This window comes from Salinibacterium sp. SWN167 (genome assembly GCF_015864665.1).
Lineage (GTDB): Bacteria > Actinomycetota > Actinomycetes > Actinomycetales > Microbacteriaceae > Rhodoglobus.
Map to the genome: position 1 here is coordinate 171,828 of NZ_JADYWU010000001.1, position 56,076 is coordinate 227,903.

58 protein-coding genes and 1 tRNA gene (2 of these 59 running past the window's edge) are annotated in these 56,076 nt (G+C 62.6%); 29 read left to right on the top strand and 30 right to left on the bottom strand.

Translation table 11 applies throughout. From position 1 onward, the window contains the following. The 3 genes from I6E60_RS00770 to I6E60_RS00780 form a co-directional block, all read left to right on the top strand. Positions 1-832 carry the 3' portion of an ADP-ribosylglycohydrolase family protein gene (locus I6E60_RS00770; protein ID WP_197178377.1) on the top strand. The gene continues 584 nt to the left of window position 1, outside the view, so only the last 832 of its 1,416 coding nucleotides appear in the window; its start codon lies off the left edge, out of view; the stop codon is at positions 830-832. Next, on the top strand, positions 829-1,674 hold the full coding sequence (locus I6E60_RS00775) for a PHP domain-containing protein (protein WP_197178379.1): 846 nt from the start codon (positions 829-831) through the stop codon (positions 1,672-1,674). The genes I6E60_RS00770 and I6E60_RS00775 overlap by 4 nt, the downstream gene beginning before the upstream one ends. Positions 1,675-1,761: 87 nt before the next feature. Further along, positions 1,762-3,642, top strand: coding sequence for a hypothetical protein (locus tag I6E60_RS00780; RefSeq protein WP_197122128.1), 1,881 nt, complete (start codon positions 1,762-1,764; stop codon positions 3,640-3,642). 34 nt (positions 3,643-3,676) lie between these two features. Here the strand turns inward: I6E60_RS00780 and I6E60_RS00785 are convergent, their stop codons facing one another. Beyond that, positions 3,677-4,612 carry a DNA-3-methyladenine glycosylase gene (locus tag I6E60_RS00785; RefSeq protein WP_197178381.1) on the bottom strand — a complete coding sequence of 312 codons (936 nt, stop codon included), beginning with the start codon at positions 4,610-4,612 and terminating at the stop codon, positions 3,677-3,679. Between the two features lie 42 nt (positions 4,613-4,654). Here I6E60_RS00785 and I6E60_RS00790 point away from each other — a divergent pair, with 42 nt between their 5' ends. From I6E60_RS00790 to I6E60_RS00815, 6 genes are all read left to right on the top strand, one after another. After that, positions 4,655-5,023, top strand: a complete 369-nt coding sequence (locus I6E60_RS00790) for a hypothetical protein (RefSeq protein WP_197178383.1) — start codon at positions 4,655-4,657, stop codon at positions 5,021-5,023. 9 nt (positions 5,024-5,032) lie between these two features. Continuing rightward, entirely contained in the window at positions 5,033-5,488 is a 456-nt protein-coding gene (locus tag I6E60_RS00795) for a hypothetical protein (RefSeq protein ID WP_197178385.1), read from the top strand. A 9-nt stretch (positions 5,489-5,497) separates the two neighbouring features. Further along, on the top strand, positions 5,498-6,385 hold the full coding sequence (locus I6E60_RS00800; RefSeq protein WP_197122140.1) for a rhodanese-related sulfurtransferase: 888 nt from the start codon (positions 5,498-5,500) through the stop codon (positions 6,383-6,385). A gap of 65 nt (positions 6,386-6,450) precedes the next feature. Continuing rightward, positions 6,451-7,476, top strand: a complete 1,026-nt coding sequence (locus tag I6E60_RS00805; protein ID WP_197122143.1) for a 6-phosphofructokinase — start codon at positions 6,451-6,453, stop codon at positions 7,474-7,476. A gap of 46 nt (positions 7,477-7,522) precedes the next feature. Further along, on the top strand, positions 7,523-8,512 hold the full coding sequence (locus tag I6E60_RS00810; RefSeq protein ID WP_197178386.1) for an MDR family oxidoreductase: 990 nt from the start codon (positions 7,523-7,525) through the stop codon (positions 8,510-8,512). 28 nt (positions 8,513-8,540) lie between these two features. After that, complete coding sequence (locus tag I6E60_RS00815) at positions 8,541-8,948, top strand: DUF1304 domain-containing protein (RefSeq protein ID WP_197122148.1); 408 nt, start codon at positions 8,541-8,543, stop codon at positions 8,946-8,948. Positions 8,949-9,023: 75 nt separating this feature from the next. Here I6E60_RS00815 and I6E60_RS00820 read toward each other — a convergent pair whose 3' ends face one another. From I6E60_RS00820 to hemE, 11 genes are all read right to left on the bottom strand, one after another. Beyond that, on the bottom strand, positions 9,024-9,776 hold the full coding sequence (locus tag I6E60_RS00820; protein WP_197122151.1) for a uroporphyrinogen-III synthase: 753 nt from the start codon (positions 9,774-9,776) through the stop codon (positions 9,024-9,026). Positions 9,777-9,819: 43 nt separating this feature from the next. After that, positions 9,820-10,047, bottom strand: a complete 228-nt coding sequence (locus I6E60_RS00825) for a DUF3618 domain-containing protein (RefSeq protein WP_197122154.1) — start codon at positions 10,045-10,047, stop codon at positions 9,820-9,822. After that, on the bottom strand, positions 10,047-10,475 hold the full coding sequence (locus I6E60_RS00830) for a phage holin family protein (protein ID WP_197122157.1): 429 nt from the start codon (positions 10,473-10,475) through the stop codon (positions 10,047-10,049). The genes I6E60_RS00825 and I6E60_RS00830 overlap by 1 nt, the downstream gene beginning before the upstream one ends. A 7-nt stretch (positions 10,476-10,482) precedes the next feature. Then, a complete protein-coding gene (locus I6E60_RS00835) occupies positions 10,483-10,836 on the bottom strand; it encodes a YtxH domain-containing protein (protein ID WP_231601083.1) in 354 nt (117 codons plus the stop codon). 207 nt (positions 10,837-11,043) lie between these two features. Beyond that, positions 11,044-12,429 carry a glutamate-1-semialdehyde 2,1-aminomutase gene (locus I6E60_RS00840; RefSeq protein WP_197178388.1) on the bottom strand — a complete coding sequence of 462 codons (1,386 nt, stop codon included), beginning with the start codon at positions 12,427-12,429 and terminating at the stop codon, positions 11,044-11,046. Beyond that, positions 12,426-13,421, bottom strand: a complete 996-nt coding sequence (gene hemB, locus I6E60_RS00845) for a porphobilinogen synthase (RefSeq protein ID WP_197178390.1) — start codon at positions 13,419-13,421, stop codon at positions 12,426-12,428. The genes I6E60_RS00840 and hemB overlap by 4 nt, the downstream gene beginning before the upstream one ends. Further along, positions 13,418-14,332, bottom strand: coding sequence for a hydroxymethylbilane synthase (gene hemC, locus I6E60_RS00850; protein ID WP_197178392.1), 915 nt, complete (start codon positions 14,330-14,332; stop codon positions 13,418-13,420). Before hemC ends, hemB begins: the two co-directional genes overlap by 4 nt. Continuing rightward, positions 14,329-15,498, bottom strand: a complete 1,170-nt coding sequence (locus I6E60_RS00855; RefSeq protein WP_197178394.1) for a ferrochelatase — start codon at positions 15,496-15,498, stop codon at positions 14,329-14,331. The genes hemC and I6E60_RS00855 overlap by 4 nt, the downstream gene beginning before the upstream one ends. Beyond that, positions 15,495-16,175 carry a hydrogen peroxide-dependent heme synthase gene (hemQ, locus tag I6E60_RS00860; RefSeq protein ID WP_197178396.1) on the bottom strand — a complete coding sequence of 227 codons (681 nt, stop codon included), beginning with the start codon at positions 16,173-16,175 and terminating at the stop codon, positions 15,495-15,497. The genes I6E60_RS00855 and hemQ overlap by 4 nt, the downstream gene beginning before the upstream one ends. Before the next feature lie 56 nt (positions 16,176-16,231). Beyond that, entirely contained in the window at positions 16,232-17,569 is a 1,338-nt protein-coding gene (locus tag I6E60_RS00865) for an NAD(P)/FAD-dependent oxidoreductase (protein ID WP_197178398.1), read from the bottom strand. A 5-nt stretch (positions 17,570-17,574) separates the two neighbouring features. After that, the gene (gene hemE / locus I6E60_RS00870) at positions 17,575-18,633 is read right to left on the bottom strand and encodes a uroporphyrinogen decarboxylase (protein WP_197122175.1); all 1,059 of its coding nucleotides are present in this window, start codon (positions 18,631-18,633) and stop codon (positions 17,575-17,577) included. Between the two features lie 16 nt (positions 18,634-18,649). On the opposite strand from hemE, the gene I6E60_RS00875 reads away from it, so the two are divergent. The 6 genes from I6E60_RS00875 to I6E60_RS00900 all read left to right on the top strand — a co-directional run bounded on the left by I6E60_RS00875 (position 18,650) and on the right by I6E60_RS00900 (position 23,387). After that, positions 18,650-19,885, top strand: coding sequence for a glutamyl-tRNA reductase (locus I6E60_RS00875; protein WP_197122177.1), 1,236 nt, complete (start codon positions 18,650-18,652; stop codon positions 19,883-19,885). Between the two features lie 53 nt (positions 19,886-19,938). Continuing rightward, positions 19,939-20,571 carry a GNAT family N-acetyltransferase gene (locus I6E60_RS00880; protein ID WP_197178400.1) on the top strand — a complete coding sequence of 211 codons (633 nt, stop codon included), beginning with the start codon at positions 19,939-19,941 and terminating at the stop codon, positions 20,569-20,571. A 259-nt stretch (positions 20,572-20,830) separates the two neighbouring features. Then, the gene (locus I6E60_RS00885) at positions 20,831-21,406 is read left to right on the top strand and encodes an ATP/GTP-binding protein (protein ID WP_197122182.1); all 576 of its coding nucleotides are present in this window, start codon (positions 20,831-20,833) and stop codon (positions 21,404-21,406) included. Beyond that, on the top strand, positions 21,406-21,825 hold the full coding sequence (locus I6E60_RS00890; RefSeq protein WP_197122185.1) for a roadblock/LC7 domain-containing protein: 420 nt from the start codon (positions 21,406-21,408) through the stop codon (positions 21,823-21,825). The genes I6E60_RS00885 and I6E60_RS00890 overlap by 1 nt, the downstream gene beginning before the upstream one ends. 51 nt (positions 21,826-21,876) lie before the next feature. Continuing rightward, a complete protein-coding gene (locus I6E60_RS00895) occupies positions 21,877-22,236 on the top strand; it encodes a hypothetical protein (RefSeq protein ID WP_197178402.1) in 360 nt (119 codons plus the stop codon). A gap of 68 nt (positions 22,237-22,304) precedes the next feature. Then, positions 22,305-23,387 carry a DUF2510 domain-containing protein gene (locus tag I6E60_RS00900; RefSeq protein ID WP_197178404.1) on the top strand — a complete coding sequence of 361 codons (1,083 nt, stop codon included), beginning with the start codon at positions 22,305-22,307 and terminating at the stop codon, positions 23,385-23,387. Positions 23,388-23,401: 14 nt separating this feature from the next. Here I6E60_RS00900 and I6E60_RS00905 read toward each other — a convergent pair whose 3' ends face one another. Then, positions 23,402-24,316, bottom strand: coding sequence for a serine hydrolase (locus I6E60_RS00905; RefSeq protein WP_197122194.1), 915 nt, complete (start codon positions 24,314-24,316; stop codon positions 23,402-23,404). Further along, positions 24,310-26,277 (bottom strand): M13 family metallopeptidase, encoded by a 1,968-nt coding sequence (locus I6E60_RS00910; protein WP_197178406.1) that lies wholly within the window; start codon positions 26,275-26,277, stop codon positions 24,310-24,312. Before I6E60_RS00910 ends, I6E60_RS00905 begins: the two co-directional genes overlap by 7 nt. Before the next feature lie 75 nt (positions 26,278-26,352). On the opposite strand from I6E60_RS00910, the gene I6E60_RS00915 reads away from it, so the two are divergent. Further along, entirely contained in the window at positions 26,353-27,783 is a 1,431-nt protein-coding gene (locus tag I6E60_RS00915) for an MFS transporter (protein WP_197122200.1), read from the top strand. Between the two features lie 39 nt (positions 27,784-27,822). On the opposite strand, the gene I6E60_RS00920 is transcribed toward I6E60_RS00915, so the two are convergent. After that, a complete protein-coding gene (locus I6E60_RS00920; protein WP_197178408.1) occupies positions 27,823-28,551 on the bottom strand; it encodes an alpha/beta fold hydrolase in 729 nt (242 codons plus the stop codon). Positions 28,552-28,662: 111 nt separating this feature from the next. Here I6E60_RS00920 and nucS point away from each other — a divergent pair, with 111 nt between their 5' ends. Both nucS and I6E60_RS00930 read left to right on the top strand, forming a co-directional pair. Continuing rightward, on the top strand, positions 28,663-29,358 hold the full coding sequence (gene nucS, locus I6E60_RS00925; protein WP_197129504.1) for an endonuclease NucS: 696 nt from the start codon (positions 28,663-28,665) through the stop codon (positions 29,356-29,358). A 31-nt stretch (positions 29,359-29,389) separates the two neighbouring features. After that, on the top strand, positions 29,390-30,052 hold the full coding sequence (locus I6E60_RS00930) for an HAD hydrolase-like protein (protein ID WP_197122209.1): 663 nt from the start codon (positions 29,390-29,392) through the stop codon (positions 30,050-30,052). On the opposite strand, the gene I6E60_RS00935 is transcribed toward I6E60_RS00930, so the two are convergent. The 5 genes from I6E60_RS00935 to I6E60_RS00955 all read right to left on the bottom strand — a co-directional run bounded on the left by I6E60_RS00935 (position 30,049) and on the right by I6E60_RS00955 (position 34,531). Beyond that, positions 30,049-31,185, bottom strand: a complete 1,137-nt coding sequence (locus I6E60_RS00935) for an NAD(P)/FAD-dependent oxidoreductase (RefSeq protein WP_197178410.1) — start codon at positions 31,183-31,185, stop codon at positions 30,049-30,051. The genes I6E60_RS00930 and I6E60_RS00935 overlap by 4 nt on opposite strands. Next, positions 31,182-31,712, bottom strand: coding sequence for an isoprenylcysteine carboxyl methyltransferase family protein (locus I6E60_RS00940; RefSeq protein ID WP_197122212.1), 531 nt, complete (start codon positions 31,710-31,712; stop codon positions 31,182-31,184). Before I6E60_RS00940 ends, I6E60_RS00935 begins: the two co-directional genes overlap by 4 nt. 2 nt (positions 31,713-31,714) lie before the next feature. Then, positions 31,715-32,770 (bottom strand): type III polyketide synthase, encoded by a 1,056-nt coding sequence (locus I6E60_RS00945; RefSeq protein ID WP_197178412.1) that lies wholly within the window; start codon positions 32,768-32,770, stop codon positions 31,715-31,717. 29 nt (positions 32,771-32,799) lie between these two features. Then, positions 32,800-33,339: a DoxX family membrane protein gene (locus I6E60_RS00950; RefSeq protein WP_197178414.1), complete on the bottom strand. Its 540-nt coding sequence runs from the start codon at positions 33,337-33,339 to the stop codon at positions 32,800-32,802. A gap of 154 nt (positions 33,340-33,493) precedes the next feature. Then, the gene (locus I6E60_RS00955) at positions 33,494-34,531 is read right to left on the bottom strand and encodes an NAD(P)-dependent alcohol dehydrogenase (RefSeq protein WP_197122218.1); all 1,038 of its coding nucleotides are present in this window, start codon (positions 34,529-34,531) and stop codon (positions 33,494-33,496) included. A 107-nt stretch (positions 34,532-34,638) separates the two neighbouring features. Here I6E60_RS00955 and I6E60_RS00960 point away from each other — a divergent pair, with 107 nt between their 5' ends. Further along, positions 34,639-35,298, top strand: coding sequence for a hypothetical protein (locus I6E60_RS00960; protein ID WP_197178416.1), 660 nt, complete (start codon positions 34,639-34,641; stop codon positions 35,296-35,298). Between the two features lie 17 nt (positions 35,299-35,315). Here I6E60_RS00960 and I6E60_RS00965 read toward each other — a convergent pair whose 3' ends face one another. From I6E60_RS00965 to I6E60_RS01000, 8 genes are all read right to left on the bottom strand, one after another. Continuing rightward, a complete protein-coding gene (locus tag I6E60_RS00965) occupies positions 35,316-36,509 on the bottom strand; it encodes an MFS transporter (protein WP_197178418.1) in 1,194 nt (397 codons plus the stop codon). Positions 36,510-36,513: 4 nt separating this feature from the next. Then, the gene (locus I6E60_RS00970) at positions 36,514-37,107 is read right to left on the bottom strand and encodes a DUF624 domain-containing protein (protein WP_197178420.1); all 594 of its coding nucleotides are present in this window, start codon (positions 37,105-37,107) and stop codon (positions 36,514-36,516) included. 47 nt (positions 37,108-37,154) lie between these two features. Continuing rightward, a complete protein-coding gene (locus I6E60_RS00975) occupies positions 37,155-39,122 on the bottom strand; it encodes a DUF4962 domain-containing protein (protein ID WP_307841762.1) in 1,968 nt (655 codons plus the stop codon). Next, positions 39,119-40,966, bottom strand: coding sequence for a heparinase II/III family protein (locus I6E60_RS00980; protein ID WP_197178421.1), 1,848 nt, complete (start codon positions 40,964-40,966; stop codon positions 39,119-39,121). The genes I6E60_RS00975 and I6E60_RS00980 overlap by 4 nt, the downstream gene beginning before the upstream one ends. Further along, on the bottom strand, positions 40,963-41,727 hold the full coding sequence (locus I6E60_RS00985; RefSeq protein ID WP_197122229.1) for an SDR family NAD(P)-dependent oxidoreductase: 765 nt from the start codon (positions 41,725-41,727) through the stop codon (positions 40,963-40,965). The genes I6E60_RS00980 and I6E60_RS00985 overlap by 4 nt, the downstream gene beginning before the upstream one ends. Before the next feature lie 74 nt (positions 41,728-41,801). Continuing rightward, on the bottom strand, positions 41,802-42,737 hold the full coding sequence (locus tag I6E60_RS00990; protein WP_231601086.1) for a carbohydrate ABC transporter permease: 936 nt from the start codon (positions 42,735-42,737) through the stop codon (positions 41,802-41,804). A 2-nt stretch (positions 42,738-42,739) separates the two neighbouring features. Then, on the bottom strand, positions 42,740-43,699 hold the full coding sequence (locus I6E60_RS00995) for a carbohydrate ABC transporter permease (RefSeq protein ID WP_197122235.1): 960 nt from the start codon (positions 43,697-43,699) through the stop codon (positions 42,740-42,742). Positions 43,700-43,773: 74 nt separating this feature from the next. After that, on the bottom strand, positions 43,774-45,072 hold the full coding sequence (locus I6E60_RS01000; protein WP_197178423.1) for an ABC transporter substrate-binding protein: 1,299 nt from the start codon (positions 45,070-45,072) through the stop codon (positions 43,774-43,776). A 281-nt stretch (positions 45,073-45,353) separates the two neighbouring features. Here I6E60_RS01000 and I6E60_RS01005 point away from each other — a divergent pair, with 281 nt between their 5' ends. Next, the gene (locus I6E60_RS01005) at positions 45,354-46,418 is read left to right on the top strand and encodes a LacI family DNA-binding transcriptional regulator (protein ID WP_197106913.1); all 1,065 of its coding nucleotides are present in this window, start codon (positions 45,354-45,356) and stop codon (positions 46,416-46,418) included. Beyond that, complete coding sequence (locus I6E60_RS01010; RefSeq protein ID WP_231601087.1) at positions 46,393-46,764, top strand: DUF2834 domain-containing protein; 372 nt, start codon at positions 46,393-46,395, stop codon at positions 46,762-46,764. The genes I6E60_RS01005 and I6E60_RS01010 overlap by 26 nt, the downstream gene beginning before the upstream one ends. Before the next feature lie 10 nt (positions 46,765-46,774). Here I6E60_RS01010 and I6E60_RS01015 read toward each other — a convergent pair whose 3' ends face one another. Next, positions 46,775-47,374: a hypothetical protein gene (locus tag I6E60_RS01015; protein WP_197122247.1), complete on the bottom strand. Its 600-nt coding sequence runs from the start codon at positions 47,372-47,374 to the stop codon at positions 46,775-46,777. 140 nt (positions 47,375-47,514) lie between these two features. Here I6E60_RS01015 and pdxY point away from each other — a divergent pair, with 140 nt between their 5' ends. Then, positions 47,515-48,366: a pyridoxal kinase PdxY gene (pdxY, locus tag I6E60_RS01020; RefSeq protein WP_197178425.1), complete on the top strand. Its 852-nt coding sequence runs from the start codon at positions 47,515-47,517 to the stop codon at positions 48,364-48,366. A gap of 89 nt (positions 48,367-48,455) precedes the next feature. On the opposite strand, the gene I6E60_RS01025 is transcribed toward pdxY, so the two are convergent. Next, positions 48,456-48,539, bottom strand: a tRNA-Leu gene (locus I6E60_RS01025). Positions 48,540-48,750: 211 nt separating this feature from the next. Between I6E60_RS01025 and I6E60_RS01030 the strand changes: the two genes are divergently transcribed. The 7 genes from I6E60_RS01030 to I6E60_RS01060 form a co-directional block, all read left to right on the top strand. Continuing rightward, entirely contained in the window at positions 48,751-49,467 is a 717-nt protein-coding gene (locus tag I6E60_RS01030; protein ID WP_307841763.1) for a M23 family metallopeptidase, read from the top strand. An 80-nt stretch (positions 49,468-49,547) separates the two neighbouring features. Then, the gene (locus I6E60_RS01035; RefSeq protein WP_197178427.1) at positions 49,548-50,264 is read left to right on the top strand and encodes a DUF3662 and FHA domain-containing protein; all 717 of its coding nucleotides are present in this window, start codon (positions 49,548-49,550) and stop codon (positions 50,262-50,264) included. Further along, positions 50,261-50,788: an FHA domain-containing protein gene (locus tag I6E60_RS01040; RefSeq protein ID WP_197122255.1), complete on the top strand. Its 528-nt coding sequence runs from the start codon at positions 50,261-50,263 to the stop codon at positions 50,786-50,788. Before I6E60_RS01035 ends, I6E60_RS01040 begins: the two co-directional genes overlap by 4 nt. Positions 50,789-50,792: 4 nt before the next feature. Then, on the top strand, positions 50,793-52,037 hold the full coding sequence (locus I6E60_RS01045) for a Stp1/IreP family PP2C-type Ser/Thr phosphatase (protein WP_197178429.1): 1,245 nt from the start codon (positions 50,793-50,795) through the stop codon (positions 52,035-52,037). After that, the gene (locus tag I6E60_RS01050) at positions 52,021-53,466 is read left to right on the top strand and encodes an FtsW/RodA/SpoVE family cell cycle protein (RefSeq protein WP_197178432.1); all 1,446 of its coding nucleotides are present in this window, start codon (positions 52,021-52,023) and stop codon (positions 53,464-53,466) included. Before I6E60_RS01045 ends, I6E60_RS01050 begins: the two co-directional genes overlap by 17 nt. After that, on the top strand, positions 53,463-54,917 hold the full coding sequence (locus I6E60_RS01055) for a penicillin-binding protein 2 (RefSeq protein WP_197122261.1): 1,455 nt from the start codon (positions 53,463-53,465) through the stop codon (positions 54,915-54,917). The genes I6E60_RS01050 and I6E60_RS01055 overlap by 4 nt, the downstream gene beginning before the upstream one ends. Beyond that, a protein-coding gene (locus I6E60_RS01060) for a protein kinase (RefSeq protein ID WP_197122263.1) crosses the window boundary here: on the top strand, positions 54,914-56,076 show its 5' portion. Its footprint extends 520 nt past the window's final position; only the first 1,163 of its 1,683 coding nucleotides appear in the window; its start codon is at positions 54,914-54,916; its stop codon lies off the right edge, out of view. The genes I6E60_RS01055 and I6E60_RS01060 overlap by 4 nt, the downstream gene beginning before the upstream one ends.

Here is a 56,076-nt window from a genome sequence, read left to right on the forward strand (position 1 = left end):
GGCCCTCGCCCCCGACCGCGCCGCCCGCTGGGCCGAGTTCATCGCGGACTCCGAGACCCAGCAGCCCCGTGACTTCACCAAGAACGGCTGGGTGGTTGAAGCACTGCAGGCCGCGTGGTCGGCGATCGTCAACGGCGAGAGCCTCGTCGACACCCTCGAACGTGCCGTGCGGGGTGGCCGCGACGCCGACACCGTTGCGGCCATCGCGGGCGGTCTCGTGGGCGCCCGCTGGGGACTCTCCGCGATCCCCGCCGCCTGGCAGCGCATCGTGCACGGCTGGCCAAACCTCACGAGCCTCGACCTGGTGCGCCTCTCCACCGAGGTCGTGCGGGGCGAGCCGGTGCCCGAACGCATCGACTACACCGAGTTAGGCGATGTGTCGACGTTGGTGCAGCATCCGCACGACGCCGGAGTCTGGCTCGGCGCTGTCGGCGCGCTCGACGCGCTTCCCCCCGAAGTGGATGCCGTGGTCTCGCTCTGCCGCATCGGCTCTAGGCAGGTGCCAGCCCGCATCCGCCACCGCGTCGAGGTACGCCTGATCGACAAGTCGACACCCTCCGAAAACCCGAACCTGCTCTTCGTGCTCGCCGATGCAGCGGATGCCGTGGCCGCCCTGCGCGCCGAGGGCCACACGGTGCTGCTCCACTGCGTGCAAGCGCAAAGCCGCACCCCCACCGTCGCTGCGCTCTATGCCGCGCGGCACCTCGGGGTGCCGATCGATACTGCGCTGGCCGAGGTACGCGCGGCGCTGCCCAACGCTCGCCCGAATGGGGCATTTCGGGCGGCGCTTGCCGACACTAGCTTGGTTCGAACTGAGGGAGCATCCGAATGATGATCGATCTCCACACGCACTCGGCGGTCTCCGACGGTCTCGACTCCCCTGCCGAGCTGATGCGGCTGGGCGCCGAAGCGGGGCTGTCGGTCATCGGCCTCACCGATCACGACACAACGGCGGGCTGGGCAGAAGCATCCGTCGCCGCACAGGAGCAGGGCATCGGCTTACTTCGTGGTGCCGAGCTTTCTACGACGGATGCCCGGGGCGGCACAGTGCACATGCTGGCGTACCTGTTTGATCCGAAAGCGCCCGAGCTGCTTGCCGAACTCGCGAAAGCTCCCCAGCAACGCGAGGATCGCGTGCGGGCGATTATCGAGCGCCTCCAGCAGGATTTCGCTGTCTCGTTCGAGTCGATTACCGAGCGCGCCGGTGTCGGCACGATGCTGGGCAAGCCGCACATCGCGGCCGAGCTAGTGGCGATAGGAGCGGTCCCTACTCCGCGTGACGCTTTCACGAATATTCTCGCGGACGGCAGCAAATACCTTGTCCCCTTGATACGGATGAGCCCGCTCACCACTGTCGAGCTCGTCCAGAAAGCCGGCGGAGTCACGGTCATCGCGCATCCGCGAGACGGAGGACGGGGCAGCGGCCTCACCGCCGCCGAGATCGCTGAGCTGCGGGATGCCGGACTCTTTGGTCTCGAAGTCGACCACCGCGAGCACACCGCCCTCGCCCGCGCAGAACTCACTGCCCTGGCCACCGACCTAGGACTGCGGATGACCGGCTCCAGCGACTACCACTCGACGGTCAAGCCCAATCGCCTCGGCGAGAACACCACTGCCCCCGAGGTGCTCGACGAGCTCCTCGCGAGCGCGACCTCGGGGATGAGGCTCGTGTAGTCATGGAGCACGACGCGCCCGCAATGTCGCTGGCTACCGATATTTTCTCAGCAAGCGGACCGGCCGGGCCGCACAGGGAAGGTGGTCATGATGCCGCTAGAGCACGTCAACTCCAGCGCTGACGTTCTGGAATTAGCTTCCGGGCTGCTCAACCCGCGTCGAGACCGCCCGTGGGCGGTCGTATCGATTCCTGTAGCCGGCGCCTCTCCGCTGGTCGACGTCGATCAGCTGGCTACCGAGGTCGGGGATGTCTGCGGTATTTTCATCATCGCGACCGGCACTCTCACTCGCGAACTCGATGAGCTCCTCCCCGACCGCTGCCAGGTCTACGGTGGAGCTGCCCGCGTGTATCCAACAGGGGCCACGTGGCACAAAGCTCCCGAAGAGTCGCCGCTGCGAATCGTTCACAACCCGCGCGATACTGCAGACGTCACCGACAAATTAGTCGCGGATGCGCTCGGCATGGCCCACTCTGCGGGGCTTTTCGTCAAGGCTGCGCCGAGTTCCATTCCGGTCAGTGGCCACGTGCGTACTCTTCTCGCTGGCGGAAAACGTGCCCTCGTACAGCTGGACTCCGGCGGGTTCGCCACCATCGTTCACGAGCTCACTTTTCCGCAGATTCCCCTTGAGTGGGTCATCCGCGAGGACCAACGCGTCACTGGCTTGTATGACCCCGAAACCAAGCGACTCGCCCTCGATGTAGTCCGCGTCGACCCCAAGGAACTCCTCGAGCACTACCCCGACGGCACCGTCACTTTGGCATTCGTCGTTTCGGTTGAGCGGCAGACGGGCATTCTCGCTGTTCACCCTTCGCTTCCCATCACTGTCACGCGCGCACAAGTGTCAACGAATCCGTTGGACCGTGTCGACTTGCTCCTGGCCCCCGGCGATGTGGTGCGCGTGCGGGTGGTTCGGGATGCTCGGGGTCGCACTGCGGTTCGCCTTAGCGACGTGGATGACGACGAAGAGATTTGCACACCTCTTGCGCTTATCCCTGGGGGTGAGCCCTGGCTCGTCGAGGATCGACACAAGCCTGAAGTTATCCCTAACAAAGCCATGCCTCCGGAAAGCGACGACGAAACTCTTCCCGGTGATCCGACAGGCGACACCCTGCCCTCAGCCCCGCCCCGCCGCCCCGCACCGCGGCCGGCACCGGGCATCCACCTGATTAGAACGGCGGTCGACAGCAATCCGCTGCCGGAACGTGATTCGTTGACCGACGCCGAGCCCCTCAGCGAGCCCGCTAGCGAGCTCGACGACTCGCCCGCACCGCCCGCTCCTCGCCACAAGTCGTCTGCTCTTCTCACCACCCAATTAGCGCTTCAGCAGGAGCGCGAGCGCTCCAAGCGGCTAGAAGAGCAACTCCAAGAAATTGGTTCAGCGAGCGCCCTTGAACAAGCGTCAATCCTTCGGTTTGAACTTCGAGAGTTGCATGCCGAGAACGTGCGGCAGCAGGAGCAACTGGTGAGGCTGAAAGCTGACCAACAAACGCAGCGTGCACTGCTGCGTCGGGCACGACAAACTGTGTCTGAACCGCGCCAGGAGCAACGACGAGAACGTTTTGACACCGTTGACGAGTGGGTTCGCCACGAGATCTACCTTGCTTGGATCGAAAGAATGGACGCAAACGATCGGGCCAACTGGCCGCTCCCGACAAAGTATTCGGTCGGCGAGCAGTTTTCGCCGTCATTTGAACTGCACGATAGCTCTTCTCGCGATAAGACACTCAAAGCGGTCGTCGACGTGCTCACTGGCCGAGCGCGTGAACTCCCCGCCCGCGCGCTGCACCCGTTGCGAAGCGGCGACGGTGCGACCGCCGGCGACGTAGTTCGCTCTGACGGAGCTCGCTGCATGCGCGTTCATATCGAAAAGAATGTTGCATCAGCGCGACGTCTCCACTTTTGGCAATGTGACGACGGAGGCATCGAGCTGAGCCGAGTCGTGGTGCACGACGACATGGAACCGTGACCCCACCTAGCGAAGCTGCACTGGACCCGCGCCGCTAGTGCGAGCGGTGATCCTGAATCGTCATGCGCGCACCAAACGCCGGCTTGCGAAACCCGGATGCCGTGATGAGTCGCACAACCCGCTGACGGTGGCCGCGCCAGGGCTCGAGCAGTTCGAGCATCCGCTCATCGTCGACGGGTTCCCCAATGAGGGCCCAACCGACGACCGCGGCAAGGTGGTAATCGCCGACGCTGGGGCTATCGGGGTCGGCGTGGGAGCGCTGCGCGGTTTCGGCGGCCGTCCACACTCCAACGCCCACGACTGATCGCAGCGCGGCCTCAATGCGCGGCCCGCCGCGGCCCCAGTCGGCCGTGCGCTCGAGGGATGCCGCCACTTGCGTCGCGCGCATCACCGTCGCCGAACGCTGCGGCCCGACCCCGGCGCGGTGCCACTCCCACGACGGAATCCGCGCCCACTCCTGCGGCGACGGCACGACCCGCATCCCGGCCGGAGCCGGCCCGGGGGCTGGTGAACCGAACTTGGTGACGAGGATGCGCCACCCCCGCTTTGCTTCGATACCCGTGACCTTCTGCTCCAGAATCGCCATCACGAGTGCTTCGAACACGAGCTTGGTGCGAGTGAGCCGCAGGCCGGGGTTCTGCCGCTGGGCCTCAGCCGCGAAAGGAAGCGCCGATATATCGAAGTCGCTCCAGTCGTCGCCCTCCCCCAGCAACTCGGGAACGCTGTCGATCGCCCACTCGGCTCCGGCGCCCCACGCGGTGCACTCCACATGCGACTGGTGCTGCACGAGAAGCAAGGTGGCGGGGCCAGCAGGCGTGAGCATCGTGCGCCAGGTGCCCGCGGCATCCACCTGCATGGTCGGATCACCGGCACCACGCTTGAGCGGCTGCAGCGTCGCGCGCACATCGACGGGCCGCCCGGGCGCGAAACGCAGGCGCACAGGCTCGGCGGCAGCGAGCGCGTCAGTCATGAGCCCTAGATTACGCGCCACCCCTGACGTAGAGTTTGTCTCATGATGTGGTTGGTTATTGCGGCGGTGATCGGATTGATCACGGGGGTGCTGTCGTGCGAAGCACGCACTCCGACCTACAAACCGCTTCCCAACGTCGTCATTCTCATGGTGGGCATGGGCGCGGTAATCGTCATCATCGCAACAACAGGAGGCCACGGGATGATGGGCTATGCCTTTCTCGGCGGCCTGATCATTACCCAATTTGCTTACGCCCCGCGGATCTGGCTACGGGCCTTCCCCGAATCCGGCTTCACCTACTGGCAGCTGGTTGCGCGCCAATTCAGCAACCCCCGCGACCTGCGCAAGGAGTACACGGCGATGCTCGACGACCGCGAACTCTCAGAAGGCCAGAACCCCGCCGCTGACTAAACTGCGTCCATGCTTCTCTTCATCGGCGCGATCGTCGGCGGCCTTCTTATTGGGGCCGTCTATGCCAGGGTGCACGTGCCTACCCCTCGGCCGCTCCTCCGTGCGGGTGCGATCCTTCTTGGCTTCGCCGGCGCGATGGCCGTGCTGCTTCTGCAGCCCGACGTCGCCCCGCTGCAGCACGCCTTGAACACCCTCATCGCCTACGCCCTCAGCTTCGTGCTGGCGTCAACACTGGTGCGCGGTACGCTCTGGCACCGCCTCCTCCCCGACTCCGGTCGCACGCTCGCTCAGACCATAGGCCGTGTCTTCCTCCGCCCCGACGACGTGTACGACGAGTGGATGCTCTTCCTCCAGTCAGAGCTCGCCGCCGCCGAAGCCGACGAAGCCGACACGACTGTAGACGCGCCCGCGGCATCCAGCCCCAGCGCCGCCGGCAAGTGCAACTCCCCCAGCCAACAGCCGTAAACTTGCCCCGTGGCTGTTCCTAAGATCCTTCTCTTCTACGTGTTCACGCCGCTGGCCGATCCGGAGGCTGTGCGGCTGTGGCAGCGCGACCTGTGCGAGTTCCTCGGGCTCGGCGGTCGCATCATCCTCTCCAAAGACGGCATGAATGGCACCGTTGGCGGCGAGCTCAAAGACATCAAGCGTTACGTGCGCAAGACGCGCGAGTACCCGGCGTTCAAGAACATCGACTTCAAGTGGAGCGAGGGTCAGGGCAACGACTTCCCGAAGCTCAGCGTGAAGGTGCGCGACGAGATCGTGAGCTTCGGCGCCCCCGGTGAGTTGAAGGTCGACGAGAACGGTGTGATTGGCGGCGGCACGAAGCTCAGCCCCGAAGAGCTCCACGAGCTCGTGGCTCGCAAAGAGGTCACCTTCTTCGACGGCCGCAATCCCATCGAGGCCGCGATCGGCAAATTCACCGATGCGATAGTTCCGGATGTCGCCACCACTCGTGACTTCGTCGCCGAACTCGACAGCGGCAAGTACGACCATCTCAAGAACACTCCCGTTGTCACGTACTGCACGGGCGGCATCCGCTGTGAAGTTCTCTCCTCCCTCATGCGCAGCCGAGGCTTCGGCGAGGTCTACCAACTCGAGGGCGGTATCGTTCGCTACGGCGAGAAGTACGGCGACTCCGGCCTCTGGAACGGTTCGCTCTACGTCTTCGACAAGCGCATGGCCATTGACTTCACTGCAGACACCAAAGCAATCGGCGCCTGCTACCAGTGCGGTGCGGCAACCAAACGGGTTGAGAATTGCCACAACAAGGCCTGCCGTGAGCAGTTCGTGGTGTGCGATGAGCACGCAGACTCCGTGGCGTGTGCCGCGCATCCGATCGGCGAAGCAGCAATCAGCCGCTAAAGTTATGCGGCGCTGCGAACCAGATCGTGGCTCGCTAGCGCACAAAAATGCGCCATGATGGGTTCATGAAGATCGGAATCCTGACCAGCGGTGGCGATTGCCCCGGGTTGAACGCAGTTATTCGCGGCATCGTGCTCAAGGGCACGCAGGTCTACGACAAAGAGTTCGTCGGCTTCCGCGACGGTTGGCGTGGAGTCGTTGAAGGCGACGCCATGCCCCTCACTCGCAAAGACATTCAGGGCATCTCCAAGCAGGGTGGCACCATTCTGGGCACCTCGCGCACGAACCCCTTCGAGGGCACCGACGGCGCCGACACTGTGCGCGAAAACATGGAACGCCTCGGCGTTGACTCCCTCATCGCCATCGGCGGCGAAGGCACCCTTGCTGCTGCCAAGCGGTTGACGGATGCCGGCATCAAGATCGTCGGAGTCCCCAAAACGGTAGACAACGATCTTTCGGCCACCGACTACACGTTCGGCTTCGACACTGCCACGCAGATCGCGACCGACGCCATGGACCGCCTGCGCACCACCGGTGACTCGCACGGCCGCTGCATGGTCGCCGAGGTCATGGGCCGCCACGTCGGCTGGATCGCCCTCCACTCGGGAATGGCTGCCGGCGCTCACGCGATTCTCATCCCCGAACAGAAGACGAGCATGGCGCAGATCGTGGAGTGGGTAAATTCTGCTCGCGACCGCGGCCGCGCCCCTCTCGTTGTTGTGGCCGAAGGCTTCACGCTCGACACCATGGACGACGCCCACTCCGAGCGCGGCCTGGACGCCTTCGGTCGCCCCCGCCTCGGCGGCATCGGCGACCAGCTCGCGCCCGAGATCGAAGCCCTCACCGGCCTCGAGACGCGCTCAACCACTCTGGGTCACATTCAGCGCGGTGGAACGCCCAGCGCCTACGACCGCGTTCTCGCCACTCGCTACGGCCTCGCCGCAGTTGACGCGGTCATCCACGGCCGTTGGGGTCGCATGGTCTCCCTGCGGGGAACCGAGATCACCAACGTGGCGTTCGAGGATGCCCTCGGCAAGCTCAACACGGTGCCACAGTCACGCTACGACGAAGCTGCGATTCTCTTCGGCTAACACCAGCACTGAACCAAAACCCAGCCTGCGGTTCTAGGCTGACGGTATGTGGCGTGGAATCGAAGTAACCAAGAACGAGTCTGACCGACAAGCTCCGGCGCACGTGGAGCTCTCTGAGCAACTGGATGACAGCATCCTGATGCCCGGAGACGTGACGATCGATGTCGAGTTCTCCAGCCTCAACTACAAAGACGGCATCGCCCTCACCGGCAGACCTGGCATCGTTCGCGCCCCGCGCCTGATCGCCGGAATTGACCTCGTCGGCGTTGTCGCCGAGTCGACGGATGACCGCTTTAGTGCTGGTCAGCGTGTGTTGGTGAACGGCTGCGGTCTCAGTGAAACCCATCATGGTGGTTACGCGGAACGGGCACGTGTTCCGGGCGATTGGGTTGTTCCAGTGCCCGCCGGCATCAGCAATCATCAGGCCGCCGCCATCGGCACGGCCGGTTTCACCGCGATGCTCTCCGTGCTCGCCATCGAGCGCGGCGGGGTCTCCGGCGAGGTTCTCGTCACCGGTGCTGCCGGCGGAGTAGGGTCTGTGGCCATCGCCCTGCTCAATAAGCTCGGGTACAGCGTGACGGCATCCACTGGTCGCGAAAGCGAACACGACTACTTGCGCGCCCTAGGTGCCACCACCATCATTGACCGCGCCGAACTCAGCACCGAACCCAAAGCCCTCATGAAGCAGCGCTGGGCAGGCGCGATCGACGCCGTCGGTGGCACGACTCTGGCCTCGGCGATCGCCGCGACCGAGTACGGCGGCACCGTGACGGCGTGCGGCAACGCCCAATCGAGCGACCTGCACACGAGCGTGATGCCCTTCATTTTGCGCGGAGTCAGCCTCGTCGGCATCAATTCGGTCTTCACCCCGCGAGCACACCGCCTCGAAGCGTGGGAGCGTTTGGAGCGCGATCTCGACCTCAGCCTGCTCGAGAGCACGACTTCCACGATCGGGCTCAGCAGCGCTATTGCTGCTGGCGAGGACATCATCGCGGGTCGCATCCGCGGTCGAACTGTCGTTGACGTGCACGGCTAAGCATTCCGGCTGTGCCACACTTTTGAGCATGAACACTGCTTTAGCCATCCTCGGATCAGCTTTTATCTTTCTCGCCGCCCTCGTGCACCTCATGATTTTCTTCATGGAGAGCGTGCTCTTTCACACGCCTCGCGTTCAGCAGATCTTCGGCGTGCGCCCCCAGGATGCGGATGCCGTGAAGCCGTGGGCCTATAACCAGGGCTTCTACAACGTGTTCCTCGCTCTCGGCGCCGGAACGGGTCTCGTGCTCATGGGCACCACCAACCTGTGGCCGGCCGGCATCGCGCTCGCCATGTTTGGAGCGCTCAGCATGCTTCTCGCGGCCGTGGTTTTGATTACGTCGCAGCCGAAGCTGATGGCTCGCCCCGCGATCATCCAGGGAACGCCGCCGCTACTCGGAATCATCTTCCTCGTCCTGGCCCTCAACGTCGGCTAAGACGCCACGAACCGGCGGCAACCGCCACACCCGCGCTAACGTCGGCCTTCGCCCGCTGGCGGGCTGCACCACCCGCTAGCGGCGCAGGTACTCGACAAGCGTCTCGACGAGAGATTCGCTCGAGCGATCTTCGGCGATCACGTGCACGGTGAGACCAGCTGCACGCGCGTCGAACGCCGTGCGCGGACCAATGCACGCCACGATGGTGTCTTCGGGCAGCGGCGCGAGCTGCTCGGCCACTTGCCGCGCGACCGAACCAGAACTGATCAGCACGGCTGCGATACGACCGGATGCGACATCCTCGCGCACCTTGTCAGCGACAGGCACCCCAACGGTGCTATATGCCGAAACGCTCAATACCTCGTGACCGAGCGCACCGAGCCCATCGACAAGAGTCGTATCGGCAAGGTTCGATTGCGGTGCCAAAACCCGGAGGCCTGGAGTCGTGTCGGGCCACTCTTTAACGAGCCCACGACCGGAGTTATCAAACTCGGGAACGAAATCGACCCGGTGTCCAGCGAGCGCCAGCGCGCTGGCGGTGGTTTCGCCGACGGCAGCGATCTTGGTGTTGTCGGGGATTTTGACGCCACTTGCTATCAACACATCAATGGTGGTCGCGCTGGTCACAGCGATCCAGTCGAACTGCCCATCATTGAGTTCATGAAAGGCGTTGGCGAGCGCGGCGACATTCTCTGAGGGCGCGAAATTGATGAGGGGCGCAATCACGGGAATGCCCGCGTGACCCCTCAAAAGTGCTGCGACGCTGTCGCCCCAATTGCCTCCGCGCGGGACGAGCACGCGCAAACCATCGAGTGCTTTTCTTGCCATGCTCTCTATACTCCCCCTGTTGGGGAGTCAGACGCTAATCGAGCTAGTCGTCGTCGCTGAGAATTGCCCATGCAACGACGGCCACTACCGAGACCGCGGCCGCTGCTGCACCAATAATCCACGGCAACGGGTTGCTCTCGTAGGAGGTGCGTACGTTGGTTGCAACTTCATCTACACGCTTGCCAATGTTGAACTTATCTTCGATGGCGTCGAGCGTTTTTTCGAGTTCGGCGCGAGCCTGCTCGATCGTGTTGTTGGTCTCTTCAGACATTATGACCTCCGCTTTCGGGTGCCTTTGATGGCACGAACGTCGCTCTTAATACTTTCAATCGTTTCGGTGGGGGCTGGCGGGGTTCCCTTTTTGACGAGCGCGAGGCCCACAAAAACGAGAATCGCCACGATCACAAGCAAAATGCCGGCCACGATCAGAGCGGCAGCCCAGGCTGGCACTACTTCCGCAAAGCCGAGCACGGCGGCAGCAATGAGAACCATCAGCGCAAACAGCGCGAAAAACGCTGCTCCCGCAAACAGGCCAACGCCAATTCCGGCGTTCTTGAGTTTGCCGACCATCTCGCTCTTGAGCGATTCGATCTCTCCGCGGACGAGATCGCCGAGAAGGCGAGGGACGTCGGCGATTAGTGCAGCGAGTGACCGCTTGGGGTCGCGCTGCGGTTCTGTATTCGGTGATTCACCGTACATGGCAGCCCTACTTCGAGTTGGTGGACTTCGTCGTGGATGCCGCTGACGAAGACTTCTTGGCGGCAGGCTTCTTTTTAGGCGCGCTGCTGGTGGTCGTCACTTTTTCTGGCGCCGCCTTGTCGCTCTTGCTTGACGCGACCTGCTTGACAACCTTCTTGGCGCCGTCTGCAAGGAACTCCGCAACATCCGGAGCCTTGTCTTTCACAAAGTCTTCAGCGTTATGGCGTTGCTGGGTGATGCGGGGATCGTTCCACAGCTTGCCTGCCGTTGCCTTGATCTTTTCGTACTTTTCGCGGCCAGCGCGGGTTCCGAGCACGTAGCCGATGCCGAGTCCTACTACTAGGAGGATCTTGCCCTTCATGGTGAACTCCATTTCGTTGCCGGTTGGTTCTTCCAACATACTCGCGTTAACTGCAGCCCGGGGTCAGGGTTTTCTGGTAACGCAGGTAGCTATTCTGGAGCATATTCTCAGATTGGCATAGTGCTTCCCCAAGAACTCACACAGAGTTTACAGTCGAGCCATCATCGCTTTCGAGGCCCGCGGCGAGGTCGCCGCAAGCAATCCCGGCTACTGAGGGGCGGATGCCGCGGCGGCAGCCTTCGCGGCGGCGGGCAGCGCCTCGACAATCTTCGAGACCACGCCATCGTCGTGGGCTGCCGAAACGAACCACGCTTCAAACACGCTCGGCGGCAGCGAGACCCCGGAGTCCAGCATCGAGTGGAAGAACGGTGCGTAGCGGTAGCCCTGCTGGGCCTTCACGTCGGCAAAGTTCATCGGCTCGGAGCCGCTAAACACGAACGAGAACAGGTTGCCCGCGTGCTGCACGACGTGCTCAACACCCTCGGCGGAGAGTGCGGCCGACGTTTCGGCCGAGAGAGTTTCGGCAACCTGGTTGAGCCGCGAATACACGGCGTCGTCAGCGAGCCGCAGCGTAGCGAGGCCCGCCGCAACGGCGACGGGGTTTCCGCTCAGGGTGCCAGCTTGGTAGACCGGGCCGAGCGGAGCCAGCAACTCCATGATGCGAGCCGAACCACCTAGAGCGGCCAACGGCATCCCGCCACCGATGACTTTGCCAAAGGTGAAGAGGTCGGGAACCCAGCGCGCCTCGGGGGCGTCGGGGGTGGCGGCCGCGGCAGCGCGAGCATCCAAGCCCCAGTAGCCAGCGGGGTCAACACGGAAGCCCGTGAGAACTTCGTCGCTGATCGCGAGGGCGCCGTGCTCGTGGGCGATGCGCACGATGGCTTCGTTGAAGCCTGGCTGCGGGGCGAGCACGCCCATGTTCGCGGCGGCGGCTTCGAAGATCACGCCGGCAATGTCGTGGCCGTGTTCGGCGAAGACCTGCTCGAGCGCGGCAATGTTGTTGTACTCAATGACAAGGGTCTGCGCGGCGGTCTCGGCGGTGACTCCGGCAGAGCCAGGCATCGAGAGCGTCGCGAGGCCAGAACCGGCTTCAGCCAAGAGCCCGTCGGAGTGACCGTGGTAGTGCCCGGCAAACTTCACAAGTAAGCGACGACCGGTGGCACCGCGAGCCAAACGGATGGCCGTCATGGTCGCTTCGGTGCCGGTGGAAACGAGGCGCAAGCGCTCGATTGGGCTCACTCCCCCGACGCTGATGCGGGCGCGCACGAGTTCGGCGAGCTCGGTCTCGGCGGGGGTGGAAGCTCCAAAGCCGAGGCCGCGCGACGCTGCCTGCTGAACGGCGTCGATCACTTCGGGATGAGCGTGGCCGAGAATGGCGGGGCCCCACGAGTTGACGAGGTCGATGTACGACCGGCCCTCGACATCCGTCACGTACGAGCCGGAGGCCTTCACGTAAAAGCGGGGCGTTCCGCCGACGGAGCCGAACGCACGCACGGGCGAGTTGACGCCGCCCGGAAGCACGCCGCGAGCGCGGTCGAACGACTGCTGGTTGGTGGCGGTGGCGGACGGGGTGTTGGACGTGGTGTCGCTCATTCGCGTAGCCATTCTGCAAGTTCAGTTGCGTAGTAGGTGAGCACCGCTTCGGCGCCAGCCCTCTGGATGCTGAGTACTGATTCTTCGATAGCGCGGCGGCGGTCGATCCAGCCGTTCGCGGCGGCGGCTTCGATCATCGCGTATTCGCCGGAGACTTGGTACGCCCAGACCGGCACGCTGCTGATGGCGCTGGCGTCGGCCAGCACGTCGAGGAAGCTCATGGCGGGCTTGACCATCACCACGTCGGCGCCTTCGTCGATGTCGAGTTCGACTTCGCGGATGCCTTCGCGGCGGTTGGCGGGGTTCTGTTGGTACGCGCGGCGGTCGCCCTCAAGCGAGGACTGCACGGCTTCGCGGAACGGTCCGTAGAACGCGGAGGCGTACTTGGCGGCGTAACCGAGCAAGGGGGTGTCGGTATGACCAGCGGTGTCGAGCGCGTCGCGAACGGCGGCGACTTGGCCGTCCATCATGCCGCTGAGGCCGAGCAGTTGCGAGCCGGCTTCGGCCTGAGCGACGCCCATTTCGCGGTATCGCTCGAGCGAGGCGTCGTTGTCGACGACGAGTTCGGTCACACCGGTCACGGGGTGGGTGCGTCCGCGCAGTACCCCGCAGTGACCGTGATCAGTGAATTCGTCGAGGCAGAGATCGGTTTGCACCACGAGGGCGTCACCAGCCTCGGCGACAGCCGCGCGCGTGGCGACGTTGAGGATTCCGTTGGGGTCGATCGCTCCCGAGCCCTCGGCATCCTTGTGTTCAGGCACACCGAAGAGCATCACGCCACCGACGCCGAGTTCGGCGGCTTCGGCAATCGCGCGGCGCATCGAGTCGAGCGAATGCTGCTGCACGCCCGGCATCGAACTGATCGCGGCAGGCTCGGTGAGCCCTTCGCGCACAAACATCGGCAGGATCAGCTGGTTGGGGTGGGTGCGGTTTTCGGCGACCAGACGACGCATCGCCGGGCTCGACCGCAAACGGCGGGGGCGGATGATCACGCTCGTGCCCCGGTGAGCTCCCCAGCGCCCTGTGCCAAAAGATCGTCGGCGACCCGCTGTGCTGCCTCGCGGGCCGGGTCATCCACATCGTTGACGTACAGCGCGTGCGAGCTGGTGAGGTAGCGGGAGCCATCGAGGGCGTAGACCCGCGCATCCAAGAACAGCAGGCCGTCGTCGATCACGGCGTGCGCTCCGAGGGGTGCCGAGCATCCGGCGTCGAGGAAAGCGAGAACGTAGCGTTCGGCGTCTGTCTTGGTGCGGCTGGGTTTGTGGTCGAGCACTGCCGCGAGCTTCTCTTCACCCGTGCGCGTTTCGATCGCGAGGGCGCCTTGGCCGGGAGCCGTTGGCCAGCCCGAAATGCCTAGGTACTCAGTGATGGCGGCGGCACGACCGGCGCGGGCGAGGCCGGCGGCGGCGAGAATGACGGCATCCAACTCACCGTTTGACACCTTGTCGAGTCGCGAATCGATGTTGCCCCGAATGTCGACAACTTCAAGGTCGGGGTAGAGCGAACGCAGCTGAGCTTGGCGACGGGGCGAACCGGTGCCGACCTTGGAACCGGCGGGCAATGTCGCGAGCGTGAGCTCATCGCGAGCACACACCACGTCGCGCTCGTCGGCACGCTTGGGGATGGCCGCGATCGTGAGACCGGGCACGGGAGCGGTCGGAAGATCCTTGAGCGAGTGCACGACAACATCGCACTCCCCCGCGAGCAGCGCTTCGCGCAGAGCGTTCGCAAACACACCCTGCCCGCCGATCGTGGAGAGCGATTCTGTTGAGCGGTCACCCTGAGTGGAGATCGGAATGATTTCCGTCTCGACGCCGGTCTTGCTTTCGAGCTGGCGTGCCACCGTGGTGGTCTGCGCCATTGCGAGTGTGCTGCCTCGCGTGCCAATTCGAATTACGGTCACGGTGCTACCCCCGCGGCTGCCGGCTTGAAGCCGAGCCGCACGTTTTCACAGCATCCAGGACGACAGACGTCGTACCAGGGGCCGATTGTTGTTAGTGCGGGGCGGTCTGCCACCGGCACTCCGTCGCGGCGCTCCAACACGAGGTCAACAAGACCCGTGACGAACGCCGGATGTACGCCGGGCGTGGGAACGCGAACGGCAACCATGTTGTGGCCTCCCGCCGTTTCCAACGCTTCGGTGTCGAGATCCCACTTCACTTCCATGTGGTCAGAAATGAATCCGACCGGAACAATAACGACCGCTTCGATGCCATCGGCGGCAAGCGCATCGATGGCGTCGTTGATGTCGGGCTCGAGCCACGGCATCGAGGGCGGGCCACTGCGCGACTGGTACACGAGACTGTGCGCCGGCAGCGTGGTGGCGGAAAAGTCTTCCGCCTGCGCCGCCATCACAACTTCGGACACGGCGAGGTGCTGTGCCGCGTAGGCACCGCCCTCTCCGAAACCGCGCGACTCCGGGCCGCTCTTGGCGGCATCCGTCGACGGAATCGAGTGGGTCGTGAAGAGCACGTGCGTCTTCTCGGGCGCAATGCCCTTGGCGGCGATCTGAGCGAGACCGTCACGAACGCCGTCGATGAACGGCTGCACGAAGCCGGGGTGGTCGAAGAACTGACGCACCTTGTCGATCTGGATCGTGCCTTCGAGACCGGTCTGCTCGAGCGCAATTGCGTAGTCTTCGCGGTACTGGCGGCAGCTCGAGTACGAGCTATAGGCGCTCGTGCCGACGGCGATGAGCTTCTTAAAGCCGCGCTCGTTGGCCTCGGTGAGCGCATCGCTCAAGTAGGGGTTCCAGTTGCGGTTTCCCCACAGCACGGGCAGGTCAATGCCGCGACGAGCAAGTTCGGCTTCAAGCGCGGCCTTCAACTCGCGATTCTGGTCGTTGATCGGGCTGATGCCACCGAACGCGCGGTAGTGATGCGCGACCTCTTCGAGGCGCTCTTCGGGGATGCCTCGTCCGCGCGTGACGTTCCGCAGGAACGGGATGACATCGTCTTGACCCTCAGGCCCACCAAAACTCGCGAGGAGAATGGCGTCATACGCCACGGCTTCTTCAACGTGTTCGGGGCCGGATGCCGCGGCATCCGTAGCACCGAGAACGTGGGTCATGCCAGCACCTCAGCGATCTCGTCGAGAGTGATGCGACGGCCCGTGTAGAACGGCACCTCTTCGCGCACATGCAGGCGGGCATCCGTCTGGCGCAGGTGACGCATGAGGTCGACCAGGTCGACAAGTTCGGGGGCTTCGAGCGCGAGCATCCACTCGTAATCTCCGAGGGCGAAGCTCGCAACGGTGTTCGCGAGAACCTGGGGCATTTCGGAGCCCTTCATGCCGTGGTCGCGCAACATCTTGCTGCGCTCGGCATCGGGCAGCAGGTACCACTCGTAGCTACGCACGAAGGGGTAAATGGTGAGCCAGGCTTCGGGCTCCTTGCCGCGCATGAAGGCGGGCATGTGGCTCTTCGAGAACTCCGCGTCGCGGTGCACGCCCATGGCGTTCCACGTGGGAAGCAGCGAGGCGAGCGGGTCATGGCGACGCAACTCGCGCAGTGCCCATTGGAGGTCTTCGGGGTTGCTGCCGTGCAGCCAAATCATGATGTCAGCGTCGGCGCGCATGCCCGAGACATCATAGAAACCGCGGATGGTGACCCCGCGGGCCTCGACAGCGGCAACAGCCGGCTCCAAGTTACCGGCGAGCGCCGGACGGTGCGGGTCACGACGGAGAACCGCCCACAGCGTGTAACCCAAAATTTCAGTGGACTTGTCGACGTCTGTCATGTCTTCCATTCTCTCCCGCGCCTTCTGGGCACACTGGGAAAATACCGTGAGTTAGGTGAACCTAACTAGCTTACCTCTTGAGTGGCGTCATCGGCCTCGGTGGCTGGCGCGGTGGCTGCTTCGGCGGCGGGCTTCTCGGCAGGTTCCTCGGCAGATTCCTCGGCCGCGAGCGCCAGCAGTCGATCGACCGTGGCATTGGCGTGCGTGACGATGCCAGCCAGCCCGGTTCCGCCGACGGTTTCGCCGACAACTACTACGCCATCCGTGCGCTCAGCGGCGGCAAGCGCGGCCGGGCGAACCCATTCGCGACGAGCACAATCAATGACCGACTCCGGTGGCAACGAGACCCCGAGCAGCACTTCAGCATCGTGACGAGCAACGTCAGCGAAGTCTCCGGCGGGCACCTCGTTGTACGAGAGGCGCACGACGTGGTGGCCGTTCGCTTGCTCTTTCAACCACTGCCACTTGGCGGTCGCATGGGTGAGGGCGCGAGCGGAGACTGCGGTGCAGCCGGGGGCGACGAGCACTCCCGAACCGCGGGGTTCGGCATCCAACGCGGGCGCATCAAGCACAAGAGTCGCGAGCGTGACGGTGCGGCCACGAACGGGGGCGAGGATGCCGGGAGCCGCCACAATGACGGTGCCGTCGAGTTTTGCAAGCTCGTCGGCACTCTCAATGCGCCGGTCGAGCTCGACAACAACCCCGTAGGTCTTCAGGTCGGCGGCCAACTCAGTCACAAGTCGATTGATTCCGCCCCGGATACCCTGAACCGCTGTTCCGGCCGGCATTGCGCCGCGCATCGAACGCACCGCTGCCGCCAACGACCCGTGGAGGGCGAGGCGTTCCTTGAGCGTTGCAACACGGTCGAGCGGAAGATCGTCGGGGTGCAGCGAGTACACGCCGTGCACGACGGGGGCGACCAGTTTCTCTACAACGGCCTTGCCCATGCGGCGACGAACGAGAGCACCGAGCGACACATCGGTGCGCTTTCCAAACCACGGAATTAGCGAATCGAGTTGGGCGCGCAGAGCGCCGCCCATACCCAGAACCGCAATCGTCTGAGCGTCGAGCGGTGTCGCCGGAATGCCCAAAATGCCGGTGCTGGGCAACGGGAGGGCCGCGCCATCCACGGGCTGCAGCCAGGCACCTTCGTCGCTCGGCGAAACGATGTCGTCGCCAAGGCCCAACTCGCGAGCGAGGTCGGCAACAGTATTGCCGCGGGTGGCGAAGCTTTCGGCTCCGGCATCCAAATTGATGCCGCCGACAAGGTGGGATGCCACTGTGCCGCCCAGATGATCGCTTGCCTCAATGAGGCGCACGGTTCGGCCAGCCATCGCGAGGCGGCGCGCAGTGACAAGCCCTGCGATGCCGCCGCCGACGACGGTGAATTCTGTCGCGATCACGCTCACTAACCTTCCTCGTGAACGAGCTCCACAATTTTGGTGAGCACATCCGGGTCAGTGTCGGGGCCGACGCCGTGGCCAAGGTTGACCACGTGAGCGGGAGCAACGCGGCCGCGGTTCATGACGTCACGCACGTGCGCTTCGAGCACATGCCACGGAGCACCGAGCAGGGCGGGGTCGATGTTGCCCTGCAGCGGCACTCCGCCACCGAGGCGACGGTCAGCCTCATCGAGCGGGATGCGCCAGTCAACACCCATCACGTCGGCGCCAATGCCGTGCATGGCCTGCAAAACTTCGCCGCTGCCGACACCAAAGTGAACCTTCGGAACGTCGTAGCCACGCAAGTGCGAGAGAACACGCTTGGAGTGCGGGGCCACCCGGCGCACGTACTGCTGCTCCGAGAGCGAACCGACCCAGGAGTCGAAGAGTTGCACGGCAGAGGCGCCTGCCTCGACCTGAGCGATCAAGAACTCGCCCGCAACGTCGGCGCACCAGTTGAGCAGGTTCGCCCACGTCTGTGGGTCCGAGTACATGAGTGTGCGCGCACGCTGCTGGTCTTTGCTCGGGCCACCCTCGACCATGTACGACGCGAGAGTGAATGGTGCTCCAGCGAAACCAATGAGCGGCGTCGTGCCCAACTGAGCAACGGTTTGCGCGACAGCCTCGCGGATGGGCGCAAACGCCGCAGGGTCGATGGGGTGCAGCTTGGCGACATCCGCCGCCGTACGGATGGGGTTGGCAAAGACAGGGCCACGGCCGGGAACGATCTCGACCTCAACACCGGCAAGTTTGGCCGGGATAACAATGTCGCTGAAGAAGATGGCGGCGTCGACATTGTGGCGACGCACCGGCTGCATCGTGATCTCGCTCGCGAGGTCGGGCGTCAGGCACGCCTCGAGCATTTCGTTGCCCTCACGCAGCTTGCGGTACTCGGGAAGAGAGCGGCCGGCTTGGCGCATAAACCAGACGGGAGTGGTTTCGGGGCGATCGCCGCGATAGGCCCGGATGATAGGCGAGTTAGCTGTGCGGCCGTCGAGAAGTGGGTGGTCAGAATTCAAAGTCACGGGTTAACATTAGGTCGTGCTCCTGTGTCTTAGCTCGAATCATCGCAACGCGAGCTTAGACGTACTCGAAAGTCTGTCTGAGGTCGCCCCGGCGGCCACCGTCGACCTTGTTACGCACAATGATTTCGTGGCCGGAGCCGTTCTGGTTGCCACCTGCAATCGCTTCGAGGCCTACCTCGATGTCGAGGAACCTCTCACCGCCGCCACAGCCATCACGGTCTGCTCGCTGCTCGAATCACTGAGCGAACGCACCGGCCTCAGCGTCGACACTCTCCATGCCTCCATCGCCGTTCATGAGGGGGCGGATGCCGCAGCTCACCTCTTCGCGGTGACCTCGGGTCTTGAGTCCGTCGTGATCGGTGAAGCCGAAATCTCGGGCCAAGTCAGCCGTGCGCTCGACCAAGCGCGCAAAAACGGCACCACTACCCGCGACCTCGAGCGCCTCTTTCAGCGCGCCACTCACACGAGCCGCGGCATCAAGAACAACACGGCCATCGGCGGAGCGGGCAAGTCCCTCGTGCGCCTCGCTCTCGAACTCGCCTCGAGCCGCGTCGCCGACTGGTCGACCGCACGTGTTCTCGTCGTCGGCACCGGCCGCTACGCCGTCACGACCGTCAACGCTCTGCGCGACAAGGGCGCACTCGACCTGCGCGTCTTCTCGCCCTCGGGCCGCGACGCCGCCTTCGCCCTCAAGCACAGCCTCACCCCCAGCGAGGACTTCGACGTTGACGTCATTGTCACGTGTACCGCCAGCGCCGTGCTCGGCACCGAACGCTTCTCAGCCGCCAGCAAGTGCCTCGTGCTCGACCTCGGGCTCCCCCGCAACGTTGACCCCGCCGTTGGCCAACTCAACGGTGTTGACCTGCTCGACCTCGAAACCATCAGCCTGCACGCCCCGCTCGAAGAACTGAACGCGCACGCGGATGCTCGCGACCTGGTTCGCACGGCCGCCCACGAATTCGCTGCCGAAAGCCAGGCGGAGCCCGCCATCGTTGCTCTTCGCACGCACCACTTCGCCCTCCTTGAGGCGGAAATAGCTCGCGCCACTGCCCGCGGAGCCGGCGACGAAACGATTTCTGCCCTGCGCCACCTCGGCGGCGTGCTGTTGCACGGCCCTTCGGTGCGCGCCCGCGAGTTCGCGGCTGATGGCCGCGTCGCAGAGTTTGATGCTGCCCTCTCGGCGCTCTACAACATCCCGGTCGAGCGCACGGCACGGGCAAGCGACGCTCAGGCGCGACCGCACACGGCTTAGCGTCGGGCCGCGATGCTGGCCTTCGGCACCACCCACAATGATGAGGGGCTCGCATGAAACCGTATGAGTCAACAGGTCCCCTGTACACCGAGCGCCTCGTGCTGCGCCGCCTCACGCATAGCGAGCACGATATCGATGACCTGCACGCGCAGCAATCAGACCCCGAGCTGACTACCTACATGCTCTACGAGCCCCGCGACCGCGCCACGATAATCGAGAAGATCACCGAGTGGACAGTGAGCGAAGTGCTCGCGGAGACTGACGATTACGTGCAGCTGGCCATTGAGCTGCCGGATGCTGTTCCTCCTCTTGCGGTGGGTGCGGAGCCCACAGCTCACCACCGCGAGCGCCGCTCCGTGATGATCGGAACCCTGTATTTCAAGATTGAGAGTGCTGAGGATTCGAATGCCGAGATCGGGTGGGCTCTGCATCCCGACTTCCAGGGCAAGGGCTATGCCCGGGAGGCAGCATCCGCTCTGCTCGATCTCGCTTTCGACACCCTGAAGCTGCACCGAGTTTTCGCCAATTTGGATCCCCGAAACGACGATTCCGTTCGCTTGTGTCTCGCGCTTGGCATGCGGCATGAAGCCCATCACGTGGAAGATATGTGGTTTAAGGGCGCGTGGGCCGACACCGGTATTTACGCGATTCTCGACCGCGAATGGGCAGTCCACCCGCACGCCTAGGGGTCTCGCACCACCGCTTTAGTCTGCGAATTCCCCTGTTTTCCGGGAAAAACATCCACCCAGACTAGGGGACAGACAGAACGTTCTGGTGCAGTTTTCTGCGGGTTCCGTTCTCGCGACCCCCGAGTGGGGACTCGTGAAGATTTTGGGCAGCACCGATTCTATTAACGCCACAAACGATGACCAATCGTTTCGCAGATTTTTCACGCCCATCTGATGGGGCGTTCGCTCCGAACCACTAACCAACCGAAAGAGATCTATGTCTGAGCACGTCGTTTTGTTTGCTGGCCCCATGGGCTCCGGCAAGACGACCGCTATTCGCAGTCTGAGCGAAATCGCTGTGGTGTCGACCGAGGCTACCAACACCGATCGCGAGACAGCGGATAAAGAGACCACTACGGTGGCGCTTGACTACGGCGAGATCACCATCGACGATGTCACGAAGGTTCGCCTCTACGGAGTACCGGGGCAAAAGCGCTTCGATTTCATGTGGTCGATTTTGGCCGGCCGCGCACGTGGTCTACTTCTTCTCATCAATAACGATGCGCCTGACTCTGTCGCGCTGCTTCTCGAATACCTCAACGACTTTCGTGAACTCCACGCCCGCGGCGCGGTTGTCATCGGTGTCACCAAGTCTGATGTTTCCGAAACACCCAGCGTTGCCGACTACTCGGCCGCGCTCACCGCTGCGTCTCCCGACCAATTGATTCCCGTATTCACCGTCGACCCTCGCAATGCCGAAGAGATGCGCACCCTGCTGCTCACCCTCGTCGCCAGCGTCGAAATGCGTGAACTCCTTGCACCTGCCCCGACACCGATCTCCGAGAACATCTAATGAACCTCACCCCTGCACCCGTCGCCGCTATTGCGTCGCACCTGAACCCCGTCCACATCGAAGCCGGCAACCGCACTCTCGCCGAAATGCAAGATCTCGCGAGCTCACTCACCTTTGCCTCGCTGCTCACCGATGACGGCTTCGAGATCGTTCACCTCAATGGAACCCACGCGGATGGCGGACGCTTCGCCAGCATGTCCAGCTCAGTGCAAGCACTCAGCGATGCTGTCGCCCACGAACTGAAAATCGGCACCAACGAGTACGTGATCATCGCATCCGAACTCGGCCACGTCATCCAGCTGCGCGTTCAAGGGCACCCCATCGTGCTCGCCGCGCTGTTCGATACTCATGAAACTTTGGGCAAAGGCCTCTCGATCGCACGCATCGCCGCGCGACGCATGGCCGAGCTCATTGCTTAACCAGCATCACATCGAAGTATCACCAACCCGACACCTCAAACGGAGAACATAATGTCAAACATCACTGAAACCCTCGCAACCCTTCTCGAGACCGATGGCGCCATGGCCGCCGCTGTTGTCGACAGTGGCTCGGGCATGCTGCTCGGAAGCGCTGGAAGCGGCATCGACCTCGACGCAGCAGCAGCCGGTAACACCGAGGTAGTGCGCGCGAAGCTCAAGACCATGAAGGCTCTCGGCCTCAAGGACTCCATCGATGACATCCTCATCACGCTCTCAAGCCAGTACCACATCATTCGCCCGCTGACCTCGAACCCCGAGGTCTTCATCTACTTCGTGCTCGACAAGGCGAAGTCGAACCTCGCCCTTGCACGTATCAACGTCAAGACTGCCGACTCCAGCCTCGGCCTCTAAAAATCCTCTCGCTGTGGCGGCCATCCGATGACCGCCACAGCAGGCTTCACCGCTCAGAAAGAAACATCATGACCGACGGCACCAGTATCCCCGCAGGGTGGTACCGCGACCCGCTTGGCGCGCTGCAGCTTCGCTGGTGGGATGCCACCGCCTGGACCGAGCACGTCTCAGCCCTCGACAGCGAGCCAACACCTCTCAACGTCACGGTCGATGAAGAACAGTTCAACGTCAGCGCTCCTGCCACTGCCGGGGACCCTGACGTGCTCGTCATTCACCCGGCCCCGCGCAAGAGCGCCCGCGATCATGCGAACGCTAGCGCCTCCATGGACTCGGCGATGCCCGCCATGGCCGGCACCACCACAACTACGGCCACCGCTCCTGTCCCGTTCTCAGCCGCTTCAACGACGGAAGCGAATGCTGCGGGACCCCAGCGCGCCACAGCACAGATCCTCAACGTCACCCCGATCGACGACGAAAACACTCCAGCGGATGCCGCCTCCGGTACGCCCGCGGCAGGCAAGCGCCGCACGGGACCCGCTACCAGTGCTGATATCGTTCTGCCCGCAGCCACCTGGAATGCGCTCAACCGCGCCATCACCGAAGCCGTTCACTCTGCCGCGGAACCGCTCGTCGAACTCCGCTTCGCCGATGCTCCCACCCTGGTCATTGACCCCCGCGGTGGCGTTTACTGGTGGGCTCAACCTCTTGAGAAGCTCTCTGAAACGACCGCCGACGGCGACGTCGAAACCGTTGCTCGCCCGCTCGCGATTCACCACGATGAAGCTGGCCGCGACTGGGAGCCTCTGATTTGGCTCATCGGCACTCAGGCTCAGCCCGAGTCGTTCGACCCACTAAGCCTTTCTGGCGCTCGCTTCAAGCTGCGTCGCTGGCCAAACCTCACCACCCTGACGCACACCACTGACCAGATGAGCATGACGGCAATGCTCGGCGCCGCCTACCTCACGATCACCGAGCTCGCGTCACTCGCACACGTTCCCGAAGACGAAGCGCGCCGCTTAGTCTCCACCTTTGAACTGATGGGTTTGTTGACTCACACCGTCGACACGACCGCCGATGTGATCCGGATGCCTGAGCCTGAAGCCTCGAAAGAGGGAATCTTCTCCCGGCTGAAAGCACGCTTCAGTCGCTAGTCACGGGGTGCTGCTTAGTGCACGTACTCCAGCAGGTCGAGCCCAAAGGTGCGCATCGCTTCAATTACGCGCAGGCGTGAACGAAGGTTGGCGTCATCGAATTGGATGGATGCCGCATACGCGACTGCGCGCTTGTTGCCTCTGAGGGCGCCCGCTTCCGCTCGCACCCCCTGATCGATTCCGGTCTTGTTGACCAGGAGTGTGTTGTGGTCTGCTCCCCGGTGAGCCAGGGGATCAAGCCCGAACGCACTCGCGACGAGCGACAGATCGGTGTTGAGCGAGAGCCAACCGAGCACGCGTTGGCTGGCGATCGAGTTCACAATTTCGCCACGGGCAAGGGCACCGAATAGCCAGCTGAGTTCGATGGCGGAGCCGACGGACAGCTGGGGTGCGTCATCGGGGCCCCGAGTATCGCGCACGAGATCGAGGAGCGCTGTCTTGGTGAGACCGAGGGATTCGGTGCGGGCTCGCACAGCATCCAACCCGATCAGTCGAAGCAGGATGTTGGTCGCCAGGTTGTCGCTGGTGGCACCGACGAGCGCGGCCAGGTCAGCTACCGGAAGCGATGGTGCTTGCAAGTGCTGCCAGAGTCCGGCGGCGCCAACGGATGCACCGGGAACTTTGTCGAGGATGCCGTAGGGCGCAAAGTCTCGGCTATCGAATCGCGCCGCTACTTCGATAAGCAGCAGAATTTTGCCGATGCTGGCGGTGGGGAGCTCTACCCGATCGTCGATGCTGAGGATCGTCTTGCCCGTGTTGATATCAACAGCGCTGGCGGACACTCGCACGCTGCGGTCGGAAAGCTTCAGTTTTCCGAGCGCGGCAAAGGTACTGGTGAAGTTGGGTTCTTCTCCAGTTCCGGCATGCTTCGCAACTCGGGGGGTGCGAATGCGATTCCGGCGTTCTCGGGTTTGCTCGATCTCTACCAAATAGTGACGCGATCTTTCGGGTCCAGCCACAACGAATCGGATTTCGTAACACTAAATGTCTCATAGAACGCATCGAGATTGCGAACAATTTGGTTGCAGCGGAACTCATTCGGCGAATGAGGGTCGATTGCCAGCAAGCGAATTACTTCTTCGTCGCGACCCTTTTGTTGCCACGCCTGAGCCCACGACATGAAGAATCGCTGGGCTCCAGTGAGGCCATCGATCACGGGAGCTTCGGCGCCGCCGAGAGAGATTTGGTAGGCCTTCCACGCGATCGCGAGCCCGCCAAGGTCACCGATGTTCTCACCGATCGTGAGCGAACCGTTGACGTGGTGCTCGGGAACCTGGGCGGGAGCCAAAGCATCGTACTGGTCGATGAGCGACTTTGTGCGCTCTTCGAAGGCGGCCTTATCTTCTGGCGTCCACCAGTCGACGAGGCGACCATCGCCGTCGTACTTGGCACCTTGGTCGTCGAAGCCGTGGCCGATCTCGTGACCAATGACCGCGCCGATCGCGGCGTAGTTGGCGGCGTCATCCCGGCCCTCATCAAAGAAGGGGTACTGCAGAATAGCGGCCGGGAACACGATCTCGTTGAAGCCGGGGTTGTAATACGCGTTGATGGTTTGCGGCGTCATGAACCATTCATCGCGGTCGAGCTCTTTGCCGATCTTGCCGAGTTCGCGCTGGAACTCAAACTCGTTCGCGGCGCGCACGTTGCCAGCAAGGTCATCCGCGCTGATCTCCAGAGTGGAGTAATCGCGCCACTTGTCGGGGAACCCGATCTTGGGAGTGAACTTGTCGAGCTTGTCGAGAGCGCGCTCCCGCGTAGTCGGGCTCATCCATTCCAGCTGAGTGATCGACTGGCGGTACGCCTCGACGAGGTTAGCGACGAGCACATCCATCGCCACTTTGGCCGTGGGCGGAAAGTGGCGCTCCACGTAGATCTTGCCGACCGCTTCGCCGAGCACGCCTTCAACGAGCGAGACACCGCGCTTCCAGCGAGCACGAAGTTCGGGGGTGCCCGACAGGGTGCGGCCATAAAAGTCGAAGTTGGCTTCCACAAAATCGCCCGACAGATACGCAGCGTTGTTGCGGATGACCTGCCACGACAACCAGTCACGCCACGCCTGCAGGTGGTCGTCGCTCAGCACCGCCTCAAGCCCTTCGGCGAAGCTGGGCTGGCGCACGACGACTTCGTCGAAGGAGTGGGCGGGAACATCGATGGCGTCGAGCCACACGTTCAAGTCGATGGCGCCCGTGAGGTCGTTGGCGGCCTGCCACGTCATCGGGTTGTAGGTCTTTTCGCTATCGCGGTTGGCGACGTTATCCCAGTGCTTCGACGCGATCTCGGTTTCGAGGGCGACGATGCGGGCGGCGCGCTCAGCCGGAGCATCGAGACCGGCGAGCGTCAGCATCCGCTCAATGAAAGTTGTGTACTTCGCCAAGACCTCGGCGAACTTCTCTTCGCGGTAGTACGACTCGTCGGGAAGGCCGAGACCACCTTGCTCGAGAAAGACAAGGTAGCGCTCGGGGTTGCCGGGGTCATTGTCGACGAAGAGCTGGAAGAACCCGCTCGTGCCCCCGCGTTCAAGGCGGCCGAGCGTGCTGAGCAAAGTGGGGATGGAGTCAACCGCAGCAGCATCAGCAAGCTGGGCCGCGATGGGCGTAGCCCCGAGTTCGTCGGCACGAGCCTCGTCGAGGAAGCTCGCGTAGAGGTCGCCAACCTTGCGCTGTTCGGTGCCGGGCTCTGCCGACTGCGACTCGATGATGATGTCGCGCACAGCCTCTTCGGCTTCTTCGGCCAACACCATGAAGGAGCCATACCGCGCCTTGTCAGACGGAATCTCGGTGCGGTCGATCCAGGCGCCATTCACATGGCGAAAGAGATCGTCTTGAGGGCGCACCTGAGGATCAAGATCGTTGACGGCAATTCCGGAAGGCAATGATGATTCGGCACTCATGCACCCCAGCCTAGAGCGTTCTTTACAAGGATTAGCTGCGAATCGAAGACCAGTGGATAGGCCTACACTTAACTGATGACAGCCTCTGACTCGGCCGCCACACCACCCTCTCTTCCGCACGGCCTCACCAGCCGGCAGGTGCTCTCGTGGCGCAATGCGATCGCCACCCTTTTTGCTCTCGCTGGCTTTTCTTTCGCCAGTTGGGTGGGCCGCATCCCGACGGTGCGCGACACTTTTGATGCCAGTCATTCGGAGATTGGCATTCTGCTCTTTGGGCTCGCGATCGGCTCGCTGCTCGGGCTCGTCGTTGCCGGCAAGCTCGTCGAGCGGTTCGGCGCGAAGATCGTCGTGCGCGCGTGCGTGGTGCTGTTTGTCGGCTCGCTCGCTGCTACTGCGATCATCATTGGGGTGCTGGGCAGCTTCTTCGGTGCGGTGATTTCTCTCGCCGTGTTTGGACTCGCCTTCAGCACCTACGACGTTGCCATCAACCTGTCGGGCACCGCGAACGAACGGCTCCTTGGCCGTTCGAGCATGCCGACGTTGCACGGCTTTTACAGCCTCGGCACGATGGCGGGCGCCGGGTTCGGCGCTGCGGCAGAGGCGCTGAGCGTTCCGCTCGCCACTCACCTCGTGATCGTCTCGGCGATCGTTCTCATCACTGCGCTCGTCGTGTCGGCATTGATCCTTCCGGAGCGACTCGCGGATCCGCCGCCCAACACCGTCGAGATGAAGGTCGCCGCCGGAGAGCTGACCGCCCCGAAGCTGAAAAGCGTCTGGCTCGAGCCCCGCACCATCCTCATCGGCATCATCGTGCTCGGCATGGCCTTCGCTGAAGGCTCGGCCATCGACTGGCTCGCTCTCGCCATGGTCGACGGCTACGAAATCTCTAATGCCTTCGGCACTCTGATCTTTGGTGTCTTCGTGACCGCCATGACCGCCACCCGATTCTTTGGGGTTCGCGCCCTCGACCGCTTCGGTCGCGTTCCCGTGCTGCGCGCATCCGCAGGTCTCGCCGCTGCAGGCTTGCTACTCGTCATCTTCTCGCCGGCCGTCTGGCTCGCCGTCATCGGTACCGCGCTCTGGGGTGCTGGTGCTGCCCTCGGATTCCCCGTCGGCATCTCCGCCGCTGCGGATGACCCCAAGCGCGCCACCGCGAGAGTGACGGCCGTCGCAACCATCGCCTACGCCTCCACGCTCATCGGCCCACCCATGATCGGCGTGCTCAGCGACCAGGTCGGCGTGCTGAATGCGCTGCTGCTGATCGTGGTTCTCGCGATCATCTCTGGGCTACTTTCGCCGTACGCCCGAGAACTGGCAGGCCGCCACGCGTTCCCGTACGTCGACTTCTCGTCGCCGGGTACGACATCCATTGCCATCACAATGGCGACCACCGAAATGCACTTCGTCATCACCCCCGAGCAGATCGAAGAAGCGCAGCGCGAGAACGAGCGTCGCGGCTTAGGCAAGTTCAAGCGCAAGCGCCCGGGCGGCGGCAGCGGGAAATGACTTCGCGACCTACGCGGCTGACGCAGTTGGCTGATCAGCTCAGGCCTGAGTGAGCCACTCCCTCACGCGGTCGCCGAACCAGTCCGGGCGTTGAAGCGGGATGCCGTGCCCGCAACCTTCGACGAGCGTGAGTGTGCTGCTGGGCTGGGCTTCGTGAATCGCGGCGGCCGACTCGTGCATCAGCCGACGCTCCTTGGTGCCCGCCATCACCAGAACACGACCGTCGAAGGTCGACCACTCCGCCGGGAGTTCGAATCTCATGTTCTCGCCGACGGCCGCCAGCAAGCTTTGCTTCGTGACGCCGGCACTCGTCTCGATGTAGTCCTCGATCTGGTGAGGAGGAACGAACAATTCGCGAGCTTGCAGCTTGGCGAACCAGCGCTGGCGAGCAAGCGGAGCGCTGACCCCCAGGGCGGCAAGCGTGAGACCCGTGAAGGGCATGGCTTTCGCCTGCGCGCTCACGATCACGGCGTTCGTGACGAGTTGAGGGTGGTGCGACGCGAGCAGAATCGCGAGCTGCGCGCCCAGCGAGAACCCGATCACGGTGACGGGGGTCGTGATGAGACTCGCCAGCGCTGCGACCGTCGCGGCGTGCGAGACATAGGGTTCGTCGGCTGAGTGCCCGTGGCCCGGGAGGTCGGGAACGATCACCCGGTAATCGGTCTCGAGCCGCTCTCGCAGTGAATCCCACATCCAGCCCGCAACACCGCCACCGTGGAGAAGCAGAACGGGCGGGGCATCAGCTGGTCCGGAGGTGGCGACATACATGGTCACCATCCTGTCAGGTGCTCGAACGCGGATGGCCGTCGGCGGCTCGGCCAGACGATGAATCTCGCCCAGGATGATTCACCACGGACCTTCTCCGAGTACCGTAGGACGGTGCGACTTGTCATAGCCAAATGCTCCGTTGATTACGCCGGACGCCTCAGTGCCCACCTGCCCCTCGCGACGCGACTGCTGCTGCTGAAGGCTGACGGCAGTGTGCTCGTGCACTCCGATGCGCTCTCGTACAAGCCGCTCAACTGGATGAGCCCTCCCTGCGTTCTTTCCACCCTTGAGCCCGAAGCCGAGCAGTCGGATGCCGGAGTCACCGAGATCTGGAAGGTCGCCCACACCAAGTCGGCCGACATGCTCATCGTCTCGATTCACGAAATCCTGCACGACTCGAGCCACGAACTAGGCGTCGACCCCGGACTGCAAAAGGATGGCGTCGAGGCTCACTTGCAGAAGCTGCTGGCCGAGCACATCGACATTTTGGGCGAGGGCTACCGTCTGGTTCGCCGCGAATACATGACCGCCATCGGGCCGGTCGACATTCTCGCGACCGACGAGAAGGGCGCAAGCGTTGCCGTGGAACTCAAGCGTCGCGGCGACATCGATGGCGTCGAGCAGTTGACGCGCTACCTCGAGCTGATGAACCGTGACCCGCTGCTGGCTCCGGTCACCGGCATTTTTGCCGCCCAGGAAATCAAGCCGCAGGCACGTACGCTCGCGAAGGACCGCGGCATCCGCTGTGTGCTGTTGGATTACGACGAGATGCGCGGCCTCGACGATCCCAACATGCGATTGTTCTAGTCTTCAGGCGCACGCCTTAGGCTGGTAACAAATGGCTAATAACTGGACTTGCATTCTCGTTGACCTTGACGGCACGATCGCTGACTCGGCGCCCGGAATCACGGCGTCGCTCGCGTACATGTTTGAGGAGATGGGCTACCCCGTGCCCTCGGCTGAAGAGCTGCGCGCCTACGTTGGCCCGCCCATTGTGGACTCGTTCCGCGACCGCGCCGGATTCACGCCCGTTGAAGCGGCGCAGGCACTCTCGATCTACCGCCGCCATTACATGGAGGGCAATAGCGCCAACGGAAGCGACATCTTCCCCGGCATCCCCGAGGTGCTGAAGACGCTGCACGCGACGGGGATTCCCTTGTCGCTGGCGACCTCGAAGCCGGAGTTTCCGGCATCCGTGATTCTGGATCACGCGAACCTCACGCAGTACTTCCGTGTGATGGCTGGCGCCTCGATCGATGAGATTCGCAGCGCCAAGAAAGACATCGTGGCCGAAGCGCTTACGCGCCTGACGATGATCGGTGCCGACGTGAGCAACCCGGTGATGATCGGTGACCGCTTCTACGACATCGAGGGTGCAGCCGAGCACAACATCCCCACGATTTATGTCGACTGGGGTTATGGCAACCCTGGCGAATCCGACGGATCGCTCGCTGTGGTCTCGAAGGCAGAAGAACTGCTGCCGCTGCTGCTTCCTAGCTAGCGGGCCAAACTCTCCACCACGCGACCGTAAATGCCGGGCAACCGCGCGGCGAACGGCACGATAGCTCGGCGCAGCGGTGAGTTGGCAGCCGCCACGAGCCCGGTGGTGAGCATCCGAAAGTCGCGGGTCACTCGACGCCACTCGCGTTCGTAGCGTTCAGGCTTGCCGGCGACTATGCACTCGATCGCAGCGCGCGCTTCCGCCAGCCCTAAGCGGATGCCCTCCCCCGTGATCGCATCCACGTAGCCGGCGGCGTCACCCACGAGCAGCACTCGGCCCGCACGTTGCCCCGTGGTGTTCTGCAATAGCGGACCAGCACCTCGCACGCTCGACGCCGGCGTCGCACCGCGCAGGCGTTCGGCGAGCGCCGGCACACTCGCCAACGCCTCCTCGAACGATGTTCCCCGCGGGCCCAGCACGGCAACACCCACCTCGGCGTCGCTCACCGGCGTGACATACAGCTCAGCGGTCGGCGCCCAATGCACCTCCACGAGATCAGTCCACGGAGCAACCTCAAAGTGCTGCCGGATGCCGAACCGCCGAGAATCCCGTCGCCTTACGCGGCGAGGGTGCGCGGCCAGGCCCACCAGCTCGCGCACCGTGGAGTGCAGGCCATCGCAGCCGAGCATCCACCGCCCCTCGATGGTGCGACCGTCAGCGACGTGCGCGGATACCGCGCCGCCCTGCTCACCGTCATCATGCTGCTCGATCGCCTCAACCTTGCCGTGGTCGAACTCGACACCCAGCTCTAGCGCCCGGTCGGTGAGCGCCCGGTGCAGCTCGGTGCGGCGAACGCCGAGCGCGGCATCCGAAGCGAAGCGGTGTTCGGCGATGAGGGTGCCGTCGTGATAACTGATGCCCGCGATCTTGCGCCCGTGCGGCTGCACACCAAGGGCGGCGAGTTCGGTGACGGCGCCGGGCATGACTCCTTCGCCACAGGCTTTGTCGATGGTGCCGGTGCGGGGTTCGATCACGAGCGCGGTGAGGCCGTGCATCCGCGCATTGATGGCAGCGGCGAGGCCGATCGGCCCGCCACCGACGACGATGACATCGACGACCGGCGAAACGCTCGGTTCGGCCACCGCATCATCGGCCACACCTGCAGCGACCGCATCGTCACCCACGCCACTCATGGCGTCAGTTCGCGCAGCGCCCGGTTTTCGGTCGGGATGCGGAACGCCAACAGCAGCACCGCATTAAGCACGGTGAACACAATCGCGGTGACCCACGCGGTGTGCACGAGCGGCAACGCGATGCCCTCGATCGCTACGACGAGGTAGTTCGGATGCGGCAACCAGGTCACGCGATACGGCCCGCGGTTCTGCACACGGCCGGCCCCGGGCACCACGATCACGCGCGTGTTCCACTGAGCGCCGAGCGAGCTGATGATCCAGTAGCGCGCCGCCTGACAGAGCAGGGTGATGACGAGCATCGGGATTCCGAGCCACAGCAAGAAGGGGCGATCGGCGACGATCACTTCGACAACACAGGCGATCAGGAGGCCCGTATGCAGGGCCACCATCCAGGGAAAGTGCTTCTGCCCATACTCGCGACCGCCACGCTCGAAGGCTGCAGCGGCATTGCGCTTCGAGATGCGCAGCTCATAGAGGCGCTCCATGCCGGTGCCGAGTACAAGAGCGATGTAGGCAATGACGGTCATACTCACCACTCCAAGAGGACGAATTCGGCGCTCACTCCCGGGCCGAGAGCGAAGGCGAGAGCGTGACTGCCGGGGGCCGGCGCGAGATCGGCGTGCAGAGCATCCGCGAGCACATGCAGCACGGCCGCCGAGGACAGGTTGCCGACGCGAGCAAGGCAATCCCAACTCGACTGCAGATCGCTGCGCTGAAGCCCGAGCGAACTCTCGAATGCTTCGAGCACGCGGGGGCCACCCGGATGCGCGATCCACGTATCGATGTCGGCGATGGTCAGACCGTTGCGGCCCAGAAACTCGCTGACCTCGCCCGGGAAACTGTTCTGAATCACGTCGGCCACGCCCGCGCTCAGCACGATCTCGAAACCGGTGCCGCCCACGTTCCAGCCGATCACATCGTGACTATCGGCAACGAACGTGCTGCGGGTGTCAATTATGCGCGGGCCCGGCTCGCTGCGGTTCTCCCCCACCATCACGACCGCCGCGGCACCGTCGCCGAAGAGGCCGGTGGCGACGAAATTGGCCATGGTGTGGTCATCGCGCTGCAGGGTGAGCGAGCACAGTTCGACGCTCAGGACAACGCCAACGTCATCCGGATGCCCGACTAAATAGTCATGCACCCGGGCCAGGCCCGCGGCCCCCGCCAAACAGCCGAGGCCGAACGAAGGAATCCGTTTCACGTCGGGCCGCAAACCCAAGCGCGGGATCAGTAGCGCGTCGATCGAGGGTGCCGAAATGCCGGTGACGGAAGTGAAGAAGACGAAGTCGACATCGGCGGCGGTAAGCCCAGCATCCGCGAGCGCCGTGGTCAGTGCGCGCTCAAGTAGGTCGGTCGAGACGCGGATGAACTCATCGTTGGTTTCGCGAAAACTGCCGAGTTCGGGATACCGCTCGAGCGGAAGCGCCATGTGGCGACGGTCGATGCCGCTGGCTCCGTGCATCCGCTCAATCACGGCTTGGTGGCGGGAATTTTCGGCCAGAAGCGGCGCGAGCATGCCGGTCATTTCGGCCTGCGTGTAGCTGTGCTCGGGCACCACAGGGGCGACTGCCGCAACTCTGCTCATTCAGAGACTCCGCTCATAGAGTGAAGCTATCACGCACCGAGGTTTCGACCATCGTTGCGTCGGGCGGCACGCCACGCGCGCCACGCGCCGGTCGACCAGAGTGCCCAGAGAACGAGCACGGGCTGGAACGGCATCCGAATCCAGCGCTTGAGGTCGGTGTCGAGACCGAGCGAATCGACCTGGTTGACGAGCTGAGAGATGTTGCCGGGGTAGATCGCGATGAAGAACGCAGCGGCAACCCAGCCCACGTACGGGCGGTACTTCTTGGCGAAGATCAGCGCACTGCCGAGCGCAATTTCGACGACTCCGGATGCCACGACCACGAAGTCGGGGTCGAACGGCTGCCACGTGGGCACCTGCGCTTGAAAGTCTTCGCGCGCGAAGGTGAGGTGGCTGATGCCGGCGAACACGAGGGAGGCGCCGAGCGCAATGCGGCCGATCCGGCGGCCAATGCGGCTCGCACGCGAAGGCTCATCCGGCGCGGTTGAATCTCTGACAGACGCGACTTCGATCGGCTCTCGTGGTGCGGCGGGACCGGTCGAATCGTTGGCGCCTGGTGTCGTGTGCATTCCCCCATTCTGGCGGGGCGGGCTTAGGGTCTGCCGAGTGACAGGCTGCGACGCAACTGGCAGCGGGCACGGGCAACGAGCGTTAACGAGCCACGGCCCCCACCGGGTGTGGTGAGGGCCGTGACCGTCGCGCTGTTCGGAGCGCGGCTAGCCGTTACGGGATGAGCACCGCACGGCCGGTGATGCGGCCGGCTTCGAGGTCGTCGAAGGCCTTTTGGAAGTCAGCCAGCGGGTACTTCGTTACCTCAACGCCGAGCTTGCCCTGCTGAGCAAGCGCGATCACCTGGAGTTGATCGGCGCGGGTTCCGCCATACGAAAGCTGAACGTCGGTTCCCCACGGGAGGACCGGGGCGGCACCTACGGCGTAGTCGAACTGTGCACCGCCGAGGCCTACAAAGCGGAGCATCCCGCCGGGAGCGATCACGGCAACCGCGAGATCTACAGTGGGCTGAATGCCAACAAAATCGAAGACGGCATCCGCACCGTACTGGTTGGTTTCGTCGAGGATGCGCTGAGCTGCAGCACCGTCACTCTTGAGCACAAGGTCAGCACCGAGTTCACGCGCGAGCTCGAGCTTGGAGTCATCGCTGTCGAGGGCGATGATGCGGGCACCGGTGGTGGCCTTCAGGATCTGGAGCCCAAGGTGTCCGAGGCCACCGACACCGATTACTACGGCGGTCGAGCCAGGAGTGAGGCGCGAACGCGCACTGTTGATGGCGTGCATGGGGGTGACACCGGCATCCGCGAGGGGCGCTGCCTGAACGGGGTCGAGGTCACCGATCTTGTCGAGGTGGCGGGCCTTCACGACCAGGTACTCGGCCATGGCGCCGTCTGGGCCGAGGCCAGGGGTGGTGGGGAATTGCATGCGGCTGCCGTTGACTTCACACTCGTTGTCGCGACCTTCGATGCAGGCGCGGCAGTGGCCACACGCCCAGATTAGGCTCACAAGAACGGCGTCACCTTTGCTGTAGCCCTCGAGTGCTGAACCAACTTTTTCCACCCAGCCGGCGCCTTCGTGACCGACTGTTCCGCCGAAGAAGGGCCATTCTTCGCCCATGTGAAGGACGTGGAGGTCGGAGTGGCACAGCCCAGCGCCCGCAATCTTGACCAAAATTTCATCGGGACCGATCTCCGGCACGGGAACATCCTGAAGTTCCATCGTGTGGGGGCTTACGAGCTTCACTGCTTGCATGGGCTAAATCCTCTCTAGGGTGAGGCTGAGGTTTGCAGCCTCACCTCCAGCCTATACGCACTATCTGACAAGTGTCAGATAGTGGCCTATTCCGGTACAGTTCGGTTATGGATGCTCGCACTCGCCGCTCCCGCGACGCTCTCGTTGCGGCGGCCTACGCCCTCGCCGAGCAGCGCGACATCGCCACTATTTCGGTCACCGACATCACGAACGCATCCGGCATCAGCCGCGACACTTTCTACCGCCATGCCTGCGACCCCGTTGATCTCATCGCCACTGCTCTGCATGCCGAGCTGGCTGAAGCAATCGAACAATTCGGTGATCTGCTCGACCCCGCGGAGACCGCTGCGGTCTCTCACACCGCCGAGTCTGCCCCGGGCGCGAACGCCAACGCATCGACCACGGCGTTGTCGACGACGAACCATGTTTTCGCCGGCCCCACTCGCGTCTTCCTTAGTCACGTGCGCACCCACGCCACGCTCTATCGGATGGCGGCCAGCGGCAGCCTGAGCGGCCGGCTGCGATCGGTGCTCATTGAGCCCGCGCGCGAAATTCTCGCGAATCATCTGCGGCGGCATCCAGAAATCGTGCCTGCCGCACTCGCCCCGCTTTCGGAAACGACGTTTGCCATGGCGGTCGCCTATGCCGCCGGCGGAACGGTCGCCGCAGCCGAAGCCTGGCTCCTCACGGGCGACCTCGATGACCTCGACGGCGCCGTGCACGCGGTACTCGCCGCGAGCCCGCAATGGTGGGGCGACCGGCGCTAGCCGCTATTCGCAATTCGCTATTCGTTGGCGGGCATCCGGTGTGCCCGCGGCCCAAACGCCACAAACAACACCGCGACGATGACCGCCCACGCGGGGTAGGTCAGCCAGACCCACTCGGCCCCGGGTCTGCCTGAGCCGGCGAGCGCGTAGATCACACCGGCTGAGCTGCTTCCCACGACGCCACCGATCGCGTTGGCGAGACCCTGCACTCCGAAGTAGCTAGCGACGGAACCGTCGGGGGCGAAGCGTGACACTGTCGCGTTGAGCACGGGCTGCACCAACATTTGGCCGACGATGAACACGGCGACGCCGACGAGCATCCCGACCAGATTTGTCGACAGTCCCATGATTCCGACGCCTATCCCGAGGCACGCGGTAGCGCCGGCGAGCGTGATGCGGTCGGGCAGGAAACGATTGGCCGCACCCGTGAGCGGCAGCATCGTGATCACCATGACCACGGCGGCCCCCGAATAGATGAAGCCGAGGTCAGACGGCCCGGAGGTGAACTCGGCAGCCCGGAACGGGATCACGAGATAGAACTGGGCGATGAGCACCGCGGTACCCGCGACGAGCGCGCAGTAACGCAGGAATGCGGCATCCGCGAAGGCCACTTTCAAACGCGGAGGCGTGCGAGCCCGTTCTTCATCGCTCGGGTGCGGCAAGCCGAAGGCGCTGATGATGAACGCGATCACGAACATCCCGGCCGCCGACAAACTCACAAAAGCGAAGTCTGCGCCGGCCAGAAACCCACCGATGATGGGGCCAACAATGAAGCCGACGTTGCTCACGACCTCGCGAGTCGAATACACCCGCACCCGGTCGGCGCCGGTTGTGAGAGCCGCATAGGCCGAATAACTCGCCGGGTGAAAAAGGGCACCGCCCAGACCAGTAAAGATCGATGCCACCACGAGCAGCGGAATCGACTCGACAGTGCCGAGCATCGCAAAGCCCAAGGCTCGAACCAGCACCCCGATCAGAATGGCGCGGCGAAAGTTGATGCGATCAGCAACCCACCCCGCGATCGGCATCATCCCGTTTTGGGCTGCTGTGCGCAGCGCGGTGAGGGCAGCGACGACCGCAATCGTCAGGGCCAGATCTTGCAAAAAATGATAGGCCAGCAAGGGCACGAGCATGTAAAAACCGACGGCCATCGTGAAGGTGTCGCCATAGAGAACTTTCAGCGCAAACGAGATCGGCGGGCGTTTCGCCACTCCCCTAATCCTGTTCGTCGTCGACGGGAGGCTTCGGGCCCCACGCCCGCACGCCCACATAGACCGGCAGTGCGATTGCCGCGAAGGGCGCAATCGTCGGCAGCAGAATCGACACCACGAGAGTCACCGCAACCGTGAACGACACGAAGAGTGCGCGACGCGGATGCTGCAGCATCAGCACGAATCCCTCCCGAACCCAGGTTCGAGCATCCGCTTCCGGGCTGAGGGTCGCGGCGGCGGTCGTGGCGACAAACAACACGCACACGCCGGCAGCCACCGGGATGACGGCGGCGCTCAGCATCAACGCAATGGAGCCGCCACCCTGAGCCAGTTGGTACGCCAAGAACACACCATCGCCGACCATGATCGCGAGCACCACGGTCGCGATGACACCGAGGCCGAGCGTACGCCGCCACGTATCGCGAAACTCCCGAAAAGTGTTCGTGAAGACCTTGTCATCGTTATCGACTATCCACTGCGCGAACGCTCGAGCGAGAGCGATCGCAGCGGGAAGCACCGTGATGATGCCGAGCGAGAGAATCAGCACCGCAAGCGAACCCAGAAAGATGTTGCCCGGGTAGGTGAGCGCGGTCAGCATGCTGCGCTCCCATCGCGGTGTGCGGCGCTTGGTTCTCTTCGGTTGGCTCATCGTCGCGCGTTCGTGCTTCCTTGGAATCCTTCGCCAATGACAGCGGTGGCGCCCAGTGTGGGCGCGTCACCATCGAAGCCCAACGATACGGTTTCGGTCACGCCGTTGCGCTCGATCTCCACACGCACTCCGCCCGCTGCGACGTCGTGGCGGATGGTCGCGGGTGCGGTGTCATCCCAGTTGCGCGACTCCAGCACCGTAACGAACCGAGCGCTCATGGTCGGCTCACTCAGCCGCTTGAGCGTGTGCTGCTTCTTGCTGATTGCCAAACTCGGCGTGGATGACGTGGGGTTGGCGTGCACGAACGTCTCGACGATTTCGCTGGTGGGGTTCTCGTCGAGCGCAGCGATGGGCATGACACCGTGTCCGGCATCCGCTCGCCAGCGCTTGTCGCTGATGGCGACCGGAGCGTTGTCGGTTTGCAGCAGCCAGGTCCAGGTGCGCGGCTGGTCGGCGGCGAGGTCATCGGCGATCACGAGGTTGCCCCCGGGCGTGAGTACGAGGTGGCGGCGCACCCGAGTGACGCCGAGGGCTCGGTCATACATCGCGGATGACTCGCTCACGGCGTGCGTCCAACCGTCCTTAATCGTTGTCGTCAGAATTTCGGCCGTGAACTCCTCGGCCAGCTCTTCGAAGACGTGGTAGCGGTCCTCGTTCACAAAACCGTTGCCGTCGATGAGGATCGAGTTGTGGTGTTCGGTGAGCTTGCGCGACGAATATCCTTCGTCGATCGCGAGGTACGAGCCGTGGCCAAGGAACACAAAACTGCCCGAGTCGGGGTGGTGGTGTCCCGCGTTCAGTGTGACCCAGCCATTCTGCTCGCGCTGGCGGTGCGACTGGTTCCAGGCCTTGTGGCCGCCACCGGGTGAGGCCTTGAACGACACGAGCGCCGCTTGCTCATCCCACGATGTGCGACCGACAACAAGGCCAAGGTCTTCGAAGTACTTGCTCGGCGGCAGCGTTTCGGGGCCAGCAGCCTCAACACTGGGGTCGAACCACAGCAGCTCTTGATACGCCTCGGGGCGCACGCCGGGCCGCACTCCGCTCTCGTAGGCTTCGCGCCAGTAGAACTCGGTCGACACCTTGTTGGCCAACCACTGTGCCTGCGGAATGCGGTACTCGGCGGCGAGCTTGTAATAGAGGGCGAGCGGATGCCCGCTGCGGCGGTCGTGGCAGTCGCCGTGGTCAACGATCCGCTCCAGGTCGGGAGCCGCTTGGTAGAGGCGGTACCAGAACGTCTCCTTCAGGTAGGTGCCGCGATTGAACCAGTCGAGGCCCTCTTGGTCACGCAGCACGTCGAGGTAACTCGCGATCCACGGCACTCCGTAGCGCCAGTAGACGACGCCCTCGTTGTTGGAGCCGTCATCAGGAAGCGAGTCGAGAACCTTGCCGAAGTTATCTTTTGCGCGCTCAGTCCAGGCTTTGGCTTCGGGGTACTTCTCTTGCAGGGCGTAGCCCGCGGTGGCGAGGCCGGCGTAGCAAATCCAGTTGTGGTTCTGCCAGTACGACGACGACCACCATCCGCCCTCTTTCTCCACGGCGAACTCGTACATGCGCTGGCCCTGCAACAGCAGTTTGTCTTCGAGCGCCTGCTTCTCTTCGGGACGCAGCGCATCGCCAGCCCACGAGTACGCGAGCGAGAGCCCGTGCAGAATCCAGCCGGCATCGAGGTCGTGGTCGGGCAGATTCGCCTTGCCCCAGTGCGGGAACGACAGCGGCGGCGCCAACCAGCGACGCAACTCTTCGAGGTACGCCTCTTGACCGGTCAGACGGTACGCGAGCGCAAGGTTTGCCGAGCCCGGCCCGAAATAGGTGATGGATGCCAGCGGGTGTTCCTGCGGAAGCTCCATTCCCTTCGCGCGCTCACATTCCTCCAAGAGTCGACGGAATTGCGCGCTCAACGGGCCATCCAGCGCGCTCCGCAGCTCAGCTTCGCGGCTACCAATCAGCATGGGGGTGGTCACAGTGCTACCTCTATTCGGGAAGTGTCGTGGTCAGCGGTGGCGATCTCAATCACCACAGCGGTATCGGAAATATGGGTCTCAATGGAGTCGATGGTGGCGTCGGGATCGAAGCTGTAGACGCTCACGAAAGTCGCGGTCGGGGCCGTGGTCACCCAGTCGCCGATTCCTTGGAGCCGGCTTGGGTCGTCGGAGGGCCCGCGACCGGCGTGGAGGTCGAGCGTGGTTTCGCCGGCGGCCCAGTGCCAACCGTTCAAGGCCGGCAGAGTCTGCTCGCCAGTTGTGGCGTGCGCGCCCGCGGGCGAAGCAGCTGCTCCCGCACCATCACCCCAAGTCGAACGCCACGAGTTGCCGATAACTCTGACGCTGAAATCAACGGCAGGGCGAAGACCAAGCGCAATCGTGTGTGGTTCGCCGTCGTCGCACGTGACGTGAACGACATCCACGAGCACTCCGTCGGCGAGTTGCACCGTGCGGCTCAGGCGCACGCCCTCGATCGCGGTCGTGGTGACGGCCGTGACGCGCGAGGTCGCAGCATCCCACGCGGTGATCTCGGCGGTTGCTTCGACCTGATCGGCGCCATCAACACTCACCGTCGGATGCGCGATCGTGCGCGCGTAATACGAATGACGCAACGCGTGCCCATACGGCGGAACCGCCGGGGCCGGCTGCCAGCGAACACCATCGCCATAGAGATAGAGCGCAAGTTTGTCGAAGTGACCGTGGGCTCCGCCGTGGGGTCCAGCATCGAGAATGCCGACCATGCGGTTGCGTGAATCACGCAACACGACATACCCGGCATCCTCGAATGCTCGCGAACCGACCACCACCGGTGCGCGGTCAAGCGGCGCCCCCACGAACCAGCCATCGAGCATCCACTCGAGACCATCGTGGTCAGCACCAAGTCTTTCGACGACCCACGACTGCACAGTCGCGAGGCCGGTATCGCTGAAGAACTGAGCACCCAGGGTGCAGATCTCCAACACCTCGCGATACATGGCGACCCGGTCGTAGGGGCCGTCGTGCAGCGCGGGCAAAAATCCATCGGGGGCCGCGATCGACACCAATACGTCAATCATTCGGCGCACAGTATCGGCAACCTCAGTCGGAACCTGCTGCGGGTCGCACCCACGCAAACCCAGAAGATAGGCCCGCAAAACGAACACGTGATAGTAGGTGGATGCCTCCCACTCCCAGCCGTCAGAACGCACGGCGAGCTGCAGGTGATCCACGATCGCGGCCTCGAAGTGTGCGGCAACAGGCTCGCCACCCAGCGACTCGCGGGCTAGCGCGATGAGGCGAGCGGCGGCATCCAACCACGCGGTGTAGTTGCTGCGCTGGTCGTTGCGGTCTTCGACGAGGATGCGGCGCGACCCGGCCAGCGTGTCAGCGAGCCCTTCGAGAGTGCGGTTGAGGGTTGCCGACTCGTGAAGTTCAGGGATTGGCCCGAGCGTGATGATCGCATCCGCAAAGCCAACCGCCCACTGCGCCTCAGAGAGTGCTTGGGCAAAGAGCTTGCCGCGCAGCATCCACGATTCACTGCGTTCGCTCCAGCCGCCGGCCGAAATCTGGTCGTATAGTGCGGCGTAATCGAGCACGAGCTCGACAGCACGCTCACGATCGGCGACGTCACCGTGCAGCGCGTACCGTCGCGCAGCTACCCGGGCGGCCCGAGCAAGGGCTTGATGTTCAAGCGCGAGCCAGGCGGCCTCGACCTTGTCACCCGTGAGGCGACAGCCGTAGCTGCACAGAAACTCGTCGCCGTCGCGGGCGCCCAACTCGATGCCATGCGTGGGGCAGACATAGTCATGCCACCACCCACCCGGCTGCTGCGGAACAGAACTCATCGGAAGTTGAGGCCTCCGTTGATGTCGACAACCTGGCCAGTGACATACGACGAGAGGTCAGAGGCCAAGAACAGTGCGACGTCAGCAACGTCGCCCGCGGTGCCTGCCCGACCGAGCGGGATGCCCGCGACGATGTTCTTCTGGGCCTCGCCCGGGGTGAACGTCTCGTGGAAGGCAGTCTCACCGATGAACCCGGGAGCAACTGCGTTAACCGTGATCTTCTTGCCGGCGATCTCCTTGGCCAACGCCCGAGTGAAGCCGACGACCGCAGCCTTCGAAGTGGCGTAGACGACCGAGCCAGCGCCGCCACCGTTCTCCGCAGCGAGCGATGCCATCGTGATGATGCGGCCGTGCTCCGACTCGGCGAGCGCCGGGAGCGCCTGGCGAGTCGTGAAGAATGTGCTGGCCACGTTCACATCCATGATCTCGTTCCAGCGCTCATCCGTGGTCTCGGTGATCGTGGCGCGGCCCACCAAGTGACCGGCGTTGTTGACGAGGATGTCGAGGCCACCAAGAAACTCGACGGCGGCATCCACCAACTTCGTTGCCTGCGCTGAGTCCGTGAGATCAGCCTGAACGGCCAGCGAGCGCCGCCCGCCCGCTTCGATCTCTTCCTTGACGGCGGTCGCTCCCGCTTCACTGTTCGCGTAGTGCACCACTACGTCAGCTCCTGCCGCCGCCAGTGCTTTCGCGATGGCCGCGCCGATTCCTGCTCCCGCGCCTGTTACGAGTGCGCGTCGTCCGGTGAGGTCAATGCTCATGTCTATGTACCGTGCCTATCTATTTGTTGGATGGGCGGCTGCCACTAGAGCAGCCGTTCGTGAAGGGGGTGCGGCTACTTGATGCCAGCGTTGGTGAAGCCCTGAATGAAGTACTTCTGGGCGAAGACAAACAGGATCACCATGGGCACTGTCGCCATCGTGGTTCCGGCCATCAGGTACTGCCATTGCGTGTTGTCGAGCTGCTGGAAGACCGCAAGCCCGACCTGGATCACGCGCAGGTCGCTACTCGTCGTGACGAGCAGCGGCCAGAGGAAGTTGTTCCAGCTCTCCTGGAAGGTGAGCAGTCCCACCGTCGCGATGGCCGGCTTGATGAGCGGCGTATAGATCTGCGCGAAGATACGAAATTCGCCCAGCCCATCGATACGGGCCGCCTCTTCGAGGTCTTTCGGCAGGGACAAATAGAACTGACGAAAGAGGAAGATAGCGGAGGCGCTGAGCCCACCAGGAATGATGAGCGCCCACCAGGTGTCCAACCAACCGCTACCGCCCTGGCCGAGGATGTCGTTGCCACCGAACAAGGGCATGAACTTCACGAGCAGGAACTGCGGAACGATCTTCGTGTAGGTGGGGATCATCAGCATCGCGATAAAAGCGAGGAAGATCGCCTCCCGCCCCTTGAAGTAAATACGCGCCAGCGCATACCCCGCCATCGAACCCAACACGACAGTGATGAGGGTATGAGTGGTGGCGATCACAAAGCTGTTGCGAAAGTACAGGCCGAACGGCGCAGCATCCAGAGTCGCCGCGTAGTTGCTGAACATCCACTCTTGCGGAAAGAACGTGGGCGGAAACTGTGCCAGCTCGGCCGGCGACTTGAGGCTCGTGAGCACCATCCACAGGAACGGCACCAGCATGGTGATCGAGCCGAGGATGAGCGCCACATTGATGAGCGCCGCTTGACGGCCCTTCGCGTGGTGGAACCACCGCTTGCGCGGAACGACCGTGACCTGCTCGCTGATGGCGAGGGCCTTGATAGTAGGGAGAGTCATCACTAGTCCTCTTCTTTGGTGACGCGACGGCTAATGAGAGTGACAAAGAGAAGGAAGGCAAAGAGCACGACCGACTGAGCGGATGCCATCCCCATCCGGAATTCTTGGAATGCCGAGCGGTAGACCTCGTAGGTCATCATCGTCGTGGCGTTGGCAGGCCCTCCGTCGGTGAGCACGTAGATCTGGTCGAACACTTGGAAGGCGCCGATGATCGAGATGATGAAGACGAAGAACGTGGCCGGCTTGAGCATCGGAACGGTGATGCTGAAAAACTTGCGAATGGAGGATGCGCCGTCGAGCGATGCTGCCTCATAGAGCGATTCGTCAATGTTCTGCAGCGCCGCAATGTAGATGAGCATCTTGATACCGATGCCCTGCCAAGCGCCGACCAAGATCACTGCCGGGAGCGCCCACTGCGGGTCGACGAGCCAGGCTTGACCGGGAATGCCCAGCGTTTCGAGCATCGCGTTGAGCAGACCGTACTGCGGGTTAAAGATCCACAGCCACACCATCGCGATGGCGACGGTAGCGGTGACCTGCGGCAGGAAGAAGGCGGTGCGATAAAACTTTTGTAGTTTGAGACCCTGGTTGAGCAGCACTGCCACGACGACAGCGACAGCCATTGATACGGGCACTGTCCAGAACGTGTACCAAACGGTATTGCCGATGGACTGCATGAAGACGGCGTCGTTGAACATTTCGACATAGTTGTCGAACCAGATCCACTTTGGCGCTTCAAAGATGCCGTAGTCAGTGAACGAAAGATAGAAGGTCGCGATGACGGGGATCAGCGTCCACAGTCCCACGTGGATCACGGATGGCGTGATCATCAGCCAGCCAGCACGGCGCCGCTTCTTCTCCGCGGTACTGATCCGCTTGCGTTTCTTCGGTGCGGTGGATGGGGAAACCTGCTTCGCTGCCGCTTCCGCGCTGCGAATGGGGTGTCGCTCTGTAGTGGTCATCACGCCCTCGTGTGGTTGAAGTCTGGGGAGGTAGTGCCCGGGCGGGTTGGACGCCCGGGCACTCAGGGGAGGAACTAGCGGTCTATTGCTGTCTGAACGAGAGCAGCGAGATCGTCAAGCGCTTCCTGGGGAGTTTTCTGTCCGAGCAGAGCGCCCTGAACTGCGGGGGCGAAGTCGCCACGCACCTCAAGCCACTGTGACGGGCCGCCCTCGCGCTGAGCGACATCCAAGTTCTCCATGGCGAACTGCACGAAGCGGTTCGACTGCACGTAGTCAGAGTCGAGCAGTTCGGTCAGAGCCGGCACGTTTCCGCGCTGTTCATTGGCTGCAAGTGCTGCGTCGGGGCTCGACAGGAATTCGAGGAGTGCGCGAGCCGCCTGCGGGTTCTTGGAGTTGTTGGCAACAGTCGCCAAGGTTCCACCGAAGAACATGCCGGACGCGTCGCCTTGAATAACGAAAGGCTCAAGGTTGTCGAGCACGGTCGGGTCGGCTTCCTGCGCCTGGGTCCACAGGTTGTTGTGGGCGATACCCATTGCAGCCCGGCCGTTGATGAGCGGGTTCACGATGTCATCGGTTGAGGTGAAGCCAATGTCTTCGACCTCATACTTGTTCACCAGGTCAGCCATGAGGCCAAGAGCCGCAACGCCTTCCTCACTATTGAACGCGGGTGCCGTTGCATCGTCATTGAAGAGTTCGCCGCCGGCCGAGAAGAGCATTGTCTCGAACGCCTGACGGGCATCCAGCGACATCATGTCGAAGCCTGCACGCTCGAGCGAACCGTTGGATGAGCGCACGGTGGTCGCTTCTGCGATCTCGATGAGCTCCTCCCAGGAGGAGGGCGGGCTGTCGTAGCCAGCTTCCTTGAGGATGTCCATGCGAGCGACTCCGAAGCGAGTATCGAGCATGATCGGCACGGCGTAAACGTTGCCGTCCCACATGCCGGCTTCAACGATCTCGTCGGTGTAACTCTCCTTAAGGTCAGCTTCACTGAGACCGAGTTCACCGAGGTCGGCGAGTACGCCCTTATCAGCAAAGGCTTCAATCCAACCGACGCCCATAAGCATTACGTCAGGCACGAGGCCCGAGACGACCGCCGTAGTGAGCTTCTCGTTCAGGTTTCCATAGGTCGTGTAGTCCACGTTGACCGTGACATTGGGGTACTCCTCGTAGAACTGCGGAAGCAGCTCGTCTTCGAGAAGGTCTTGCCCGGGGCTTCCTTCAAAGATAGGGGTGAGCAGGCTGATCTCGCCCGAAACCTCGTCGGGGTTGAGATCAGCGTCTGCTTCTCCTGCTGAACAGGCGGCGAGACCGAGACCCAACAGGGCCACCATCGCGACCGATGCTGTGCGGCGCATTCGTGACTTCACTTCCATGTGCATGTCCTCTCAAGCTGAGATTGAGCGACGGCTCCAGTGCCTTCGTTCCGCGACGTCGTCGTCGGCTCATTCGATTCCTGGCCGATTTCCTAGGGGGGTGGGTGAAATCGGTGTAACGATGCACTGACCATAGACGAGTCTGTCTCGTTACGTCAATAGGTTTTATTTGAATAGGTTCGACGCCGGCGCGAGTGGTTTAGGGGCCGTTTGCCGAAAACCAATAAATCGTTACACTGAAACAGCGATCATCAGGATCGCCATCAACCAAAGGAGGTCACGTGGCTCGAGTAACCATCCAGCATGTGGCGCAGGCCGCTGGCGTTTCCCCCAGCACCGTCTCCAACTTCCTCAACGACCGTCAGGGTCGAATGGTCGCTGCGACACGAACACGCATTGAGACGGCGATCTCAGAACTCGGCTACCGGCCCAACCGTGCGGCCCGCCAGTTGCGCAATGGCAAAACTCAAACCGTTGGCCTCGTCGTGCCGTCTGTCGGCAACCCCTTCTGGGGAGCATTCGCTCACGAGGTTGAGGTGGCAGCGCTGGCTTTGGGATGCAGCGTTCTGCTCTGCAACAGCGAGCGCGATCCCGAACGCGAGCGCCGCTATGTCGAAGAGCTGTGGGAAGACGGCGTGCGCAGCATCATCCTCTGCACCTCATTGCCGTCGCTCGATCACGTCAGCAATGTGATCGCCGAGGGCCTCCGTCTTGTCACTTTTGATCGACCAGCTCAACCAAATGATCCCGAATCGGTGGTGAGCATCAGCATCGACAACAACGTGGGCGGCCAGGTCGCGACCGCGCATCTCCTCGAGCTTGGCCACACGAGCATCGCCTTTGTGTCTGGTTCGATTCGCTCGGTCAACCGTTCAGCGCGCTACCGCGGGTATTGCGATGCCATCGAAGCTGCTGGGCTCTCGGTCGCTGACATGCCGCAATGGACAGGGATGGATGCCGCACACTTCGGCGACGTCGAAGCTGCCGAAGTGGGGCGGGCTGCCGCACGCGACCTCTTCGCTGACCCGAAGAATGCCCCCACTGCGGTGGTAGCGATCAATGACATGACGGCACTGGGATTCTGCCGCGGCCTGCGCGATTTGGGGCTCAAGGTCGGGCGCGATGTTTCTGTGATCGGCTTTGACGACATCATCCTCGCTGACCTTTATGACCCGCCACTGACGAGCGTTCGCCAACCCATCACGCGGATGGCGCAGCTTGCCGTTTCGGAGGCTGTCGAGCGCGGCTCGAACGAGTCGACCGACCCGGGCAGCTCGGTTCTCTTGCGCCCAGAGCTTGTGGTGCGAGAGTCTACGGAGCATGTCCCCTCAACCCCACGACCGTAAGCGTCCCGCTCTTCTCCGCCACTGGAATGCGACCGCGATCACTTTTGCGGTGCTCTCCGTCGTCGGTCTGGTCGGCACGTGGATCTTCAACGCGCTGGCAATCGTGCAGATGCGCGACTACCTCGGCGACTGGTTCGGCAGCGGCCCGGCCGTCAACTCGCTCGGCGTCGACCTTCTCGTCGTGGCCGTTGCGGGCAGCATCCTGATCATCATCGAAGCGCGTCGCCTCGGGATGAAGCGGGCCTGGCTCTACATCGTGCTCTCGGGCATCACGGCCTTCGCGTTCACCTTCCCGCTGTTTCTCGCAATGCGCGAGCGCAAGCTCGTGAAGCTCGGGCGCCACTAGCCCCAAGTGATTACTCCAAAGCGTCAGGAAGCTCGTAGGTGTCGAACTCTTCTCCCGAAGCCGAGTCGATGTAGGTCACGACAACCCGCCTGTCATCTAGCGAAATTCCATCGAACGACTGGAAGAGCATCGCTTGGAGTCCGAGGCTGAACGGAATGAACTGAGCGGAAAACGAGTCTTCGAACGCCGCGCGGTCTACGGTCATGGCGAAGGTGGCGAATTTGTCATCGTGCGTGATCTCTTCGATCGATGCTTCCGTGCTCAGCGTTTCGGCGATGCTGTCGTCGATTCCGCTGGCCATCTCAGCAATCAGCTCGGCGTGCACTGATTTGGGAATGGTGTACTCGACCGAACCGTCGTCGTTGACGACCGCTTTGTAGCCGGACTCCTCCGCACTTGTTTGGATCTCCTCCGCGTTCATGTCTTCGAAGAAGCTCGCCGGCAGCGTCACGACGACGTCAAGAAATTTCTCTTCGACCGCAATGCCACCTTCGGCTGACGATGAGGGTTCCGGATCATTGCTCGCTCCAGAGGATGCGCAACCAGACATCATTGTGCAGGCCACAATCGCTGCCGCGATAACGCTCATGGTCTTAGTTCTAACAATCACAAAATCCCCTAAATCGCTTCAATAAGTCAAAATTGAGGTTATCTAGCGCCCCTCATCAAGCGCGCCCCCACGTTGTGGTGACGCAGCTGTTCGCCTTCGGGAGAAAAGCGCCCTCTACAAGAAGGTGGGAGAATCAAAGGATGAAGATCCTCTCGATTCAGTCCGCAGTCGCGTTTGGTCATGTCGGCAACTCCGCTGCGGTGTTCCCGCTGCAGCGCATCGGCGTCGAGGTTGTGCCGGTCTATACAGTCAACTTCTCTAACCACACCGGCTACGGCGCGTGGCGCGGGCCGATGATCGACCCCAGCGATGTCTCCGAGGTCATTGCGGGCGTCGAGGACCGCGGAGTCTTCCCTCAGATCGATGTCATCCTCTCGGGCTACCAGGGCGGTGAGGGCATCGGCGATGTCATCATCGACGCCGTTGCGCGCGTCAAGGCGGCGAACCCCCACGCGATTTACGCGTGCGATCCCGTGATGGGCAATGCGAAATCCGGATGCTTCGTGGCCCCGGCCATCCCGATCCTGCTTCGTGAGCGCGTGGTGCCTGTCGCCGACATCATCACCCCGAACCAGTTCGAGCTGGGTTTTCTCACCGAAACCGAGCCTGACACCATCGAATCGACGCTGGCATCTGCAGATCTCGCCCGCGCGATGGGCCCGAGCACTGTTCTTGTGACGAGCGTGGAGCGTCCCGACCGTGAGACCGACACGATTGAAATGATGGTCGTGACGGATGCCGGGGCGTGGATCGTGCAAACCCCGAAGCTTCCCATCAAGGCCAACGGTTCCGGTGACGTGACCGCCGCGCTCTTCACCGCCCACTTTGTGCGCACCGGCGACGCCGCGGATGCCTTGGCTCGCACGGCATCCAGCGTCTTCGACCTGCTCACCAAGACCCTCGAGTCTGGCGACCGCGAGCTGCAGCTCGTTGAATCGCAAGAGTTCTACGCGCACCCGCAGATGCAGTTCACTGCGCGCCAGGTTCGCTAGCGAACTGCGCACAGCGTAGAGCAGACCAAGAAGAAAAGGCCCACCAACCGGTGGGCCTTTTCTTTTACTTCTTGTGTGCGATTGCACTGTGCGCGAGGGGGGACTTGAACCCCCACGTCCTTTCGAACACACGGACCTGAACCGTGCGCGTCTACCAATTCCGCCACTCACGCGTGGGTTGAGTTGAACACTCAACTGAGTGAGATTATCACAGCGCCCAGTGGTTCAGCGATTCCGGGTCCAGAAGATGAATAGTGACGATTCACAGCTTCGTCATATAGTCTCGATAGCTGTCCGTGTGCCTAACGCTACGGGTTCAACCAGACTTGATCCAAAATCTGTCCAACCAGACAGAACACAGACCACACCCCTGGGGGTTACCGCGTGAAACGATTGCTGATAATCAGCACAGTCATGGCTGTTGTCGTGAGTGTGACTGTTCCAGCCGCAGCACACATGGAGCCCTCGTCGCGCGAAATCGAGTCGACTGCTTCTGCAGCGTCGGCATCCGCAATTTTGCAGCAGTCTGCTGCTATCGCCCCCACAGAACCCGCACAGACTGTGCCGATCCAGTCTTTCGCTTCTTCGGTAGAAACCGAAATTTCAGCCGCTACTCGCGACGCCATCAAGGTAAAAGCGCCCGAGCCCGAGCCCGAGCCTGTTGTTGAGGTCTATGCCGCAGCGCCTTCGGGTTCATTCTCCGGAAGCTACAACGGTGCCTTCGCTGGTTTCCTCACTCAGTGGCCGGCTAACGCTCCTGTCAACGATGGCTTCGGCTACCGCGGATCAGAATTCCACGGCGGAATCGACATCATGACCGGCAGCGGCATGACGGTCGTGTCGGCGGCACCCGGCGTCGTTACTCAGGTCACCTACGGTGGCGGCTGGGGTCAATACGTCAAGGTCGATCACGGCAGCGGCGTTTCCACGCTCTACGCTCACTTCATTCAAGGCTCGCAAATGGTCTCCCCCGGCCAAACTGTTGCAGCAGGCACCCCCCTCGGCCTGAGCGGCAGCACCGGTTACGTCACCGTCGCCCACCTCCACTTTGAGACCTACGTCAACGGCACACGCGTTGACCCGATGGGTCTCCTGCCCTAATTGCTCAACCGTGGGTAACGGGTTAGCGACATGCACCAGCTAACATCGACGTACTACAACGAGCCACAACGAGGAGAGCTTTGGGTCTTCTGGACAACTTTGAACGAGGTCTCGAACGCGCCGTTAATGGCGCTTTCGCTAAGACCTTCAAGAGTGGTCTGCAACCCGTCGAGATCACGAGCGCCTTGCGCCGCGAACTCGACACGCAGGCTGCCGTTGTATCGCGAGACCGCATCCTCGTACCCAACAACTTCACCGTGCGCCTCAGCCAAAGCGACTATCAGCGGATGGCTGGCCTCGGCAGCACCCTCCTCTCTGAACTGACCGAGTTGGTGCAGCGTCACGCCACCGCCCAGCACTATTCGTTCTCTGGCGGTATCTCTATCGCTCTTGTCCCCGATGATTCCCTCAGCCAGGGGATGATCGAAGTCGACTCTGTCAATGTGAAGGGCACCGTCGCTTGGACTCCGGTACTCGACATCAACGGCACTCGTCACACCCTTAAGCACGCCCGTACGATCATTGGTCGCGGCAGCGAAGCCGACATCACGCTCGACGACAATGGCATTTCACGCAAGCATGTTGAGATCCTGTGGGACGGCAGCCGTGCCGAAGTTAACGATCTGAACTCCACAAATGGGTCAAAACTGAACGGATCGCCAGTTTCTCGTGCACCACTCGCGCCGGAATCCGTGATTGATATCGGTCGAACCCGTATCGTATTCCGTGTGCTTGCCCAATCTGCAGATGTCGACCAGCCCGCTGATCGTCGCGACGACAGGGGGTTCACCCTATGAGTGAACTAACCCTCCTTTTGTTGCGCGTTGCGTTCTTGGCCGTCATGTGGGGCTTTATCTTTGCCATCGTGTATGCCTTGCGCTCCGATCTTTTCGGAGAAAAGGTGCGTCGGATGCCTGTTCAGAACGCAGCTCAGGTGCAGCAAGCTGCTGCAGCACCGGCCGCTCCGGCTCCTGCCGCCGCCCAGCCCACGCGCCCCGTGCCGCCAGCGCCCGCCGAGGGAAGCTCGCTCGACGCTACGCGCCTCGTCATTGTCTCTGGATCAAAAGAGGGGCTAGAAATTTCGCTCCCCGAAGAGCAGCTCACGATTGGCCGCTCGAGTGAATCCGGCCTCGTTATCCGTGACGACTACACCTCCACTCACCACGCACGCTTGTTGCGGTGGGCCGATAGCTGGGTTGTTCAGGATCTTGATTCCACGAACGGCACCTTCCTGGCCGGTCAGCGTGTGAGTGTTCCGACGCCAATTCCGTTGAATACGCCGATCAAAATCGGCACTACTAGCTTCGAACTGCGACGGTAACTGAATGGCCACTTCGGGCAACAGTGCTGCCGCCTCCCATGTGGGAAAGGTTCGGGCTAACAACCAGGACAGTGCGTACGCCGGCAGTCACCTCTTTATCGTCGCGGACGGCATGGGTGGTCATGCTGGCGGTGACGTCGCCTCCGCAATCACTATCAAGCACGTTGTAGAAGCCGACCACGTTTTTGAGACAGCGGAAGAAGCAGCTCAGGCGCTGCACGACACTCTGCTCGCCGCCAACCGCATCCTCTCTGACACCGTTATCGAGCACAATGAGCTCACTGGCATGGGCACCACGGTCAGTGGAATGGTTCGTGTCGGCAACAAGATGGGCATGGCCCACATTGGTGACTCGCGCATTTATTTGTTGCGCGACGGCACCATGAAGCAAATGACTCACGACCACACCTTCGTGCAACGTCTGGTCGAAAGCGGCCGTATCACCCTCGAAGAAGCGGCCGTGCATCCGCGGCGATCTGTCTTGATGCGGGTGTTGGGTGACGTTGATGCGTCGCCCGAGATCGACACCGAAGTTTTTGACACCCAGCCCGGTGACCGCTGGTTGCTGTGCTCCGACGGTCTGAGCAGTTTCGTTACTGAAGAGAAAATCGCGGCAATCCTTCGCCGGGTAACCGACTCGGAGGTCGCGACCGAGCGTCTCGTTCAGGCTGCTCTCGATCAGGGTGCCCCCGACAACGTCACCGTTGTGTTGGTGGATGTCGGCGACGACGCGTCGTCAGCCCACGAGCCGCCGCTCATGGTTGGTTCCGCAGCCTCCCCGCTCTCGTTCGAGCCGACAATCGTGAAGAAGCCGGTTCGTTTGCCGAACCTGTTGCTGCACCCGTTAAAAGCGACGCAAACCGACGACAGCCACTTCGAGCCCGAGTCTGACGAGTACTACCAGGCCATCATCCGCGAGGATCGCCGCCGAGTTCGCCGCCGCCGCATTTCGTGGATTACCTTCATCACCCTCACTATCGCAGCGATCATTACGGGTCTAGTTCTCGGCTACCAGTACACGCAACAGCAGCACTTCGTGGGGACGGATGACGGCAAGGTTGCGATCTATCAGGGTGTGCAGCAAAGCATCGGCCCGATTTCGTTGTCCCACGTTTACCAAATCACCGACGTTCGCGTTGTTGATCTTCCCCTCTATTTGCGCTCGAGCGTTGAGAACACCATCAATGCGAGTGACCTTGAGGATGCCCAACGCATTGTAGAAATGTTGTCTGATGCCCGTGTCCCCTAGCGCTGACGCTCGGGCCTCAGCGGCGGCCGGCCCCCGAGCTATCACCGAAAACATCCGTCTTAAACTGCGGGTTCCTGCGCGCCTGCGCAACCTCGAATTGCTGCTGATCATTGTCGCAATTGGCATCAACTTGGGCGCTATCGCTCTCGTGCAATTGGGCGCGATGGGCCACCTTGGCTACACCGTCTTGGGCCTCTCGGGATTGCTAGGTGTGCTCGTATTCGCGATGCACATCACGCTGCGCAAAACAGCGCGGGATGCCGACCCCCTGATTCTGCCCATCATTACGGTGCTCAACGGTCTCGGTATCGCCATGATCTACCGCATTGATTTGGCGGACGAATCTACTGGCTGGGGCAGCAGCGGCGTTCGCCAGATCGTCTGGACCGGCATTGCGATCATCATCGCCATGGCGGTGCTCATCATCATCAAGAATCACCGAGTGCTGCAGCGCTATCGCTACATCGCAATGTTCAGCGGTATCGCCCTGCTGCTGCTGCCGCTTGCGCCGGTCATTGGCGACACCCGATTCGGCGCCCGCCTCTGGGTTCAAATCGGTGCGTTCTCTTTCCAACCGGGCGAACTCGCGAAGATCGCTCTCGCGGTGTTCTTCGCTGGGTATCTCGTCTCGGCGCGTGATTCGCTCTCTATGGTTGGTCGCAAGTTCCTGGGGATGACCTTCCCTCGCGCCCGCGACCTCGGCCCCATCATCGTTGTCTTCGTCGCATCCATGCTCGTGTTGATCTTCCAACGCGACATGGGAACAGCGTTGCTCTACTTCGGGCTCTTCCTCGTGATGATCTACGTCGCAACAGGGCGGTCGAGCTGGATTCTGCTCGGAATGGCCATGTTCTTGGGCGGCGCTTTTGTCGCTAGCCGCTACCTCACCTACATTTCTGGCCGTATTGACGCCTGGCTCGATCCCTTCAATCAGGAGGTCTACGAGGCAACCGGAGGAAGCTACCAGTTGGTTCAGGGCCTTTTCGGTTTCGCTGACGGTGGCCTCATCGGTACCGGGCTTGGACGAGGCAGCCCCGAGATAACCCCCCTCGCCGAGAGCGACTACATCGTCGCGTCGCTCGGCGAAGAACTGGGACTTATCGGCATCTTCGCAATTCTGGCGTTGTACCTTCTGTTTGTGTCTCGTGGATTCCGTATCGGCTTTGCCGGTCAAGATGATTTCGGCCGCCTCTTGGGTGTCGGTCTCGCTTTTGTGATCGCCCTCCAGGTCTTTGTCGTTATCGGTGGCGTCACCCGCGTGATTCCGTTGACGGGTCTCACGACCCCGTTCTTGGCCGCCGGTGGTTCATCGCTGGTCGCCAACTGGATCATTGCAGCGCTTTTGCTGCGCCTCTCTGACACCGTGCGTCACCAGCCGCAGCTCGTTATTGAGCCCTCGATCGAAAACCGATTGGTGGTGGGACAGTGAACCGCGAACTTAAGCGAGTAAGCGCCGTCGTGCTTCTCATGTTTGTGAGCTTGTTCATTTCAAGTTCAGTGATTCAGGTTGTCACGGCCGACAGCCTGCAGGCGGATGGTCGCAATGTGCGCACGCTCTACGCAAGCTACTCGGCCGAGCGTGGCCCCATCCTCGTCAATGGCGAACCAATCGCATTTTCAGAGCCTGTGGATGACGAGTTCAAGTTCTTGCGGGTCTACCCGAAGGGCGAGCTGTATGCGCCCATCACCGGCTACCTCACTCTGAACCAGGGAAACACTGGTCTCGAAGATTCGCTCAACGACTACCTCAGTGGTTCCTCGAACGATCAGTTCTTTGATCAGGTGAACTCAATCCTCACCGGACAGAACCCCACCGGTGCTGCTGTCGAGCTCACGATCGATCCTGTGATTCAGCAGGCTGCCTGGGATGCCCTCGGAGACCTCAAGGGCGCCGTAATCGCTATCAAGCCCGATACAGGCGAAATCTTGGCGATGGTGTCCAAGCCGTCGTATGACCCCAACGAGTTGGCCGTTCACAACACGAGCGAGGTCATCGATGCGTATGACCGCCTGCTCGCTGACCCGGATGACCCGTTCTATAACCGCACACTTGCCGGACCGTTGGACCCTCCCGGATCGACGTTCAAGCTCGTCGTCGCTGCTGCTGCTCTCGAGAGCGGCGACTACACCGCCGACAGCACGTTCCCGAACCCCGCAGAGCTGCAGCTCCCCGAGAGCACCTTCGTCATCAGCAACTCCGACAGCGCGACGTGTGGCTCGGGCAGCACCGCATCAATCGCTACGGCAATCCGGCTCTCGTGCAACATCCCGTTCGCTCAGTTGGGTGCAGAGCTCGGATCTAACGCGATTCGCGAGCAGGCCAACCTGTTCGGTTTCAACGAGAGCGTCTCTGTGCCGCTCGCCTCGACCGAGAGCGTTTACCCTAGCGCGCTTGACGCTCCCCAGACCATGCTCTCCGCATTCGGTCAATCCAGCGTTCGCGCGTCCCCCCTGCAAATGGCAATGGTGTCGATGGCAATCGCCAATAGCGGCACTCTGATGCAGCCCAATCTTGTTGAGAGCATCGTGTCCTCCGATCTCACAACCATCCAATCCTTCGAGCCAACCCTGTTCAATCAGGCAATCAGTCCGCAAACCGCGGCTGCACTCACCCAGATGATGGTGGATGGGGTCAGTAACGGTGCGGCGAACACTGCCAGTATTGATGGGGTTGAGGTTGCAGGTAAAACCGGTACAGCAGAAAACGGAGAAGGCGAGCCATACACCCTATGGTTCACCGGATTCGCGCCGGCAAATGATCCAGAAGTTGTTGTCGCGGTAGTTGTTCAAGACGGTGGCGGACTAGGACAGTCCGGCACATCGAGTGGGCTCTCCGCACCAATTGGGCGTCAAGTACTAGAGGCGGTGCTAAACAGATGAGACCAACTAGTGGACTCACATTCGGCGGTAGATACCAGCTTTCCAGTCGCGTAGCGATTGGTGGCATGGGCGAGGTCTGGCAAGCAACAGACCTCGTGATCGGTCGAACGGTTGCGATCAAGATCCTCAAAGACGAGTACCTCGGGGACCCCGGGTTCTTGGAGCGTTTCCGTGCCGAAGCGCGCCACGCTGCTCTCGTCAACCACGAGGGCATCGCCAACGTCTTCGACTACGGCGAAGAAGAGGGCAGCGCCTACCTCGTCATGGAACTGGTTCCTGGCGAAGCGCTCAGCGCCATCCTTGAACGTGAACGCGTTCTTGACCCTGACCGTGTTCTCGATATCGTGTCTCAGACCGCCGCCGCGCTTCAGGCTGCCCACGCTGCAGGTCTCGTACACCGCGACATCAAGCCCGGAAACCTTCTGATCACACCAGAAGGCCGCGTCAAGATCACCGACTTCGGTATCGCCCGCATCGCCGATCAGGTGCCACTGACCGCAACCGGTCAAGTCATGGGAACGGTGCAATACCTCTCGCCTGAACAGGCCAGTGGTCACCCCGCCTCTCCGACGACCGACATTTACTCTCTCGGAATCGTCGCCTACGAAGCGCTCGCTGGCCGCCGCCCATTCACGGGCGAATCGCAGGTCGCGATCGCGATGGCACAGATCAACGAGACTCCACCCGAGCTGCCGATGACGGTATCCGAACCGGTGCGCAATCTTGTGTACGCGTGCTTGGCTAAGTCACCCGGCGACCGCCCGGCATCCGCTTCTCACCTGTCTCGCGCAGCACAGTCGTTGCGCCGCGGGGATGTCGCTGCTGCAGCCACCGCGGTTCCCGGCATCTTGGGCGATAACTCTCATGCCGCGACCGTCGGCCTTAACTACGGCAACAACACACAGGCGACTCGAGTTCTCACGACCGCGAACCCTGCCGGCGCAGCCGTCACCCCGGGCGAAGTTCTCGAGGAGACCAAGCGTCGCAATCCGTGGACCTGGCCGATCGTTGCGCTCATTTCCCTGCTGGCCGTCGTCTTGATCGGTGCGATCATCGCGCTGCTCGCAAGCCCGGGCGATGAAGAGCCCGTGGCAACAAGCGCATCGCCGAGCGCTACCGAGTCTGCGGAGCCTTCGCCGGAACCCACGCCCACAGTAGT

What these genes read in the sequence shown, in the direction of transcription:
- I6E60_RS01040 (WP_197122255.1), top strand. Translation starts at nt 50,261, where the DNA reads ATGAGTGAACTAACCCTCCTTTTGTTGCGCGTTGCGTTCTTGGCCGTC.
- I6E60_RS00785 (WP_197178381.1), bottom strand. Translation starts at nt 4,612, where the DNA reads ATGACTGACGCGCTCGCTGCCGCCGAGCCTGTGCGCCTGCGTTTCGCG.
- I6E60_RS00995 (WP_197122235.1), bottom strand. Translation starts at nt 43,699, where the DNA reads ATGACCACTACAGAGCGACACCCCATTCGCAGCGCGGAAGCGGCAGCG.
- I6E60_RS00915 (WP_197122200.1), top strand. Translation starts at nt 26,353, where the DNA reads ATGACAGCCTCTGACTCGGCCGCCACACCACCCTCTCTTCCGCACGGC.
- I6E60_RS01010 (WP_231601087.1), top strand. Translation starts at nt 46,393, where the DNA reads ATGTCCCCTCAACCCCACGACCGTAAGCGTCCCGCTCTTCTCCGCCAC.
- hemQ (WP_197178396.1), bottom strand. Translation starts at nt 16,175, where the DNA reads ATGGAAGACATGACAGACGTCGACAAGTCCACTGAAATTTTGGGTTAC.
- I6E60_RS00775 (WP_197178379.1), top strand. Translation starts at nt 829, where the DNA reads ATGATGATCGATCTCCACACGCACTCGGCGGTCTCCGACGGTCTCGAC.
- I6E60_RS00985 (WP_197122229.1), bottom strand. Translation starts at nt 41,727, where the DNA reads ATGAGCATTGACCTCACCGGACGACGCGCACTCGTAACAGGCGCGGGA.
- I6E60_RS00990 (WP_231601086.1), bottom strand. Translation starts at nt 42,737, where the DNA reads ATGACTCTCCCTACTATCAAGGCCCTCGCCATCAGCGAGCAGGTCACG.
- I6E60_RS00805 (WP_197122143.1), top strand. Translation starts at nt 6,451, where the DNA reads ATGAAGATCGGAATCCTGACCAGCGGTGGCGATTGCCCCGGGTTGAAC.
- I6E60_RS00780 (WP_197122128.1), top strand. Translation starts at nt 1,762, where the DNA reads ATGATGCCGCTAGAGCACGTCAACTCCAGCGCTGACGTTCTGGAATTA.
- I6E60_RS00885 (WP_197122182.1), top strand. Translation starts at nt 20,831, where the DNA reads ATGTCTGAGCACGTCGTTTTGTTTGCTGGCCCCATGGGCTCCGGCAAG.
- I6E60_RS00945 (WP_197178412.1), bottom strand. Translation starts at nt 32,770, where the DNA reads ATGAGCAGAGTTGCGGCAGTCGCCCCTGTGGTGCCCGAGCACAGCTAC.
- I6E60_RS00825 (WP_197122154.1), bottom strand. Translation starts at nt 10,047, where the DNA reads ATGTCTGAAGAGACCAACAACACGATCGAGCAGGCTCGCGCCGAACTC.
- I6E60_RS00880 (WP_197178400.1), top strand. Translation starts at nt 19,939, where the DNA reads ATGAAACCGTATGAGTCAACAGGTCCCCTGTACACCGAGCGCCTCGTG.
- I6E60_RS00890 (WP_197122185.1), top strand. Translation starts at nt 21,406, where the DNA reads ATGAACCTCACCCCTGCACCCGTCGCCGCTATTGCGTCGCACCTGAAC.
- I6E60_RS00820 (WP_197122151.1), bottom strand. Translation starts at nt 9,776, where the DNA reads ATGGCAAGAAAAGCACTCGATGGTTTGCGCGTGCTCGTCCCGCGCGGA.
- I6E60_RS00895 (WP_197178402.1), top strand. Translation starts at nt 21,877, where the DNA reads ATGTCAAACATCACTGAAACCCTCGCAACCCTTCTCGAGACCGATGGC.
- pdxY (WP_197178425.1), top strand. Translation starts at nt 47,515, where the DNA reads ATGAAGATCCTCTCGATTCAGTCCGCAGTCGCGTTTGGTCATGTCGGC.
- I6E60_RS01045 (WP_197178429.1), top strand. Translation starts at nt 50,793, where the DNA reads ATGGCCACTTCGGGCAACAGTGCTGCCGCCTCCCATGTGGGAAAGGTT.
- I6E60_RS00815 (WP_197122148.1), top strand. Translation starts at nt 8,541, where the DNA reads ATGAACACTGCTTTAGCCATCCTCGGATCAGCTTTTATCTTTCTCGCC.
- I6E60_RS00930 (WP_197122209.1), top strand. Translation starts at nt 29,390, where the DNA reads ATGGCTAATAACTGGACTTGCATTCTCGTTGACCTTGACGGCACGATC.
- I6E60_RS00910 (WP_197178406.1), bottom strand. Translation starts at nt 26,277, where the DNA reads ATGAGTGCCGAATCATCATTGCCTTCCGGAATTGCCGTCAACGATCTT.
- I6E60_RS00960 (WP_197178416.1), top strand. Translation starts at nt 34,639, where the DNA reads ATGGATGCTCGCACTCGCCGCTCCCGCGACGCTCTCGTTGCGGCGGCC.
- I6E60_RS00810 (WP_197178386.1), top strand. Translation starts at nt 7,523, where the DNA reads ATGTGGCGTGGAATCGAAGTAACCAAGAACGAGTCTGACCGACAAGCT.
- I6E60_RS00830 (WP_197122157.1), bottom strand. Translation starts at nt 10,475, where the DNA reads ATGTACGGTGAATCACCGAATACAGAACCGCAGCGCGACCCCAAGCGG.
- I6E60_RS01050 (WP_197178432.1), top strand. Translation starts at nt 52,021, where the DNA reads ATGCCCGTGTCCCCTAGCGCTGACGCTCGGGCCTCAGCGGCGGCCGGC.
- I6E60_RS00855 (WP_197178394.1), bottom strand. Translation starts at nt 15,498, where the DNA reads ATGACCCACGTTCTCGGTGCTACGGATGCCGCGGCATCCGGCCCCGAA.
- I6E60_RS00900 (WP_197178404.1), top strand. Translation starts at nt 22,305, where the DNA reads ATGACCGACGGCACCAGTATCCCCGCAGGGTGGTACCGCGACCCGCTT.
- I6E60_RS00950 (WP_197178414.1), bottom strand. Translation starts at nt 33,339, where the DNA reads ATGCACACGACACCAGGCGCCAACGATTCGACCGGTCCCGCCGCACCA.
- I6E60_RS00790 (WP_197178383.1), top strand. Translation starts at nt 4,655, where the DNA reads ATGATGTGGTTGGTTATTGCGGCGGTGATCGGATTGATCACGGGGGTG.
- I6E60_RS00940 (WP_197122212.1), bottom strand. Translation starts at nt 31,712, where the DNA reads ATGACCGTCATTGCCTACATCGCTCTTGTACTCGGCACCGGCATGGAG.
- I6E60_RS00970 (WP_197178420.1), bottom strand. Translation starts at nt 37,107, where the DNA reads ATGCTGACCGCGCTCACCTACCCGGGCAACATCTTTCTGGGTTCGCTT.
- I6E60_RS00935 (WP_197178410.1), bottom strand. Translation starts at nt 31,185, where the DNA reads ATGAGTGGCGTGGGTGACGATGCGGTCGCTGCAGGTGTGGCCGATGAT.
- I6E60_RS00980 (WP_197178421.1), bottom strand. Translation starts at nt 40,966, where the DNA reads ATGAGTTCTGTTCCGCAGCAGCCGGGTGGGTGGTGGCATGACTATGTC.
- I6E60_RS00840 (WP_197178388.1), bottom strand. Translation starts at nt 12,429, where the DNA reads ATGAGCGACACCACGTCCAACACCCCGTCCGCCACCGCCACCAACCAG.
- I6E60_RS00920 (WP_197178408.1), bottom strand. Translation starts at nt 28,551, where the DNA reads ATGTATGTCGCCACCTCCGGACCAGCTGATGCCCCGCCCGTTCTGCTT.
- I6E60_RS00955 (WP_197122218.1), bottom strand. Translation starts at nt 34,531, where the DNA reads ATGCAAGCAGTGAAGCTCGTAAGCCCCCACACGATGGAACTTCAGGAT.
- I6E60_RS00835 (WP_231601083.1), bottom strand. Translation starts at nt 10,836, where the DNA reads ATGAAGGGCAAGATCCTCCTAGTAGTAGGACTCGGCATCGGCTACGTG.
- I6E60_RS01000 (WP_197178423.1), bottom strand. Translation starts at nt 45,072, where the DNA reads ATGGAAGTGAAGTCACGAATGCGCCGCACAGCATCGGTCGCGATGGTG.
- I6E60_RS00795 (WP_197178385.1), top strand. Translation starts at nt 5,033, where the DNA reads ATGCTTCTCTTCATCGGCGCGATCGTCGGCGGCCTTCTTATTGGGGCC.